This is a genomic window from Priestia sp. ABM2_011 (assembly GCF_056158845.1).
The window spans coordinates 2,024,781-2,080,725 of record NZ_JBSWUB010000001.1 but is presented as its reverse complement, the minus strand read 5'-3'; the positions used below and the strand labels follow the sequence as shown (position 1 = coordinate 2,080,725).

The 55,945-nt window shown below is 39.4% G+C and carries 62 protein-coding genes, 1 other RNA gene and 1 pseudogene (2 of these 64 only partly in view); 24 read left to right on the top strand and 40 right to left on the bottom strand.

Going from position 1 to position 55,945, the window contains the following annotated elements; all coding sequences use genetic code 11:
* The 3 genes from ACXAE4_RS11160 to ggt all read right to left on the bottom strand — a co-directional run.
* Positions 1–519, bottom strand: partial view of a CBO0543 family protein gene (locus ACXAE4_RS11160; RefSeq protein WP_274862605.1) — the 5' portion only. The gene continues 93 nt to the left of window position 1, outside the view; the window shows 519 of its 612 coding nt (coding positions 1–519); it begins with the start codon at positions 517–519; its stop codon lies off the left edge, out of view.
* A gap of 38 nt (positions 520–557) precedes the next feature.
* The gene (locus tag ACXAE4_RS11155) at positions 558–1,058 is read right to left on the bottom strand and encodes a CBO0543 family protein (RefSeq protein WP_047750444.1); all 501 of its coding nucleotides are present in this window, start codon (positions 1,056–1,058) and stop codon (positions 558–560) included.
* 288 nt (positions 1,059–1,346) lie between these two features.
* Positions 1,347–2,957 carry a gamma-glutamyltransferase gene (ggt, locus tag ACXAE4_RS11150; RefSeq protein WP_155009974.1) on the bottom strand — a complete coding sequence of 537 codons (1,611 nt, stop codon included), beginning with the start codon at positions 2,955–2,957 and terminating at the stop codon, positions 1,347–1,349.
* Positions 2,958–3,133: 176 nt separating this feature from the next.
* On the opposite strand from ggt, the gene ACXAE4_RS11145 reads away from it, so the two are divergent.
* Positions 3,134–4,522, top strand: coding sequence for an alpha/beta fold hydrolase (locus ACXAE4_RS11145; RefSeq protein WP_155009973.1), 1,389 nt, complete (start codon positions 3,134–3,136; stop codon positions 4,520–4,522).
* 29 nt (positions 4,523–4,551) lie between these two features.
* Here ACXAE4_RS11145 and ACXAE4_RS11140 read toward each other — a convergent pair whose 3' ends face one another.
* The 3 genes from ACXAE4_RS11140 to ACXAE4_RS11130 form a co-directional block, all read right to left on the bottom strand.
* Complete coding sequence (locus ACXAE4_RS11140; RefSeq protein WP_115654406.1) at positions 4,552–4,881, bottom strand: 4Fe-4S dicluster domain-containing protein; 330 nt, start codon at positions 4,879–4,881, stop codon at positions 4,552–4,554.
* Positions 4,881–6,479 (bottom strand): FAD-dependent oxidoreductase, encoded by a 1,599-nt coding sequence (locus tag ACXAE4_RS11135; RefSeq protein WP_155009972.1) that lies wholly within the window; start codon positions 6,477–6,479, stop codon positions 4,881–4,883. The genes ACXAE4_RS11140 and ACXAE4_RS11135 overlap by 1 nt, the downstream gene beginning before the upstream one ends.
* 569 nt (positions 6,480–7,048) lie before the next feature.
* On the bottom strand, positions 7,049–7,591 hold the full coding sequence (locus ACXAE4_RS11130) for a GNAT family N-acetyltransferase (protein WP_155009971.1): 543 nt from the start codon (positions 7,589–7,591) through the stop codon (positions 7,049–7,051).
* A 93-nt stretch (positions 7,592–7,684) separates the two neighbouring features.
* Between ACXAE4_RS11130 and ACXAE4_RS11125 the strand changes: the two genes are divergently transcribed.
* Positions 7,685–8,158, top strand: a complete 474-nt coding sequence (locus ACXAE4_RS11125; protein WP_462856978.1) for a hypothetical protein — start codon at positions 7,685–7,687, stop codon at positions 8,156–8,158.
* A 472-nt stretch (positions 8,159–8,630) separates the two neighbouring features.
* On the opposite strand, the gene ACXAE4_RS11120 is transcribed toward ACXAE4_RS11125, so the two are convergent.
* Positions 8,631–9,815, bottom strand: a complete 1,185-nt coding sequence (locus ACXAE4_RS11120; protein ID WP_155009970.1) for a M20 family metallopeptidase — start codon at positions 9,813–9,815, stop codon at positions 8,631–8,633.
* Positions 9,793–11,145 (bottom strand): LLM class flavin-dependent oxidoreductase, encoded by a 1,353-nt coding sequence (locus tag ACXAE4_RS11115; protein WP_221781321.1) that lies wholly within the window; start codon positions 11,143–11,145, stop codon positions 9,793–9,795. The genes ACXAE4_RS11120 and ACXAE4_RS11115 overlap by 23 nt, the downstream gene beginning before the upstream one ends.
* Before the next feature lie 446 nt (positions 11,146–11,591).
* On the opposite strand from ACXAE4_RS11115, the gene sfnG reads away from it, so the two are divergent.
* Together sfnG and ACXAE4_RS11105 are read left to right on the top strand one after the other, a co-directional pair.
* A complete protein-coding gene (gene sfnG / locus ACXAE4_RS11110) occupies positions 11,592–12,665 on the top strand; it encodes a dimethylsulfone monooxygenase SfnG (RefSeq protein ID WP_140451315.1) in 1,074 nt (357 codons plus the stop codon).
* Positions 12,666–12,707: 42 nt separating this feature from the next.
* Complete coding sequence (locus ACXAE4_RS11105; protein WP_155009968.1) at positions 12,708–13,928, top strand: acyl-CoA dehydrogenase family protein; 1,221 nt, start codon at positions 12,708–12,710, stop codon at positions 13,926–13,928.
* 46 nt (positions 13,929–13,974) lie between these two features.
* Here ACXAE4_RS11105 and ACXAE4_RS11100 read toward each other — a convergent pair whose 3' ends face one another.
* Positions 13,975–14,889, bottom strand: a complete 915-nt coding sequence (locus tag ACXAE4_RS11100) for an NAD(P)-dependent alcohol dehydrogenase (RefSeq protein WP_155009967.1) — start codon at positions 14,887–14,889, stop codon at positions 13,975–13,977.
* A gap of 169 nt (positions 14,890–15,058) precedes the next feature.
* Between ACXAE4_RS11100 and ACXAE4_RS11095 the strand changes: the two genes are divergently transcribed.
* From ACXAE4_RS11095 to ACXAE4_RS11080, 4 genes are all read left to right on the top strand, one after another.
* A complete protein-coding gene (locus ACXAE4_RS11095) occupies positions 15,059–15,751 on the top strand; it encodes a response regulator transcription factor (RefSeq protein ID WP_289578080.1) in 693 nt (230 codons plus the stop codon).
* Positions 15,744–16,748 (top strand): sensor histidine kinase, encoded by a 1,005-nt coding sequence (locus ACXAE4_RS11090; protein WP_155009965.1) that lies wholly within the window; start codon positions 15,744–15,746, stop codon positions 16,746–16,748. Before ACXAE4_RS11095 ends, ACXAE4_RS11090 begins: the two co-directional genes overlap by 8 nt.
* A 100-nt stretch (positions 16,749–16,848) precedes the next feature.
* Positions 16,849–17,610, top strand: coding sequence for an ABC transporter ATP-binding protein (locus ACXAE4_RS11085; protein ID WP_014459175.1), 762 nt, complete (start codon positions 16,849–16,851; stop codon positions 17,608–17,610).
* Positions 17,600–19,543, top strand: coding sequence for an FtsX-like permease family protein (locus ACXAE4_RS11080; protein ID WP_289578081.1), 1,944 nt, complete (start codon positions 17,600–17,602; stop codon positions 19,541–19,543). The genes ACXAE4_RS11085 and ACXAE4_RS11080 overlap by 11 nt, the downstream gene beginning before the upstream one ends.
* A gap of 48 nt (positions 19,544–19,591) precedes the next feature.
* Here ACXAE4_RS11080 and ACXAE4_RS11075 read toward each other — a convergent pair whose 3' ends face one another.
* The 3 genes from ACXAE4_RS11075 to ACXAE4_RS11065 form a co-directional block, all read right to left on the bottom strand.
* Positions 19,592–20,206, bottom strand: coding sequence for a GNAT family N-acetyltransferase (locus ACXAE4_RS11075; RefSeq protein ID WP_289578083.1), 615 nt, complete (start codon positions 20,204–20,206; stop codon positions 19,592–19,594).
* Positions 20,207–20,313: 107 nt separating this feature from the next.
* Complete coding sequence (locus tag ACXAE4_RS11070) at positions 20,314–20,916, bottom strand: dienelactone hydrolase family protein (RefSeq protein ID WP_221817612.1); 603 nt, start codon at positions 20,914–20,916, stop codon at positions 20,314–20,316.
* 5 nt (positions 20,917–20,921) lie between these two features.
* Entirely contained in the window at positions 20,922–22,124 is a 1,203-nt protein-coding gene (locus ACXAE4_RS11065) for an aminotransferase-like domain-containing protein (protein WP_475236025.1), read from the bottom strand.
* Between the two features lie 519 nt (positions 22,125–22,643).
* Here ACXAE4_RS11065 and ACXAE4_RS11060 point away from each other — a divergent pair.
* From ACXAE4_RS11060 to ACXAE4_RS11050, 3 genes are all read left to right on the top strand, one after another.
* A complete protein-coding gene (locus tag ACXAE4_RS11060) occupies positions 22,644–22,970 on the top strand; it encodes a PadR family transcriptional regulator (RefSeq protein WP_028414558.1) in 327 nt (108 codons plus the stop codon).
* Complete coding sequence (locus tag ACXAE4_RS11055; protein WP_475236023.1) at positions 22,971–23,510, top strand: DUF2812 domain-containing protein; 540 nt, start codon at positions 22,971–22,973, stop codon at positions 23,508–23,510. It begins immediately after the preceding gene.
* Positions 23,511–23,605: 95 nt separating this feature from the next.
* Positions 23,606–23,782, top strand: coding sequence for a hypothetical protein (locus ACXAE4_RS11050; RefSeq protein ID WP_221816836.1), 177 nt, complete (start codon positions 23,606–23,608; stop codon positions 23,780–23,782).
* Between the two features lie 26 nt (positions 23,783–23,808).
* On the opposite strand, the gene ACXAE4_RS11045 is transcribed toward ACXAE4_RS11050, so the two are convergent.
* From ACXAE4_RS11045 to ACXAE4_RS10995, 11 genes are all read right to left on the bottom strand, one after another.
* On the bottom strand, positions 23,809–24,585 hold the full coding sequence (locus ACXAE4_RS11045) for a sulfite exporter TauE/SafE family protein (protein WP_034263899.1): 777 nt from the start codon (positions 24,583–24,585) through the stop codon (positions 23,809–23,811).
* Positions 24,586–24,655: 70 nt separating this feature from the next.
* The gene (locus ACXAE4_RS11040; RefSeq protein WP_154991992.1) at positions 24,656–24,880 is read right to left on the bottom strand and encodes a sulfurtransferase TusA family protein; all 225 of its coding nucleotides are present in this window, start codon (positions 24,878–24,880) and stop codon (positions 24,656–24,658) included.
* Positions 24,881–24,904: 24 nt separating this feature from the next.
* Positions 24,905–26,032, bottom strand: coding sequence for an MBL fold metallo-hydrolase (locus tag ACXAE4_RS11035; RefSeq protein ID WP_224980316.1), 1,128 nt, complete (start codon positions 26,030–26,032; stop codon positions 24,905–24,907).
* A gap of 62 nt (positions 26,033–26,094) precedes the next feature.
* Positions 26,095–26,646 carry a sulfurtransferase TusA family protein gene (locus tag ACXAE4_RS11030; RefSeq protein ID WP_224980317.1) on the bottom strand — a complete coding sequence of 184 codons (552 nt, stop codon included), beginning with the start codon at positions 26,644–26,646 and terminating at the stop codon, positions 26,095–26,097.
* A gap of 55 nt (positions 26,647–26,701) precedes the next feature.
* Positions 26,702–26,998 (bottom strand): rhodanese-like domain-containing protein, encoded by a 297-nt coding sequence (locus ACXAE4_RS11025; RefSeq protein ID WP_224980318.1) that lies wholly within the window; start codon positions 26,996–26,998, stop codon positions 26,702–26,704.
* Between the two features lie 22 nt (positions 26,999–27,020).
* Positions 27,021–27,377, bottom strand: a complete 357-nt coding sequence (locus tag ACXAE4_RS11020; protein WP_224980319.1) for a rhodanese-like domain-containing protein — start codon at positions 27,375–27,377, stop codon at positions 27,021–27,023.
* Positions 27,378–27,404: 27 nt separating this feature from the next.
* Entirely contained in the window at positions 27,405–27,887 is a 483-nt protein-coding gene (locus ACXAE4_RS11015) for a DsrE/DsrF/DrsH-like family protein (RefSeq protein ID WP_013058040.1), read from the bottom strand.
* A gap of 46 nt (positions 27,888–27,933) precedes the next feature.
* Positions 27,934–28,161, bottom strand: a complete 228-nt coding sequence (locus ACXAE4_RS11010; protein ID WP_028414566.1) for a sulfurtransferase TusA family protein — start codon at positions 28,159–28,161, stop codon at positions 27,934–27,936.
* A 91-nt stretch (positions 28,162–28,252) separates the two neighbouring features.
* A complete protein-coding gene (locus tag ACXAE4_RS11005) occupies positions 28,253–28,513 on the bottom strand; it encodes a metal-sensitive transcriptional regulator (protein ID WP_028414567.1) in 261 nt (86 codons plus the stop codon).
* Complete coding sequence (locus ACXAE4_RS11000) at positions 28,503–28,862, bottom strand: sulfurtransferase (protein ID WP_224980320.1); 360 nt, start codon at positions 28,860–28,862, stop codon at positions 28,503–28,505. Before ACXAE4_RS11000 ends, ACXAE4_RS11005 begins: the two co-directional genes overlap by 11 nt.
* Positions 28,863–29,205: 343 nt before the next feature.
* Positions 29,206–29,523 carry a hypothetical protein gene (locus ACXAE4_RS10995; RefSeq protein ID WP_028409369.1) on the bottom strand — a complete coding sequence of 106 codons (318 nt, stop codon included), beginning with the start codon at positions 29,521–29,523 and terminating at the stop codon, positions 29,206–29,208.
* Between the two features lie 156 nt (positions 29,524–29,679).
* On the opposite strand from ACXAE4_RS10995, the gene ACXAE4_RS10990 reads away from it, so the two are divergent.
* Positions 29,680–29,898 carry a hypothetical protein gene (locus ACXAE4_RS10990; RefSeq protein ID WP_155009958.1) on the top strand — a complete coding sequence of 73 codons (219 nt, stop codon included), beginning with the start codon at positions 29,680–29,682 and terminating at the stop codon, positions 29,896–29,898.
* A gap of 107 nt (positions 29,899–30,005) precedes the next feature.
* Here ACXAE4_RS10990 and ACXAE4_RS10985 read toward each other — a convergent pair whose 3' ends face one another.
* The 3 genes from ACXAE4_RS10985 to ACXAE4_RS10975 all read right to left on the bottom strand — a co-directional run bounded on the left by ACXAE4_RS10985 (position 30,006) and on the right by ACXAE4_RS10975 (position 32,712).
* Complete coding sequence (locus tag ACXAE4_RS10985) at positions 30,006–30,533, bottom strand: hypothetical protein (RefSeq protein ID WP_155009957.1); 528 nt, start codon at positions 30,531–30,533, stop codon at positions 30,006–30,008.
* Positions 30,534–30,929: 396 nt separating this feature from the next.
* Positions 30,930–31,709 (bottom strand): enoyl-ACP reductase FabI, encoded by a 780-nt coding sequence (gene fabI / locus ACXAE4_RS10980; RefSeq protein WP_013084067.1) that lies wholly within the window; start codon positions 31,707–31,709, stop codon positions 30,930–30,932.
* Between the two features lie 130 nt (positions 31,710–31,839).
* Positions 31,840–32,712 (bottom strand): LysR family transcriptional regulator, encoded by an 873-nt coding sequence (locus ACXAE4_RS10975; RefSeq protein WP_116738670.1) that lies wholly within the window; start codon positions 32,710–32,712, stop codon positions 31,840–31,842.
* Between the two features lie 114 nt (positions 32,713–32,826).
* Here ACXAE4_RS10975 and ACXAE4_RS10970 point away from each other — a divergent pair, with 114 nt between their 5' ends.
* Together ACXAE4_RS10970 and ACXAE4_RS10965 are read left to right on the top strand one after the other, a co-directional pair.
* On the top strand, positions 32,827–33,720 hold the full coding sequence (locus tag ACXAE4_RS10970; RefSeq protein ID WP_289578089.1) for a DMT family transporter: 894 nt from the start codon (positions 32,827–32,829) through the stop codon (positions 33,718–33,720).
* 160 nt (positions 33,721–33,880) lie between these two features.
* On the top strand, positions 33,881–34,309 hold the full coding sequence (locus tag ACXAE4_RS10965; protein WP_141483523.1) for a hypothetical protein: 429 nt from the start codon (positions 33,881–33,883) through the stop codon (positions 34,307–34,309).
* A gap of 82 nt (positions 34,310–34,391) precedes the next feature.
* On the opposite strand, the gene ACXAE4_RS10960 is transcribed toward ACXAE4_RS10965, so the two are convergent.
* The 3 genes from ACXAE4_RS10960 to ACXAE4_RS10950 all read right to left on the bottom strand — a co-directional run bounded on the left by ACXAE4_RS10960 (position 34,392) and on the right by ACXAE4_RS10950 (position 35,969).
* Positions 34,392–34,883: a GNAT family N-acetyltransferase gene (locus tag ACXAE4_RS10960; protein WP_098112406.1), complete on the bottom strand. Its 492-nt coding sequence runs from the start codon at positions 34,881–34,883 to the stop codon at positions 34,392–34,394.
* A gap of 23 nt (positions 34,884–34,906) precedes the next feature.
* The gene (locus ACXAE4_RS10955; protein ID WP_223546684.1) at positions 34,907–35,089 is read right to left on the bottom strand and encodes a hypothetical protein; all 183 of its coding nucleotides are present in this window, start codon (positions 35,087–35,089) and stop codon (positions 34,907–34,909) included.
* Positions 35,090–35,258: 169 nt separating this feature from the next.
* The gene (locus ACXAE4_RS10950; protein WP_289578092.1) at positions 35,259–35,969 is read right to left on the bottom strand and encodes a GntR family transcriptional regulator; all 711 of its coding nucleotides are present in this window, start codon (positions 35,967–35,969) and stop codon (positions 35,259–35,261) included.
* Between the two features lie 168 nt (positions 35,970–36,137).
* Here ACXAE4_RS10950 and ACXAE4_RS10945 point away from each other — a divergent pair, with 168 nt between their 5' ends.
* Both ACXAE4_RS10945 and bglA read left to right on the top strand, forming a co-directional pair.
* Positions 36,138–38,021: a beta-glucoside-specific PTS transporter subunit IIABC gene (locus ACXAE4_RS10945; RefSeq protein WP_028414577.1), complete on the top strand. Its 1,884-nt coding sequence runs from the start codon at positions 36,138–36,140 to the stop codon at positions 38,019–38,021.
* 13 nt (positions 38,022–38,034) lie between these two features.
* A complete protein-coding gene (gene bglA / locus ACXAE4_RS10940) occupies positions 38,035–39,474 on the top strand; it encodes a 6-phospho-beta-glucosidase BglA (protein WP_289578093.1) in 1,440 nt (479 codons plus the stop codon).
* 80 nt (positions 39,475–39,554) lie between these two features.
* On the opposite strand, the gene ACXAE4_RS10935 is transcribed toward bglA, so the two are convergent.
* The 5 genes from ACXAE4_RS10935 to ACXAE4_RS10915 all read right to left on the bottom strand — a co-directional run bounded on the left by ACXAE4_RS10935 (position 39,555) and on the right by ACXAE4_RS10915 (position 43,554).
* Complete coding sequence (locus tag ACXAE4_RS10935) at positions 39,555–39,704, bottom strand: hypothetical protein (protein WP_013058052.1); 150 nt, start codon at positions 39,702–39,704, stop codon at positions 39,555–39,557.
* A gap of 200 nt (positions 39,705–39,904) precedes the next feature.
* Positions 39,905–41,302 (bottom strand): NCS1 family transporter, encoded by a 1,398-nt coding sequence (locus ACXAE4_RS10930; protein WP_034263876.1) that lies wholly within the window; start codon positions 41,300–41,302, stop codon positions 39,905–39,907.
* Between the two features lie 239 nt (positions 41,303–41,541).
* Positions 41,542–41,805, bottom strand: coding sequence for an excalibur calcium-binding domain-containing protein (locus ACXAE4_RS10925; RefSeq protein ID WP_028414580.1), 264 nt, complete (start codon positions 41,803–41,805; stop codon positions 41,542–41,544).
* 99 nt (positions 41,806–41,904) lie between these two features.
* Positions 41,905–42,837 (bottom strand): class A beta-lactamase, encoded by a 933-nt coding sequence (bla, locus tag ACXAE4_RS10920; protein ID WP_028414581.1) that lies wholly within the window; start codon positions 42,835–42,837, stop codon positions 41,905–41,907.
* 171 nt (positions 42,838–43,008) lie between these two features.
* On the bottom strand, positions 43,009–43,554 hold the full coding sequence (locus ACXAE4_RS10915; RefSeq protein ID WP_028414582.1) for a helix-turn-helix domain-containing protein: 546 nt from the start codon (positions 43,552–43,554) through the stop codon (positions 43,009–43,011).
* 137 nt (positions 43,555–43,691) lie between these two features.
* On the opposite strand from ACXAE4_RS10915, the gene ACXAE4_RS10910 reads away from it, so the two are divergent.
* Together ACXAE4_RS10910 and ACXAE4_RS10905 are read left to right on the top strand one after the other, a co-directional pair.
* Entirely contained in the window at positions 43,692–44,309 is a 618-nt protein-coding gene (locus ACXAE4_RS10910) for a LysE family translocator (RefSeq protein WP_289578095.1), read from the top strand.
* Between the two features lie 108 nt (positions 44,310–44,417).
* Positions 44,418–44,552, top strand: a complete 135-nt coding sequence (locus ACXAE4_RS10905) for a hypothetical protein (protein WP_258232123.1) — start codon at positions 44,418–44,420, stop codon at positions 44,550–44,552.
* Between the two features lie 34 nt (positions 44,553–44,586).
* Here the strand turns inward: ACXAE4_RS10905 and ACXAE4_RS10900 are convergent, their stop codons facing one another.
* Positions 44,587–44,901: an MGMT family protein gene (locus ACXAE4_RS10900; RefSeq protein WP_228307340.1), complete on the bottom strand. Its 315-nt coding sequence runs from the start codon at positions 44,899–44,901 to the stop codon at positions 44,587–44,589.
* A 345-nt stretch (positions 44,902–45,246) separates the two neighbouring features.
* Here ACXAE4_RS10900 and ACXAE4_RS10895 point away from each other — a divergent pair, with 345 nt between their 5' ends.
* Positions 45,247–45,798 carry a MerR family transcriptional regulator gene (locus tag ACXAE4_RS10895; RefSeq protein WP_228307341.1) on the top strand — a complete coding sequence of 184 codons (552 nt, stop codon included), beginning with the start codon at positions 45,247–45,249 and terminating at the stop codon, positions 45,796–45,798.
* A gap of 32 nt (positions 45,799–45,830) precedes the next feature.
* Here the strand turns inward: ACXAE4_RS10895 and ACXAE4_RS10890 are convergent, their stop codons facing one another.
* Positions 45,831–46,715, bottom strand: a complete 885-nt coding sequence (locus ACXAE4_RS10890) for a LysR family transcriptional regulator (protein ID WP_028414586.1) — start codon at positions 46,713–46,715, stop codon at positions 45,831–45,833.
* Positions 46,716–46,968: 253 nt separating this feature from the next.
* Here ACXAE4_RS10890 and ACXAE4_RS10885 point away from each other — a divergent pair, with 253 nt between their 5' ends.
* Positions 46,969–48,186 (top strand): MFS transporter, encoded by a 1,218-nt coding sequence (locus ACXAE4_RS10885; RefSeq protein WP_289578098.1) that lies wholly within the window; start codon positions 46,969–46,971, stop codon positions 48,184–48,186.
* 215 nt (positions 48,187–48,401) lie between these two features.
* Here the strand turns inward: ACXAE4_RS10885 and ACXAE4_RS10880 are convergent.
* A pseudogene (locus ACXAE4_RS10880) lies at positions 48,402–48,976 on the bottom strand (LysE family transporter).
* A 139-nt stretch (positions 48,977–49,115) separates the two neighbouring features.
* Here ACXAE4_RS10880 and ACXAE4_RS10875 point away from each other — a divergent pair.
* Positions 49,116–49,988: a LysR family transcriptional regulator gene (locus ACXAE4_RS10875; protein ID WP_028414589.1), complete on the top strand. Its 873-nt coding sequence runs from the start codon at positions 49,116–49,118 to the stop codon at positions 49,986–49,988.
* Between the two features lie 329 nt (positions 49,989–50,317).
* Here ACXAE4_RS10875 and ACXAE4_RS10870 read toward each other — a convergent pair whose 3' ends face one another.
* Both ACXAE4_RS10870 and rnpB read right to left on the bottom strand, forming a co-directional pair.
* Entirely contained in the window at positions 50,318–50,707 is a 390-nt protein-coding gene (locus ACXAE4_RS10870) for a VOC family protein (protein ID WP_228307342.1), read from the bottom strand.
* 180 nt (positions 50,708–50,887) lie between these two features.
* Positions 50,888–51,276, bottom strand: an RNA gene (gene rnpB / locus ACXAE4_RS10865) — RNase P RNA component class B.
* Positions 51,277–51,524: 248 nt separating this feature from the next.
* Between rnpB and ACXAE4_RS10860 the strand changes: the two genes are divergently transcribed.
* The 3 genes from ACXAE4_RS10860 (at position 51,525) to ACXAE4_RS10850 (ending at position 55,124) form a co-directional block, all read left to right on the top strand.
* Positions 51,525–52,343: a histidinol-phosphatase gene (locus ACXAE4_RS10860; protein ID WP_028414591.1), complete on the top strand. Its 819-nt coding sequence runs from the start codon at positions 51,525–51,527 to the stop codon at positions 52,341–52,343.
* A 294-nt stretch (positions 52,344–52,637) separates the two neighbouring features.
* Entirely contained in the window at positions 52,638–54,218 is a 1,581-nt protein-coding gene (locus ACXAE4_RS10855) for a histidine kinase N-terminal 7TM domain-containing diguanylate cyclase (protein ID WP_228307343.1), read from the top strand.
* 144 nt (positions 54,219–54,362) lie between these two features.
* Positions 54,363–55,124 (top strand): MBL fold metallo-hydrolase, encoded by a 762-nt coding sequence (locus ACXAE4_RS10850; protein ID WP_033580257.1) that lies wholly within the window; start codon positions 54,363–54,365, stop codon positions 55,122–55,124.
* Between the two features lie 137 nt (positions 55,125–55,261).
* Here the strand turns inward: ACXAE4_RS10850 and ACXAE4_RS10845 are convergent, their stop codons facing one another.
* Positions 55,262–55,945, bottom strand: partial view of a DUF4003 family protein gene (locus ACXAE4_RS10845; protein WP_228307344.1) — the 3' portion only. It continues 306 nt past the right edge of the window; only the last 684 of its 990 coding nucleotides appear in the window; the start codon falls outside the window, past its right edge — the gene reads right to left on this strand; it ends in the stop codon at positions 55,262–55,264.

The following is a 55,945-nucleotide window of genomic DNA, read 5'->3' as shown; positions in this document are numbered from 1 at the left end:
TTTCAGCGGATGTTTTAGCATTCGTTTGCTAATGGGAACTTTAAAAATGATGCTGAGAACGACTGTTGCAAAAACCGATAGCAGTAAGACGGCAAAAGGCTTTTTTTGAAACCATCTCGAGAAGATAAGCATCATTACATAAATAAGTGCTGACCACCCCAAATGCCAGCCGTGTCTAAATGTAATCCCCTTACACCTCAGACCAAGCCATTCTACAAATGAAGCTGTACATACCCATTTTGTAATATACTTCACCTGTTTAAGAAGTGTAGACGGATAAGTAGCTAAGAACGACAAAACCATGAGAGGCGTAATAAACATAAGGTGTAAAATACGCAGTACTTTTAATGAAAGATGAGAAGATTTAAAATCCCAAAGCAACTTATCGTTACATAAAAAGTAATAAAGAATATTAAAAAAGCTCACGTATAAAACCCCAGCATAAAGCTCGTGAATTTTTTTCCACGTTTTCTTTTGGATATTTTGAAAAATCAGCCATAGAAGGACAGAAATATGCACCTTTGTTCACCTCTCTAACGTCGTTTTTAGAACCAATGTTATTTTATTTTCATTTCGTCCTGCTTCTTTTCAATTTTTCGAATCCATCCAATCAGCAGCCGGTTAAGATAGGATTTTAATGTTACGCTAGTAAAGGTGTGGTACCACATCCACCCTGTTTTCCACTCGATGAGCTTCGTTCGTTTTTCAGCCCATAATTCAATAAAAAACATGGGAATCGTAAAAAGCACAATTTTATATAAAATCTTTAACCCTTTATCGTGATACGTAGCCTGATTAATCATAACGGATATGCTAGGATACAGTAAAAAGTCGAACAACACATTAATTCTAAACTGTTTTTTCAGCAAGCGAGTTGGATATCGAAGAAGGCCGTGAGAGACAATAAATTTATCAATAATACCATTTGTTAATGCATTAAATGCATAAGCCAGCAGCCAGTCTTTGATCGGTGGTTTTCTAAATAAAAAAGGGAGCATTCCCAGTCCTATAATCAGCATTGTACGTAAAAAATTCACTTCAAATTTTTTATTTCTCATAACCTTTTCGCTCCTTTCACCAAGTGTTGTTAGTATACCTTCGTGTCGATTGGCAGCTTAAGACGGTTGTTCTAACCATGCTCAATTATTGCTTATGTTAATTTATAAAGATACGCAGCAGAGTCTAATGTAAATTTCCCGTACATAATCCCTAAGTTCACGTTATCCATACATACGTAAATGTTTGTTTTAGTTTTCAGTTCTTTGAAGAGATTTATACATATGGTTGAGACATGAAAAAAGCCCGACTCTAATCAGTACGGGCTTCTTTCTTGATCTATTTTGTTCTTACCATCCAGCCACAAATCCGTCCGTTCGTGATTCACTTCCTCCGCACAGCACGCCGCTTTCAGGATCTCTCCAAATGATCTGTCCGCGCCCAAATGCCATCGAATCCACGGCTACTTCAATTTTATGCCCTTTTCGTTCAAGCGCTTGTGCTACGTATAAAGGAAACGTCGGCTCCACAAGCACCGTTTTATCTTTTTTCCACTGCCATCTTGGCGCGTCTAAAGCAGCTTGAGGATGAAGCTGAAAGTCAATCGTATTCATGACAACTTGCATATGTCCCTGCGGCTGCATAAAACCTCCCATAACGCCAAACGGTCCTACAGGTTCATTATTTTTAGTGAGAAAGCCTGGAATAATGGTATGAAACGTTTTTTTGTTCGGAGCAAGACAGTTATCGTGATTAGGGTCCATTGAAAAATTGTGACCGCGGTTTTGCAAAGCAATTCCCGTTTCTGGCACAACGATTCCAGAACCAAAGCCCATATAATTACTTTGAATAAATGAAACCATGTTTCCTTCTTCATCAGCCGTTGCTAAATACACCGTTCCGCTTCCAACAGGTTCTCCTGCTTCAGGCTGAAGGGCATGTTCTTTTATAAGGGTGCGGCGATAGTTTGAATATGTATCAGACAGCAGTTCGCTGACAGGTACGGTCATTTTCGTTTCTTCCGTAATGTATTTTTCTCCGTCCGCAAATGCAAGCTTTATCGCTTCGATTTGTTTATGATACGTATCCACCGCATCTTTTTCTTGAAGCTCAAAGCCTTTTACGATATTTAATGCCATTAATGCAATAAGCCCTTGACCATTCGGCGGAATTTCCCATACGTCATATCCACGGTAGTGAGCGGAAATAGGATTCACCCACTCAGGTTCGTAAGCTGCCAAATCTTCTTTTGATAAAAAGCCGCTATATTTTTTGCTGAATGCATCAATACGATCTGCAAGTTCACCTTTATAAAAGGCTTCTGCATTGGTCTCACCAATAAGCTGAAGCGTATAAGCATGATCGATGGATGACCACATTTCTCCTGCTTTTGGTGCCTGTCCATTTGGGGCAAACGTTTGAAACCACGATTCAAATTCTTCGCTTGTATGAACTCGTTTAAACGTATCGTACGCTTGTTTCCATTGTTTAGAAAGAGTAGGCGCTAGCGGGAATCCTTCTTTGGCATATTGAATGGCAGGCTGCAGCACTTGAGAAAGAGGCAGTTTGCCAAATCGCTTCGATAAAGCAGCCCAAGCAGCCGGAGCGCCGGGAACCGTAACGGGAATCATTCCGTACTTAGGAATTTCTTTGTATCCTTTTTCCTTCAGCGCATCAATGGAAATAGACTGCGGAGAAGGTCCGCTCGCGTTCAGTCCGTACAGCTGATCATTGGTCCAAACAAGCGCAAACGCGTCTCCTCCGATTCCATTAGAGGCGGGCTCTAATACGGTAAGACTTGCTGCTGTCGCGATCGCTGCATCAATGGCATTGCCGCCTTTTTTTAAAATATCAAGACCTGCCTGCGCTGCAAGCGGCTGAGATGTGGATACCATTCCTTTTTTTGCATAAACGGGAACTCGGTAAGATGGATATGGATGATAATGCGGATCATAGGTCATAAAAGCTCCTCCTCTTTTACACTTCTAAATTTATTTTAATTTTCTAACTAATTCAACTTCTTTATTTTACCATATTTACGGCCCAGCGCCTTTCTTTTTATCTCAAAAGGAGATGACTCCATTTACCTAAAATTGGTATACTAATAGAGTACAAGAATTGCCAAGGAGGATGATGTATGAAAAAAGTAAAAGTCGCCCTTCCACTCGCTGTTTCTTTAGCTCTCGGCCTTCCAGCACTCCCTATGTCCACTTCAACCATTCAAGCTGAAGCAGCGGCGAATGCTGCTCATCACTCAGCAAAAGTTGAATACAAACGAGGTAATTCATTTCTAACCAATCTAGCGAATGGTAAAACAAAAGAAGCTAAGCGCTACTTTTCCCGCAGCCTGCAGTTAAAAATGAGTGAAGACAACCTAAAAACATGGTGGTCATCTCTAACGGCTCAGTTAGGTGCTGTAAAAAAGATTGGGACAGCTGTACAAGGTGAAGTCAATACCGTTCATCGAAATGTAGAAATCCCCATTGAATTTGAACATGCATCAGCTACTTTAACCGTTCGCTTTAGTCAAAATCGTCAAATGGATGATTGGCGAATCGTACCGGAGGAGCGCCAGTTTTCGTTTTCCACACCACCTTATGACACCCCTAAGAACTACAGAGAAAAACAGCTTTCAATCGGCAAAGCACCTTACGAACTTCCAGCAACGCTCACTCTTCCAACACGTTCAAAGCATCAAAATGTACCCGTTGTCATTTTAGTTCACGGATCAGGGCCTTCTGATCAAGATGAAACCTTTATGAGCTTAAAGCCGTTTCGAGATCTGGCTTCAGGACTGGCTTCTCAAGGAATTGCCGTTTTACGCTACAACAAGCGTACATACGAACATACAGCTAAAATGTCCGGTGAAAGTAAAATAAGCGTTGACGATGAAACAACGGATGATGCCGTACTCGCAGTCAAAGCAATGGCAAAACAAAAAGGCATCGACAGCCGCAATGTTTTTATACTGGGACACAGTCAAGGCGGTATGATGATGCCCAGAATTTTAAATCAAACGCCGGATAAAAGCGTGCGGGGCTCTGTTTTACTTGCTGCACCGAGCCGCACACTTCCAGAGTTAATGCTTGAACAATTTGCCTATCTTGTATCGCTTAATCAGCTTCCGAAAGAGCAGCTTTCTTTTTTCCAGCAGCAGTTTGCCATTTTACAAGACCCAAGCTTTTCGCCAGCTCAGCCGCCAAAAGAATTCTTGCTTGGCACGCCTTATTTTTGGTATGACTTAGCTCACTGGCACCCCGCAGAAGTCGCAAAATCTCAGCATACGCCGCTGCTTCTTTTACAAGGAGCGCGTGACTATCAAGTAACGACCGAAGATTTTGAAGGCTGGAAACAAAGCTTATCTCAGCGTTCCAACACTTCCTTTAAGCTTTATCCAAAGCTCAACCACTTTTTCACAGAAGGAACTGGTGAAAAAAGCATGCCCGATGAATATGCTGTTTCAGCCAACATTCCTTCTTATGTCATTGATGATATTGTGAAATGGGTTCGGGAAACGCAAAAGTAAAAAAGAGCGGCTTTGTCCGCTCTTTTTTTCTATTTCCTATTTAAGATGATATGCGATTGATCGGAAGAAGCGGTGGATTTTCTTCCTTTTCCCCAGCCTACAGCTTCTCGGTAACTTCCAAGCAGCTGCTGATTAATTACATCCTGTTCATCTACTTCTGCAGTTTGATCAGCTAAAGGCGTTACGTATAAAGCATCTACCGGACAATACAGTTCACACATAAAGCAAGTTTGACAATCGGATTGACGAGCTATGGAAGGAGCTCCTCCCATGCGAGAGCGGTCAAAGACATTTGTTGGACAAACGGATACACAAAGATTGCAGTTAATACACCGGTCTTCACTAAGGAGCTCAATCATTAAATAACCCCCTTTACGTGATTAGAAGACTTTGTTCCTAAGGGTCTCGCCCAGACTTCTTGCACGCCTCCGCTTAGAATCCGGTAGTGCTGTTTGGAATCCATAAACGGAAAATCGTCACGGCGGTGCATCCCTCTCGTTTCTTTTCTTTCTAATGCACTTGTATACATCCATCGCGCCGTTGCCGTCATGGCCGCAAGCTCTCGACTTCTCACGAGGTTTCTTTCTTTATCATACACTCCGTTCTTCAACTCATTCCATACGGCATGTAACCTTGTCAGAGAAGCTTGCAGCCTTGCTTCTGAACGAAACCAGTTCCGGTCATATGGAAAGACCTCGCGCTGAACCGATGCTATCATTTCTTTCGTATCAGCTGCATCAGAAGAAGCTACTGACTTTGTGATTCCTGACGCTTCTGATAAGCCTTTAGCATGTCGACTTGCAGCATTTCTTCCTTGCTTAACAGCAAATGCTGCCGCTGCTTTTCCTGACCAGCAGCCTGAAGAGATAGCCCATGCAGCATTATGGCTGCCTCCTCCGGTAAATCCTCCGCAGATTAATTCGCGTGTTGCCGCATCTCCGGCTGCATATAACCCTGGAATGTCGGTTCTACACGTTTCGTCTATAATGTGAATACCGCCTGTTCCTCTAACGGTTCCTTCAAAACGCAGAGTGATTGGAAACATTCGAGTAAAGGGATTCATATGAAGACGATCAAACGACAAAAAGAAATTTGGCTGTGATAAGCGCATTGCTTTTTGAATACGTTCATCCGCTTTATCCAGCCTTGCATAAACAGGCTGGGTCATTAACGTTCTGGCTATGATGGAACGCCCTTTATGAGAACCGGCTCCTTCAATCACTGTACCGTCTTCATAATAAAATGTAGCCCATTTATAAAATGCTGATTTTGTGATTGGAGAAAAAGCTGGCGAAATTGAATAAGCATTTGAAAACTCCATGCCGGAAAGCGACGCACCTGCTTCTGTAGCTAATAAGTAACCGTCTCCTGTTAAAACATTTGTACCGAGTGCTCCGCTCAGAAATGCACAACCTCCCGTTGCAATCACAACTGCAGCAGCCTCCACTCTCCATGTTTCTTTCGTTTGATTATTGATTCCGCAAGCACCTGCCACACCGTGTTCATCTGCAAGAAGCTCCAGTGCCGGGCTATGATCTAAAATCTGTACGCCTGCTTTTTGAAGCTGACGCCGCATTAGCCTCATATATTCAGGCCCTTGAAGTGTCGTTCGCTGAGAAATTCCTTTTTCATCTACAGGAAACGGATAGCCAAAATGAGCTAATTCATTTACTTGTTCAAACGTACAATCAAGCACTCGTTTCATCCAGCTTCTTTCAGCTAAATATCCCCCCAGCTCTTCTCTGCTTTTCATCGCGGTCATCTGTTCATCAGAAGTAGGTTTCACATACCAAACTCCTGTACCAGAAGGCGCAGTTGCTCCGCTCGTTCCGCAATATCCTTTATCCACAAGTACAGCTTTTGCACCTTCTTTAACTGCTTGCAGAGCTGCCCATGCACCAGCAGGGCCTCCTCCGATAATTAATACATCTGTATGAAAATGAAAGTCGGCAGTCATATACGGATCCTCCTCTTAAAATGTTTACGCTCTCAAAAACCTTATTAAGAAAAACCTTACTTACTGTCCATTCGACTATTTTGCTCATCGCTAAATCTATACCAACTATTCCGTTTCAGAATCCAACTCTTCCATAACACCCATTTAATATAAAAAGGAGACCAGTCCATTTGTTTCAACACAATGGTCTGGCCTCCAGTTGCCTAGTAGGCGCGTTTCTTCGTACAGCATCATCAATACCAAGTAATTCACTTTGTTTAATTATATATTAAAAGTTTATGCTATGTTTGTCAACGATTATGTTATTCTTAGAATTTATTTCTCGTCCTTACAATCGTTCCCGTTATTGGTCTGGTCGCGACACTCCTTATTAAGTGGGAACCTATTGGTACAGATGTCGAAAAAGAAGAAGAACAAGGATTTGAAATCAATAAAAGCTTTAGTGAAAAAAGTGAGGTCTATCACTAACTATCATTCTAGTAAAACAGGCGAAACGCAAAACACCTTCAAGCACATTAGCCTTGAAGGTGTTTTTCCTTTAAAAATCGATAAAAAATCCTCGCAAAAGACTATGCAAAGCGCCCCATCACTACTGTGTTATAAAACTTGCCGTCAGACAGCACCTTGTCATTTTTTAATACTCCTTCTACTTCAAATCCGAACTTCTCATATAAATCAATTGCCTTTTTATTCGTCTCTAACACATTCAGCGTCATTTTCTTCATGCCGGCGCTCTCTGCCCACAATATAGATTGCTGTAAAAGCTCTTTGCCAATTCCGTATCCCCAACATTCTTTTGCGACGCATACGCCAAACTCCACTTTGTGGGCAAATCGTTTCAACTCATTACCTTCACATCTTGAAAATCCGACAATTTCATTATGTACAACCGCTACTAAAAATAAGTTTCGTTTACTTTCTGTGTCACGTTGAATAAGCGCTTCAAAATCCGATTTATCCATATACCCTTCTCCTGATTCACGATCTAAGTTTTCCGTTTCTCCATCTAGCTGAACTCTTAGGTGAGACAGTTCGTCTGCATCGCTAGGGTCAGCTGAACGAATGATGTACTGAAGCCCTTTTACATGGTAAATCTGCTGATTGATGACCATCCTATACCTCCACATGTATTTCTTTCATTCAATCTATCAATTAGTTTTAATTTCCTTTAGTATAAATATTATACATAAATAAATGGAAGAGAGTTGAAGGAATTGCTTTGGTTATTGCTTTTGATTCTATACGGCATTTACAAGTTGTATAAATCAAGGAGACCGCTAACGAAGTTTGATTATTTTTACGAGAGAGCGTTTGAGCTGGAAGAGAAAAAGCGCTATGGAGATGCGCTTGATATACGTAACCAAGGAATTGAACTCCATACCCTTACCGATTTAGAACGAGCTGATTTACATTTAGCGAACGGGCGTATGCTTTTAAAACTAAAGCAATATGAAGAATCAACGAAACACTACGATGCATCATTTAAACTCGCAAAATACGAAAAGTTTCCTTACTCAGAGGGATTCGACGAAGTTATTGAAGCCTACTTGTATGCGGGGCGTAAAGAAGATGCGCTGATAATAATCAATGACATGTTAAAACGGCAAAGCTATGATCAAAAATTCAAGAAGCTCGAGCCTTTAAAAGAAAAGCTTCTTTCATACGAAGACTCATGGTAAAATTAAACAATTGAAAGCGTATTATTAAGAAAGATCGAGGTGAGCGTAATGGTCATAACGGTTATTGTAGGAGTGCTGGGTCTGATTGGTTTAATTGCAGCAGGATTTGCGACGAATTATAAGGATACAAAGTAAGATGTCGTAGAGAAGAGTGGGTGGGACAAACGTAGTTTAGTTGAAAAAAGATCCGAACCATAAACCGTTGGGATCTTTTTATTGTGCTGGCGAACGTAAATTTAATCTATGTAGTAGCTTCTAGCTGTTGGTTGGAGGATAAGACGAAGACTCCTGCGGGGAAAGTGGAAGAAGTAAGACCCCGCAGGAGCGTATGCGACGAGGAGACTCATCGGCCGCCCGCGGAAAGCGAAGTCTTGCACGGAAACCAACAGCCGTGTCACAAGCAATTCATACGATCTCCTTTGTGCCTTTTTTCGTCTTTAAATTGGGTAATTATATGTCTGAATCTCTTTTTTTAACGAGCCAACAGCTTTTCAGTAACGCGCAAAAACATCTTTACTCCGACTTCAAGCGAGGCTTCATCTATTGTAAACTTCGGATGATGATGAGGGTATACGATGTCATGTTCTTCATTTCGGGCTCCGATGTTAAAAAAAGCTCCTTCCGTTTCCTGCAGGTAAGCTGAAAAATCTTCTCCTCCCATTTTAGGAGACAGTGTTTTAACACGTTCTTTTCCGTATTCTTCGATGGCTGTTTCTTCAATTAGCCTTGTAATTTTTTCAGAGTTAATGACGGGATGATAGCCTTTTTCATATGTGAAGGTGTACTCTGCACCGTAGGCTTCTGTTAGTCCTTTTACAATCCGGTCGATTTGTGCCGGAACTTTTTCTCGCAGAGCCGCGTCAAAGCTTCGAACGGTACCGTTCAGCTGCACTTTATCAGGAAGTACGTTGTGCGTAGTTCCTCCGTGGAATTGTGTAACCGATACGACTAATTTATCGATTGGATTCGTCGTTCTTGAAACAATCGTTTGAAGGTTTGTCACAATTTGCGCTCCTACAACGATGGCGTCAACTGCTTCATGAGGCGCTGCGGCGTGTCCTCCTTTTCCTTTAATCGATATATTAAACGTGTCAGGCGAAGCCATCATAGGACCTGCAAGCACGCCGATTTCTCCGACGGGAAGACCAGAATTCAAGTGCGTACCAATTACATAATCCACACCTTCCATCACGCCTTCTTTCACAAGCTCCTGCGCTCCCCCAGGCAGCAGCTCTTCTGCGTGTTGAAAAATCAAGCGAATTTCTCCTTTAAATTCATTTCCTAACTGAGAAAGCACAGAAGCTACTCCTAGCAAAATAGCCGTGTGACCGTCATGTCCGCATGCATGCATCACGCCTTTATGAACCGAAGCAAACGCAAACGTGTTTTCTTCTTCAATCGGCAGCGCGTCCATATCCGCTCGAATCGCAACCACTTTTCCCTGCTCTTTTCCTATTAATCTAGCCACCACGCTTGTTGGTGTAGGACGCGTAATGATAAAGCTTCCAAACGAACGAAGCGTATCTTCCACAAACTGAGCCGTTCGGTGCTCTTGAAACGATAATTCAGGATAGCGATGAAAGTGTCTTCTCCATTCAATTACTTGCTTCTTCAAGCTTTCTGTGACGCTGTATTCACCGATTGATTTGACTGTCATAAACAAATTCCCCCTTTGTTTGACTATATCGATTGGCTGGAACGGAAAGATTTAAATTTCCGCGCAGCGTATCGCTTTCATATGAAGTGTCGTAAAGCCTACGCTCTTGTAAAATAGGCACCACTTTTTCCACAAACTGATGAAACGTCTCGCTCATAAACGGGCGAAGCACAAATCCATCCGCTGCTTCCTGCTCATACCATTTTTGCATTTCATTCGCTACGTGCTCAGGTGTTCCTGAAAACGGCGAACGCGGCAAAATTGTTTCAAGCGCAACCTCTCTTAACGTTAATTTCCGAGCAGCAGCCGCTTGTTTAATTTTATTCGTGGTGCTTTGAAAGGCATTGGCTCCGATATCCCCTAACTCTGGAAACGGTGCGTCTACGTCAAATTGATGAAAATCATAATCATCAAAAAAACGAGCTAAATATGTAATGGCATGATCGATTGGAATTAAAGCGGCAAGCTCTCCATATCTTCTTTCTACATCTTCCTCGCTATCTCCTATAATTAAATCAATACTTGGAAAAATGAGAAGTTCTTCAGGATTTCTCCCGTGATTTTTTGCTCTATTTTTCATATCTTGATAGAATGCTTGCGCTTCTTCTAGTGTATGTGCATTGGTGTAAATTGCATCCGCATTTTCTGCGCCAAATCCTCTTCCTCTTTCTGATGAACCCGCTTGAAAAACAACAGGATGTCCTTGCTTTGAACGAGCAATATTTAAAGGCCCTTGAACTTGAAAATGCTTGCCTTTAAACCCAAGCGTATGCATTTTTTTCGGATCAAAAAACTGACCAGTTTCTTTTTGATAGATAAAAGCATCGTCTTCCCACGAATCCCACAGCCCTTTTACTACGTCGAGATGCTCTTTTGCCATTTCGTATCGCTCGCTGTGAACAGGAAGATATCCTCTGCTGTGATTGCGCGCTGCCCCTTCTTGCGGAGAAGTAACTAAGTTCCATCCTGCTCGCCCACCGCTGATATGATCGAGAGACATCAGCTGACGAGCGATTGTAAATGGCTCACTGAAACTTGTTGAAACCGTCCCAACTAGTCCGATGTGACTCGTAGAAGCAGCGAGAGCTGACAGCAGTGTAATTGGCTCAAAACGATTTAAAAAGTGAGGAATGGACTTTTCAGATATCGCTAATCCATCCGCAATAAAAACAAAGCTGAAAAGTCCTTTTTCCAATATACGCGCTTGTTTCTTATAAAACTCAATATTAATGCTCGCATCAGGCTCTACGTCCGGATGTCTCCATCCGTCCGTCGTATTTCCAAGCCCTTTAATATTTGCTCCTAGCTTCAGCTTTCTTTTTTCACTCAACGTATACTTCCTCCTTTTTACGACAAATAAAAAAGAGATGCTTTGATTGTTCAAAGCATCTCCAGTCGTCTGGTCGATTGTTTTTAAATAGCTGTTTATTTAGAGAAAATAGCTGTTGACCTCTCATTTATTTAGCTTATTTGAATAGTATACTCACTATTCCTATAAGTCAAGTTTGTTTTTGGTTCAAATAGATGATTTCTTCCTTCTTTAGTTAAACTTAATTACGATTTCATTTCTTTTAAATTCCTTAAAACTCACTTTGACTATCGGAATAACCGGTGATATAACTATATGTACATTCAGCATCCATACCGCCTGTCAGGCTACTGAAGGCTCTTATTTTCTCTTCAACTTGAAGAGGGATAAGGGCCTTTGGCATTTAAGGAGGTGAATGTTTTACTCAGCTCATTTATTTTCACTACTTAACTAAGGAGGCGTTACATATGAGTTTGCAATTTGCTTATTGGGCCCCGAACGTAAGCGGAGGCCTTGTCATTTCCAACATTCCTCAAAAAACAGAGTGGTCATTTGAAGCAAACAGCCGGTACGCACAAATTGCCGAGCAGGTAGGCTTTGATTACGTTCTCTTGCAAACTAGATTTTTTGCAAGCTACGGCGCTGAAAATCAACTAGAAGCTGCGACTCTCGCTTCTGCACTGGCCGCCACTACTAAAAAAATCAACATTATTACAGCAGTTCTTCCGGGGTTATGGCATCCCGGCGTATTTGCTAAAATCATTTCGACTATTGATCATATCAGCAGCGGGCGCGTCTCCGTGAACGTGGTAAGCGGCTGGTTTAAAGGCGAATTTAACGGCTACGGCGAACCGTGGCTAGATCATGATGAGCGCTACCGCCGTTCTGAAGAATTTATTAACGTGCTTCGAGAACTTTGGAAAAACGAAACGACCACGTTCAAAGGAGACTTTTACCGATTAAATGACGCACCATTAAAACCAAAGCCTCTTCAGCCGCCGAAAATATTTCAAGGAGGAAACTCTAAAGCTGCGCGTGAAATGGCAAGCCGGGTATCAGACGTCTATTTCATGAACGGCAACTCGATTGAAAACTTAAAAAATCAAATTAAAGACGTAAAAGCAAACGCAAACGGCCGTGATATTCAATTTGGCGTAAACGGGTTTGTCATTGTCCGTGAAACAGAAGAAGAAGCAAAACAAGTGCTAAAAGAAATTGTTCTACAAGCAGATAAAGAAGCCGTTGAAGGGTTTGAAAGTCAAGTGAAATTTGCAGGCAAAGCTTCTCCTCAAGGTGAAGGCATGTGGGCAAACTCTTCGTTTGAAAACTTAGTTCAGTATAATGATGGTTTCCGAACTGGCCTTATCGGAACAGCCGAACAAGTCGCCAATCAAATTATCGAACTGAAAAAAATCGGTGTGGATATTATTTTGACAGGCTTTTTACATTATGAAGAAGAAATCAAAACGTTTGGCGAAACCATTATTCCGCTCGTAAGACAAAAAGAACAGGAACTAAAAGAAAAAGCGGGTGCATTATAAATAGTTTATCGTAACGAACATTAAAATTTTTGGAGGTATGTTATGTCAATCGAAGTTTCTGCACGTCCTGTATATAATCAATCAACGCGCGCTTATTACGCATCTATTCGGGAGAAAATTGCTTCTCTCGTAGATGAAGTGATCCGGCCTAATGCAGCCCGTACAGATGAAGAAGGCGTTTTTCCACGAGAAAATTTAGAAGCGCTTATTAAAGCAGGCTGGGGAAATATTCTTGTACCAAAAGCATACAGCGGCTTAGAACTTGATCACGTGGCTTTTGCGATTGTAGCTGAGGAAATTGCAAAAGCTTGTGCTTCTACTGCTTTAGTTTACGTGATGCATGTCGGAGCGATTCAAACTATTACGCTGTACGGAAACGACGATCAAAAGAAACGCTGGTTAAAACCAATTGACCAAGGGCTGATTGGTACGTACTCTACAAGTGAAAAAGCCTCAGGAGGACACTGGTGGTACAACTTCAGTCAAGCGCAGCGAAATGGTGAAGATTATGTAGTTAATGCTGACAAATCATTTACTACAAGCGCCGGGCAAGCTGATTTTTATGTGGTCCAAACACGCAGCCCTGAAGCACAAGAAGCAACGGATATTAGCTTTTTTATTGTAGACGGGAAATCAGACGGCATTACTGCAAGTCCATGGGAAGCGCTGGGCGTTCGCGGTAATCACAGCGGTCCCATTTCTTATAAAAATGTACACGTGCCAAAACAAGACCTTCTAGGCAGTGAAGAGACAGGGAAAGAAATCGTCTTAAACGGTGTTTCCCCTATTTATTTAATTGGCCTTGGTTCTGCTTGGCTTGGAGTAGCGGAACATGCATTAGAGCTTGCGGTTAACCATGCAACGCGAACGATTCACCGCGATTTTAATAACCAGCTTAGCGACTATCAAGTCATTCGCCAGCAGATTGCTGAAGCAAAAGTCCTCATTGAAAGCACAAAACCATGGCAAATTGACTTGGCAGAACAGCTTGATATTTTACAAGCTGAACAAAAAGCACAAGGTGTCCTTACCCTCCCGCTGACTGAATTTAAAGTGCACGCTTCAGAAGTAGCCAACAAAGCAACGCGAATTGCATTGGATGTAAGCGGCGGATATGGCTATAAAAAAGGCCCTATTGAACGTTTGTTCCGAGATGCCAGAGCGGGCATTGCTATGGGCCCTTCTAATAATATTGCCAGAGAATGGATCGGAAAGAACCTTGTAGGGCTTCCTCTTGAACTTTGGATTAAAGGCGGAGAGTAAAGTTTAATATCATAAAAAAGAGGATCTTTTATAGAGATTCTCTTTTTTAATTTTTTAACGTAATGACTACGCTCCCTATTTTATGTCCGGTTTCTACATACTCATGAGCTTCTGGCACTTGTTCTAAAGAGTAGCATCTATCAATCACTGATTGGATCTGTCCTTCTTCCATAAGTTTTTTAAGAAGTAATAAATCTTTCGTCTGCACTTTGGCAATTCCTTGCCCTTCGACCGAAACAAAGCGTCCATTTAAGGCTAACGCTTCCTTGCACTGATTTTTTGTGATTTTCCCAACGGCATCAAAGATAAGATCGTATCTTTCTTGTTTTTCAGTAAAATCTTCGTTTTGGTAGTCGATGACGCGGTCTGCTCCTAAAGACTTTACTAGTTCATTATTTTTAGCACTGCACACGCCTGTCACTTCAGCTCCGTAATAGCTAGCAAGCTGTACAGCGGCAGTTCCTACCGCACCTGAAGCACCGTAGATAAGCACTTTTTGTCCGGCTTGAATGTTTCCTTTTCTAAAAAAATGCAGAGCCGTTGTGCCACCAAAAGAAATAGAAGCCGCTTCTTCATAGGTTATATTCTCTGGCTTTATAGCTATTGTCCCTTTTTCTGGTAAGCAGATATATTCCGCATATCCTCCGAACTTCATACCTGTCATCGCAAAAAGCTGATCTCCTTTTTTGAACTTTGTTACGTTTTTCCCTACTTCCTCTACTTCTCCAGCCAATTCTACTCCTAGTATCGGTTTTCTAGGCTTCCGTAATCCCAAAACTATTCGCATAGGAAGCCACAATAATAGTGGACTATTAAAGCTCCTCACTCTGCAGTCACCCGATGTCACTGTAGTTGCATAAATCTTTACGAGTATTTCATTCTCTTTTGGAGTAGGCTTTTCTACTTCTTTAAGCTGAAAAACGTCTGGTTTTCCATACTTTGTACATACCATTGCTTTCATAACAGCTCTCCTTTTTTTCTTAGAGTTCAGCGTATGTTTATAAACTATGCTCAGCCAGTGCTATTTTTTACATTTTAAAAAGAACCCCTATGAATCTACTAACATATATGGTAAATAAAAGGATATTACTATAAAATGAGTATAAAAACAGAAAGTGTGGTAAGTACGGTTGTTTAAACTTCTTTTAATTGAAGATGATGTAACCCTGTTTAGTGAACTAAAAGAGCGGTTGGAGCAATGGTCATATGATGTTTATGGTATCCGTGATTTCAGTAACGTTATGCAGGAGTTTAGCGAGGTAAAACCTGATTTAGTGATTATGGATATTCAACTGCCGAAGTATGACGGATTCCACTGGTGCAGAATGATTCGCTCTCACTCGAAAATTCCTATTATATTTCTATCTTCACGAGATCACCCTTCTGATATGGTGATGTCTATGCAATTTGGAGCCGACGACTTTGTGCAAAAGCCGTTTCATTTTGATGTGCTTGTAGCAAAAATACAGGCCCTTCTTCGCCGCGTGTATAATTACAGCGTTGAACAAGTAAACCTTCTTTCGTGGCAAGGCGCAACGATTGATTACGAAAAAAATAAAGTATCAACGGAATCTAAAGCTATTGATTTAACCAAAAATGAAATCTTTATTTTAAAATGCTTAATACATAAAAAGAATACGATTGTAAGCCGAGATGAGCTGATTAATAGTTTGTGGGAAGATAAACGGTTTATCAGTGACAACACGCTGACGGTAAACGTCAATCGCCTGCGAAAAAAATTAGATGAAATTGGACTGGGAACTTTTATTGAAACGAAAGTCGGCCAAGGCTACGTAGCCATTGAAGAGGAACGCTATGATTAAACTTTTTATTCGCGAGCGTCTAAGCTGGATTCTTTTCTTTTTTATGATGCATCTTTTTATGCTTTTTATCGCTTATATTGATAGCTCCATTCCGCTGTCTTCGATTCTTTATATCGTGTTTTTATCATCGATTGTCTTTCTTATTTTCTGCGTCTTCCGCTATCACAAAGAAACAAAATTTTATCAAGAGCTAAAAAATGAAGAGGATTTCTTTGATTCTTCTACTCTTTCTCATCCGCTGCGTCCGTTTGAAAAGATTGTTCAGCGAAACCTGATGCAGCAATTAGAACAAGTGAAAAAAGATGGCGTGCAAACTCAGCTGCACGTAACGCAGGAAAAAGATGAGCTGTTAGCTTGGATTCACGAAATTAAAACACCGTTAACTGCGATGCATTTAATGATTGAACGCTTAGAAAATCGAGAAGTTAAAGCAAACTTGACGTTCGAATGGCTCCGTATTCACTTTTTACTTGATCAACAGCTTCATCAAAAGCGCATTTTCTTTATCGAAAATGATATGTATATTGAACACCTGGATTTAGAGTCCCTTATTTTCACCGAGATCAAAACGCTGCAAGCTTGGTGTATGCAAAAAAATATTGGGTTTGATGTGGACATACAGGCAGAACGTGTACTGTGTGACGCAAAGTGGCTTTCGTTTATTATGAGACAGCTCTTAACAAACGCAGTCAAGTACAGTGAAGCATCTGACGTAATGATTAGAAGCTACAAGCACCATGGTCAAGTGTACGTCGAGATAAAAGACAGCGGACGCGGCATTTCTCCTCAAGATATGCCGCGCATTTTTGAGAAAGGTTTTACATCAACCACTCAGCATGAAGACAGCCGTGCCACAGGTATGGGTTTGTATCTCGCTCAAAAAGCTGCGCACGCTCTTTCTATTCACATTGGCGTGCAGTCAGCTCTTAACGAAGGCACGACGTTTACACTTGCCTTTCCTAAATCAAATGATTTTGTTGATATGAAAAGCATGTGACAAAAATGTCACATGCTTTCGTCATTTGTTCGGTGAATCAAAGGAAAACGCAAGGCTCTTTTTTTATAATAAACGTATCAGATCAAAGGAGTGAATACATATGAACATATTAGAAGCTACTAATATTCATAAAAGCTACGGAAATAAATTTAATAAACAAGAAGTATTAAAAGGTGTAGATATTACCATTATGAAAGGAGAATTTGTAGGAATTATGGGGGCTTCCGGCTCAGGTAAAACCACGCTTCTGAACGTGCTTTCCTCGATTGATAAAATCAACGGCGGAACCATCAAAATTGAAGGAAATGAAATTAGCAGAATGAAAGAAAAGCAGTTAGCAAACTTCCGAAAAACACATTTAGGCTTTATTTTTCAAGACTATAACTTGCTCGATACACTGACAGTCAAAGAAAATATCCTCTTGCCTCTTTCTGTTGTAAAAACTCCTTCAGCAGTAGCTCACAAAAAATTTGACGCGCTAGCCAAACAGCTCGGCATCTATGAGCTCAAAGATAAATATCCAAATGAAATTTCGGGCGGACAAAAGCAGCGTACTTCTGCTGCAAGAGCCTTTATTCATGAGCCAAGTATGATTTTTGCTGACGAACCAACCGGTGCACTTGACTCAAAAGCAGCTAGCGATTTGCTAAACAAACTGACCGAGCTTAATGACAAAAGAAGCGCAACAATTGTGATGGTAACGCATGACCCAGTGGCAGCCAGCTACTGCAGTAAAGTGATTTTTATAAAAGACGGACAAATTTATACGCAGCTTTATAAAGGGGATCAAACGCGAAAAGACTTCTTTGAAGATATTATGAAAACTCAAGGTGTACTAGGCGGAGTGCAAGATGAATATTAATCAGCTCGTCTTCCGCAACTTCAAAAAGAATGTAAAAAACTATTATTTGTACGTTTTTGCACTGGTTTTCAGCGCAGCTTTATATTTTGCTTTTGTCACGCTTCAGTACGATCCTGCTCTTGATGCAACCAAAGGCTCCATTAAAGGAGGCGCAGCCGTTCGGGCCGCTTCTGTTTTACTTGTAGCCATTGTTTCTATCTTTCTATTATATGCAAACACGATATTTATCAAACGGCGCAGTAAAGAAATTGGCTTATTTCAGCTAATTGGCATGACAAAAACAAGAATTTTTCGTATCTTGACGGCTGAAAATTTTATGCTGTACTTTAGCTCATTGATTGTCGGCATTTTAATCGGATTTTCATTTTCAAAAGCGGTCATTATGATTTTGTTTAAAATCACCGATACAAAAGGCATTGCCAAGCTTCACTTTTCAGAAGAAGCCTTGATTCAAACGCTGATTGTGTTCGGCGTCATCTATTTGTTAATCATGACGATGAACTATCTTTTTATTAAAAGACAGACCATTTTAGCCCTATTCCGCGTTACGTCATCTACAGAAAGCAAAACAAAAAAAATCAGTATTCTTGAAATTATTATTGGAATTCTTGGCATGATCTTTATTGCTTCCGGCTACTATATTTCTGCTAAATTGTTTGACGGATCTTTTACAAGCATGAATGCTTTGTCCATCGCAATGGTATCTATTTTAGCTTCGGTTATCATCGGAACCTATTTGTTTTATAAAGGCTCAGTTCGCTTTTTATTAAATTTGATGCGTAAAAGCAAAAAAGGCTATTTATCGATTAACGATGTATTATCTCTTTCTTCCATTATGTTTCGGATGAAATCAAACGCACTGTTGCTAACGGTGATTACAACCGTATCGGCTCTGGCTATTGGCCTATTGTGCTTGAGCTACATCTCTTATTATTCTGCTGAAAAGTCGGCCGAAGATTATGTACCTAACGATTTTGCTATAAATAATACAAAAGACGCTGCTTTGTTTAAAGCCGCGCTGGATCGAAAGAAAATAGCATATACGGAAAAAAAGATCGACGTCATCCAGGTAAAAGCAAACGTAAAAAACATCTTAGAAAATAATTTGGAAGGCCCGATGGTAGACTCGTCCGCTATGGTTTTTTCAGTTGTTAGCGAAAAATCTGTTAGTGGTGTAAATGTAGCTCAAAATGAAACTTTGTTTACCGGCTATAATGATATGCTTCAACGAGTAAATTCATTTAAAGATTCCGGAGAAATTGAGCTAATAGGAAAGAAAAAAGTCATTCCGCAAAAGTATATAGGTTTAAATCGAAAATTTCTCTTATCTACCTATTTTACGAGCGGTATGCCTACTGTGATTGTAGACGATTCTGTGTTTAATGAACTGGAAAAAGACGTGAATCCTTCTGTGCAAAAAGAATCTTCTGTGTACACAGGGATAGATATATCACAAAAAAATGACGTACCAAAAGCAAATAAGATTTTTAAAGAAGTGAAATTGGGCAATCACACCTTCAATGATTCGCGTATCGAAACGGTAGTAAGCCAAAAACAAGGTATGGGTCTAATTATGTTCATTGTCGCTTTTCTAGGACTGGCCTTTTTAATCACGTCAGGGTGCATTCTTTACTTTAAACAAATGGACGAAAGTGAAGATGAAAAGCCGAACTATACGATTCTTAGAAAACTCGGCTTCACTGAAAATGATTTACTAAAAGGCATAAAAATAAAGCAGCTTTTTAATTTCGGCATTCCGTTAATCGTAGGCTTGCTTCACAGCTATTTTGCCGTACAATCCGGCTGGTTCTTTTTTGGAACAGAGGTTTGGACACCAATGATTATCGTCATGATTGTCTATACGGCGCTGTACTCTATTTTTGGTATTTTATCTGTTCTTTACTATAAAAAAATTATTAAACAAGCTCTCTAAAAATAAAAAGCACAAGCTATAGCTTGTGCTTTTTATCTTTACATGCCATTAATTGCTGGCGTTTTCTTTATTTTCCGCACTGGCTTCATGTAAAAAATTTTCTAATCGCTTTTTGACAAACGGCCATTCGTCATCGATTATACTGAAGATGACCGAATCTCGTACGTATCCATCTGGTAAAAGCATATGTTTTCTGCTAATGCCTTCTTGCGTAGCACCTAACCGTTTAATAGCCGCTCTAGACCGCTTGTTTTGCGCATCCGTTTTGAATTGGACGCGGTGAAACTTCAGCTCTTCAAAACAGTATTTTAATAATAAATACTTACACTCCGTGTTGACTCGCGTTCGCCACACGGATGGATGATACCACGTCCACCCTATTTCTACGCTTTTGTTAGGAAGTGATATATCTAAAAATCTTGTGCTTCCTACAATTGAATGTGACTCTATATCAAATACAGCAAAAGGCAGCTCTCTTCCTTCCTGCTTTGCTGTTAAAGCACTTTCAATCAGCTGTTTCATATCACTTAGACGATGAACTTTTACCGGGAGGTGCTCCCAAATTTCTTTCGGTTTTGCAGCTTCATAGAGTCCTTGCTCATGCATGTTTTCAAGCGGTACTAGTTTTACTTTGGGTCCTACAAGTTCAACTGACTTTAGCATAACCTCGCTCCTTTTTGATACGTTTAAAGAAAATGTTAATACAGGTATACGTACTGAAAAAGGGTCAGTTTCTGCTTATTGCAAGGTATCACTTTCAGCGTGTATAGCTAGTGATCAGCTAAGTGCTTTTCGAGAAAGTCACTTACTGTTTGGAAGGCTTCGTCCGCTGATTCTTTATTAAAGGTTTGTGAAAAAGGATTCATAAACCCATGAAATCCATAAAACTTTTTGATTTCCAAAAGCGGCTCTCTTTTTTGCTCTAGTGAGTTTATTAAACAGTCTACATCAAATGTTTGCTCTTCAGCGGGAAAAATAAGAAGAGTTGGACACACAGGACGTCTATTTATATAGTCTCTAATGCGCGATCCGTAACAGCCAATCACAAAGTCACACAAATTGTTTTCACTGCATAGCCACGATATTGTAGCTCCTACACTAAATCCCATGATCCCTACTTCTTCATATTCTTGTTTTAGCTGAATTAACATGTTAGTAATTTGTTTTGAACCCTCGTCAATCCCAATGTTTTGAACAAAGTTCTGATAAGCCATTCCTTCTTCTTCATAACTATAAGAAACGTCTTTAGATAGTAAGTTAGGGCAGATAATATCTGCCCCTAACTTAGACAATTCCTGTTTTACAAACTTCATATGATCGTTCACACCGTATATTTCATGAATTAATAAAATGGCTTTATTTGATTTTTTCATTTCTTTTATAAAACAGTCGTTTCTCTCGCCAGTTCACGGTGCAATACGTCTCCCATGCGCTTCATGCCTTCTACGATTTGCTCCGCAGACATATTGGAATAATTCAAGCGCAGCGCGTTGTTTCTTGTACCGTTTGGAAAGAAAGGAGTTCCCGGCACGCAGGCTACGTTATTTTTTAGACATTCTGAAAAGATATGTGCTGAATCGATTCCTTTGGGCAGTTCCACCCAAATAAACAATCCGCCTTCTGGCTTACTGTAAGACAAATTCTCTGGGAAAAATTCTTCAATGCACGATAACATTTGCGTACATCGCTCTTTGTATACGGCTTTGATTTTTTGAATGTGCTCTTCGATATCGTAAAGCTCCATGTACTTAGCCGTTACGCGCTGAGCAAAGCTGTCGGTATGTAAGTCCGCCACTTGTTTAAACGCCACGTACTTATCAATGAAAGCTTCATCTGCGCACACCCAGCCGATTCGAAGACCTGGTGCAAAAATTTTAGAGAATGTGCTGATATAAATAACTCTGCCTTCTGTATCAAAATGCTTAACCGGCGGAAGGGTTTCTCCTGCAAATCGTACGCCTCCGTATGGATTGTCTTCTACAATCAGCACGTCGTATGCATTCGCAAGCTCGATCATTCGCTGACGTCTTTCTCGCGTTAAGGTGCGTCCTGTAGGGTTTTGAAAATCTGGAATTGTATAGATAAATTTAGCATGCGGATTTTCTTGAAGTTTTTTCTCCAGCTCTTCCATAATCATTCCGTCTTCGTCCATATCTACTTCTACAAACGTTGCATTGTAAGATTTGAAGACGTTGATGGCTGCTAGGTACGTTGGACTTTCACAGATTACCACGTCTCCGTCATTAAGAAACAGTCTTCCTGTAAGATCGATTGCCTGCTGAAATCCGGACGTAATTAAAATGTTTGAAACAGCGGACTCGATGCCGATATGCTTCATTCGTGTCGAAATGGCTTCTCGTAAAGGAATATACCCTTCAGTTGTACTGTATTGAAGCGAAGCGGCTCCGTCTTCATTTAATACGGCGCGGCACGCCTCGTTCATTGCTTCAACGGGAAACAGTTCCGGAGCCGGAAGTCCTCCTGCAAACGAAATCACTTCTGGTCGTTCCGTTACTTTTAAAATTTCGCGCGTTTCAGAGGATTTTACAAGACTAGCTCGTTGGGCAAATTTATCTTTCATTGATGATCATTCCTTTTTTAGATTTTAAACTTTTGCAGTGACTCAAACTTTCAATGGCAAAATTAATTATTCGAATAGTCAGAAAAATCAAGACGGATGCTTCTATTCATGAGATTATTCAGCTTTTACAGCTTGCAAGATGCCTTTTTAACAGACAACTAGCATGTGCGTCCTCTCTGACTCTCCCTTTCTCCTTTCAATATATATTTTTCTTATTCCCTATCTGTAATACAAATCAAAGGTCGTACGATAAATGTGGCCTTATATTTAATGTATGTTAAAAAGGATAACATAAAATTCAAATAAATAAACAATAAATTCTACAAATTCTTAATTTTTTATACAAATATATTTATCTCACTAAATGATTCTTCAAAATCATTCCTTTTATATATGTATCAAAGAAGTTCATTGCGCAATTACAAACCTAAAATTTAACATTTTCTATTGACTATTTATATCATTTAATGATATATATTAATTAACGATATATCGTTTAATGATATAAGGAGGTTGAATATGCCGCGAAACGATTCATTAGAGACAGGGGAACTTACCGACACGTCTTACTACATCTTAGTGTCCCTCATAGAAGCAAAACACGGGTATCTTATTATGAAAACCATTGAAGACATGACCAATCAACAGTTTTCAATTGGACCTGCATCTATGTACACTACAATTAAAAAACTTCTTGCAGCTGAGTTAATCATGCTTTATGGCGAAAGCAAAGACAAAAAGAAAACGTATGTTGCAACGGAAAAAGGAATTCAGTTTTTAAAAAAAGAAATTCAGCGCCGCAAAGAAATGATTAAGCACGCTGAAGATATTTTAGGAGGTTTATAAATGAAAAAGACAAAATACATACTGAGCGGCGGTATTGCTTTTACAGAGCAAGAAGATTTACAAAAGCTCAGCGACTATGCAAAAAAAGGCTGGCTGTTAGATCGTATGGTATTTTTTGGCTATGCATTAAAAAAAGGAGAACCTCAAGATTTTATCTATTCACTAGATTTTCAAAAACATGCAGATGATGAATATTTTATGCTGTTTGAAGAAGCTGGGTGGCAGCACGTTTGTACAACGGGTCATGCTACGCATATTTTCAGCGCGCCTCGTGGAACAAAACCTATCTATTCCGATATAGAAACCATTATTGACAAATACAAAAGAGAAAAACATTTTGTAGGTAAAGCAGCTCTATCTATTCTTGTTGCTATGGTGTTTCTGCTACTTTTTGACGTTATGAGCTTGTACGGCTGGATTCCGGAAGCAGTAGGTACAATAAGCGAGATTTTATTAGCGATTTCAACAGTAATTTTAGTATTTCCAGGACTTCCTTACCTTGCGTATCAGCGTAAGCTAAAAAAGCTTAGTAACACCTAAAGAGATTCCCTTTTCATTGACCTTCCGTATAAAACTCGTTATAATCCTTATTAACTCGATAAGATTTAAAGGTTTTAGTACAGGAGTGATGAAAAGTGAAATGGTTTCATTTTCTGTTTAATGAACGATGCCCAAAATGTAAGCAAGTGTTAAATACATCAAAATCTAATGCACTTCACGCGACTATAGTGAAAGTGTGTCCGTCTAACCACTACCAAAAAGAATTTCATCCTGCGCTTGAAACGTATGTGGAAAGTGATGAAGTGCTATAAAAAAAGCTATGGGAATCCATAGCTTTTTATAGTAGCCCCCACCAAATCTTAATTGCCGTTGCTAGAATCAAACCGGCAAGGATCCACTGAAGCACTTTTGTATTCATTTTCTGACCAACTTTTGCACCGACTGGAGAGGCAATTAAACTTGCCGCAACTAAAATAAGTGCCGGTATAAATGGGACTTGATGGGTCACCAGCTTTCCAACCGTTGAACCAATGGAAGAAATAAAGGTAACGGCTAGTGAAGTTGCGATGGTTATTCGAGTTGGAATTTTAAGCACCACAAGCATCACAGGAACTAAAATAAAGGCTCCTCCTGCTCCTAACACGCCTGCTACGGCTCCAATAAGTAGTGATAAAATAGAAGCTAACCCTTTATTGAATTGAAGTTCACCTTCTTTTATCTTATCTACATTTTTCTTTGGAATAAACATCATCATAACCGCAATAAGAGCTAAAACTCCATATACAACATTTAATCCTTGTTCACTCATATAATGTGAGAGGTAGCTTCCAAGCATGCTCCCAATTAGAATATTGCTGCCCATATATAAAATTAATGATTTATTTAAAAATCCGCTTTTTCGATACGCCCATACGCCGCCTAATGTCGCAAAGAATACTTGAATGGCTCCTGCACCTGAGACGTGATGAGCCGTTAATGCTCCTACTCCTACTAATGGAGGAATATATAACAGCATCGGATAATTAATAACAGACCCGCCAATACCGACCATACCGGAAATGAACGACCCAATAAATCCAATAAGAAAAAGCGTGATGATAAATGTAAGATCCATCTATAGTCGCTCCGTTTCATATAAGGAAAGGGTACCTTTTACAAGAGATACCCTTTTCGTCTATTATTTCTTATCCTTTTTTAATCCAAAATTTAAGAACGTCGCCTTCTTCTGTATGAAGAAGCTCGTGACCGCCCGATTTTGCCCAAGCTGCAAGGTCATTTTTCGCTCCTTTATCCGTTGCGTGAATTTCTAACACTTGACCTGGTTCTAGTTCATTCATTGCTTTTTTTGTTTTAACAATCGGCATTGGACATGCCAGCCCTTTTGCATCTAGTACTTTATTTGATTCCATTTCTCTCTCTCCTTTGTTTAGGTTTTAGCGAATCGCACAGCGGTTTGGTCCAATTTCCATTTCACGCTGTTTTTCTTCATCTGGGATTACTTTTCCCATGTTGGTTTCACGAATTTCTTGATACGCATTCGGCTGCGGCGGTAAATTATCTGTTACTAAGTGTCTGAACTCTGCTTCGTTTTCAATATTTAATCCATGATTTTTTGCAAACAACGTACCTAACTTTTCAGCTACGCTGCCGTTGTCATTTAGCTCATCAATAATCATAAAGTGAGCTGGTAATACGATTAACTCATCTGATAATGCTTTATAGCGTGTATAAAGCGTCTCGCGCAGATCGCCTACCCAGTCTTCAGCCATACCAGCTAAATCAGGACGTCCAATTGAATCGATGAACAAAATATCACCTGAAAGCAAGTATTGATCGTCTACGATAAAAGAAGTGGAACCAATCGTATGACCCGGTGAATAAAGAGGCTGAATCGTAATCGTTGTGTTACCAATTACGACATCGCTGCCTTCTTCTAAAGCCTTGTAGTCAAAAATCACTTCTTCTGCATCTTTTGGAGGCAGCCAGTACACTGCATTTGTTGCTTCCGCAATGACTCTTCCTCCTGAAATGTGATCTGCATGAAGGTGCGTATCAAACACGTGCTTAACAGTGACACCAAGTTCTTTGGCAAAGTTGATGTACACATCTGCCATACGCGTCGCGTCAATAATAGCAGCTTCCCCGTTTGATACGATCATATAAGATAAGCACCCTTTACCGATACGAACAAACTGATAAATTTCTCCGCCGTCTTTTAAATCGCCAACTTTAACAGGCTCTAAGTACTCACTCCACGCTTTCATACCGCCTTTAAGGTACGATACGGTAAGACCAGCTTCAGAAAGCATGTCAGCTACCATTACGGATGAACCTTCTTTAGCACAGACAACTAACACTTCTTTATCAGAAGGGATTTTTTCTAAGATTTCTTCTACTCCGTCTAAAAGATCGAAGTATGGAACATTTAAATGCTGAAATTGATGACCTTCAATTTTCCAATCGCTAAAATCACTTTCGTTACGAACGTCCAAGATAAATAACGCTTCTTTATTGATAATTTTAGATGTAACTTCTTTTGCAGTAAGTACATGTACTGTCATAATAAAATACCTCCTTAGGTATATGAACTATTAAAATTTTTTAATCCCTTATAATCGATTGGTTATTCTACTTTACCCGTCCAGTCACGCATACCGGGAACCACGTTAATTAAATGTTTAAACCCTTGCTTTTTCATTGTTTGGCCTGCCATTTCACTTCGTCTTCCAGAGTGGCAAATAATATAAATTTCATCTTCTTTATTTAACTCATTGAAACGTTTTTCTACTTCACCAAGCGGAATATGAACTACGCCTGGAATATGAGCTTCATCGTATTCTTCTACTTCACGAACGTCTAAAATATGAAGATGTTCATCATTTTCTACTTTTTTCGCAAATTCTTCTAATGAAATTTCAGGAATTGGCGTTACGTTTTCTTCAGCTCCGCCTTTACGAAGAAAGTGGTGAAGAACGTCACCTGCTGCCTCGGTACCTAAATACTCATGACCTGTGCTTTTTGCCCACGCTTGTAAGTCAGCCGTAGAGCCTTTATCCGTTGCTTGAATTTCTAGCACTTGACCTGCTTCTAATTCATTCATTTTCTTCTTTGTTTTTACGATTGGCATTGGACACGCTAGCCCTTTTGCATCTAATATGAAGTTTGCTTGCATCATTTCTTTTTCCTCCTTGGTTTAAATACTAGTAGGGGTATATTTTTATCTAAAAAAATTAGACCGTTTCCCCTTTCCATTCCATCATTCCGCCTGTCATATTCGTTACACTGTAGCCTTGCTGCTCAAGAAAACGAGCTGCCATTCCGCTTCTGCCTCCAGAACGACAGACAACGATATAATTCTTTGTTTTGTCTAACTCATGCATACGGAATTCCAATAAAGGAAGCGGAATATTTAACGCATTTGGTATTTTACCTGTTTTTACTTCCTCTACTTCACGCACGTCTAAAATGTGAATTTGTTCTTGTTTTTTTACTAAGTGTTCTACTTCTTGTGCTGCTATTGTCTTCACGCTACGTCTCCTCCTTCATGATTTATCTCCACGTATTCATGCCGCCTTTAACGTTGGTGATAGATGTAAAACCTTGCTTTTTCAACAGTTTACTTGCTTTCATACTTCTCATTCCGCTTTGACAAATAACGACTACTTCTCTGTCTTTTAAAAGCTGGCCTGTTTGCGCTGCCAGTTCTGATAAAGGAATGTTTCGAAATCCTTTAATATGTTTGGTGCGAAATTCATGTGATGTTCGCACATCGATAAACTGGTTATCTTTATTTTTTAACTTTGCTTTTAATTCCGTCGTGGCTATTTGCTGTATTCCTTTTACGGGTGCAAAACGCTGATACAAAAACCACAGCAGAAAGATGATAATAAGCGCATTGATAATCATATTAACCCTCGCTTCATGAGTTATCTTTTAGATGAATAAGTTTACGTTTCCGTCTTCTGCGTCGGCTAAATACGCCGCTACGCCTGCATATTCAATATTATCTAGCAGCTCTTTTTCCTGTAACCCTAGAAGATCCATCGTCATCGTACAAGCCACTAGCTTCACATCTTGTTCCTGTGCCATTTCAATAAGCTGCGGTAGCGTTAGGGCATTATGCTTTTTCATGACGTTTTTAATCATTTTAGGTCCCATACCTGCAAAGTTCATTTTAGATAAGCCCATTTTATCCGCACCGCGCGGCATCATTTTGCCAAACATCTTTTCTAAAAATCCTTTTTTCACCGGCACCATTTCTTCTTTACGAAGCGCATTCAATCCCCAAAACGTATGAAATATTGTCACTTCATGGTCATAAGCAGCCGCTCCGTTGGCAATAATATAAGCTGCCATCGCTTTATCATAATCACCGCTAAATAATACAATTGTTGTTCGTTTCTTTTGCTCAGTCATGTTGCTCCTCCTATTACCCTATGGGGTATATTTGAATTTAAAAAAATTAGCTCTTTTGAATGTAAAAGATAAATGTGCTTCCTTCTTCTTTAAAATCAATAAGCTCGTGTCCTGTTGATTTTGCCCAAGCTGTTAGATCACTTTTAGCACCTTTATCTGTCGTTTGCACTTCTAATACTTGGCCTGTTGTTAAAGTATCCATTGCCTTTTTTGTTTTGACGATTGGCATTGGACACGCTAATCCTTTTGCATCTAAAACTTGATCAATTTTCATAGTGTTTATCTCTCCTTTTATATACATATACCTGTAAGGGTATATTATACTAAATAATGATATTCGTCAACCTTAAATAAGGTGACAACGATTAACGACTTTTCACTAACAGCTGTACAGCTTCTTTCACTAACCCTTCCGTTGGCTCTCCTTGCTGAAGGCTTTCTCTGACGCACTGTTCAAGATTTCTGCTCACAATAACTCCCATTGTGCGATCAATGGCACTTCTTGCAGCAGATAATTGAGTCACGACGTCTCGGCAGTCTTTTCCTTGTTCCATCATGCTAAGCACGCCTTTTAACTGCCCTTCAATTCGGCGCAGCCGATTTTTCACTTGTTGGTTATACTCCATAATCGAATACCCCTTTCTTTCCTTTACTTTTACACGCTGCTAACTCATAGCTGCGTACTTCAAAACCTTTTTTTCGTAAGAACCGTACGCCTAAATTTAACTCCACTCTATCTCCGGCAATCAGATGAACGCTGCCCTGTGGAATTTCTGAATAAAAGCGTTTGAGATACGCATACGGCATAACTAACCCCTTAGAATCATGAACTTCATGATAATGACGAATATCTACAACCGTTCGCCCAAGTTCTTTTGCTTCAGATTCCCGTATGCACTGTATTCCTTTAACAGGATAATAACGTCTGTATGCAATAAATAAAATAGCAAGCAACAATACTGCTATATAAAGCATAACAATCACCGCCTTGCTATCGAATTGATGTTGGTTACATACTCCATATTATACCCCTACAGGTATATTGTCAAGCGAGAAAATTATAGTTGATTTTGCTTATTTACATGGATCCTTTCATACGAGCCAATCCACTTTATACAGTTTAGGAATCATGAATGTTTTCTTTAACCTGCTTTATTGTGTGTACCCCCTACCCTATAGATCAAACATACTTTTCCGTTTTCATGCATCACCTGGGCTCATATAAATGACTAGAAAATAAGCTTACTGCGTCATTCACGTCTACACACAAAAGGTCCAGTTCCTAAGGAGAACCGGACCTTTTATGGTAAAAAGCTGATTAGCTTTGATGATAAATATTATGCCATTGATTCCATGAACTGTGTGGATGCTGCTGGTGCCACTGATTCCATGGCACATATGGATTTTGCTGGTGCCACTGATTCCACGTACCGTGCGGATACTGCTGATGCCACTGATTCCATGGTGTGTATGGATGTTGTTGATGCCATTGATTCCATGTGCCGTGCGGATACTGTTTGTGCCACTGCTCCCAAGGGACATGAGGATGTTGCTGATGCCATTGATTCCACGTGCCTTGAGGATGCTGGTGATGCCATTGTTCCCATGGAATATAATGTTGCTGTCCTTGATGCATGTTTCTTCAACTCCTTTTCCTTTGCCACATCATATGTTCATGTTGGGATTTAGAGCTTATCTATTTTAAAATATAGGCGTTTGATTAATTATGAATTACATAACACTTTTGTTTTTATATGGTAATATCAATATAAAACATCCAGGAGGATTTCAGTTGGTTAAAAACTTACCTTTATTAATGGCTATCTTACTTATAGGAGTAAGCTCTTCTCTTATAAGCGGAAGCATAAACTTATCTGGAAGTATAGAATGGATATTTTTTATTATTAGCCTTATTGCTAATATTACTGCCGTGATTGGCCTTTCTTTACACGTATTTGTTTACCTTCCTATGAAAAAAGCTGAGAAAAATCTAAAAGAAACGTTTAAATGAATATAAGCAAAAGAAGCAGATTTCTTATAAGAAGTCTGCTTCTTTTGTCAGCTTGTATTAAACTTGTTTTTTTCGACTTCTTTACACCAAAAGATGCATATAGCTCTTTATTCGGAAGGAGATGGAAATCTTGCTGCTTCGAAATGCGACACATTTTCTGTTGTGACAATTGTGCCGTCAACATTACTTTCCGCGAAGACTTCAACTCGATCTCCTTTTTCTAAATTGTAAATAGTAGAGACCGATACTACGTTAACAAATATAGTGTTTCCTCCAAAGAAATCGTTATCAATCGCGATAACCGCCGTGCCATTGACACGAATTTCTACGCGCGCTCGATAATCGACAGTCGTATCGTTAGGAAGAAATCCAATTGTAGCAACAAGAGAATATACGCCATCTTTTTTAGGACGAAAAGTGGACGTAACCGGGTTATATTCATTTGCTAAGTCAAATTGTTTGAACTGATAGGAAACCTTTACAGAAGTGTTTGCTGATACGGATTGATTTGTAAGGCTAAGAGCACGAAACGCTGAGTCTCTTGTATTTCCTTGTGTGGAAGAACAATGATGATGTTTCTTAGAAGAATAAGATCTTTCTACATGATATTTATCATCTTTTTTAATCGTAATCATCCTTTCTTTATGTGTCTATCTATTTTATCCATTCGCAGGAAAAATGCTTGGATGCTTGTCCTTTGACTGATAATTTTAATAGAAATAAAATAGGAAACGATAGACTACTCAGTTTTCCATAAAAAAGAGGCTGAGACATATCCAGATGAATCTAATCTAAAGATGAACAACTCGTATACATGAGCTGAACCGCTGGTGACAACGCAGTTAATTTCCGTACAAGACTATGCTTTCCGCGGGAGTCTTCGCCTTGCCCTCCAATCAACTGCTAGAAAGACCTGCACACATGAAACCTGTGTTTAACATAACAAAAAAAACGAACCACTAATCAAACATCTTGATCAATGGTTCGTTTTTCACTTTGTCTAAAATCCTTTTGTCCCAGCCTCTTTGGAATTAACCTACAATATTATAACCAGCGTCCACGTGTACGATTTCTCCCGTTACGCCGCGTGAAAGGTGGCTCAGTAATACAACCGTCATGTCGCCAACTTCTGCTTGCGTTACGTTACGCTTAAGAGGTGCTTTTTCTTCAACATGGTGAAGAATTTGGTTAAAGTCAGAAATGCCTTTCGCTGCAAGTGTACGAATTGGGCCTGCTGAAATCGCATTTACGCGGATGTTGTCTTTCCCTAAGTCTAATGCTAAGTATTTTACTGAAGACTCAAGCGCTGCTTTTGCTACGCCCATTACGTTATAGCCTTCAACTGCGCGCTCTGCACCAAGATAGCTCATCGCTACAAGAGAACCGCCTTCTGTCATAAGAGGTTTCGCTGCTTTCGCTACGGCGATAAATGAATAAGCGCTTGTATCTTGAGCAAATGCATATCCGCTTCTTGATGTATTGATGAACTCACCGTTTAAATCTTCTGAGTGAGCAAACGCAACAGAGTGAATCACTCCGTGAACTGTGCCTGCTTCTTCTCCGATTTTTTTGAAAGCTGCTTCAATACTTTCGTCGCTGTTTACGTCACATTCAGCAATTAATGATGCTTGAATTTCATTTTTTTCTAAAAGCTTGTTCAATTTTCCTAGTGAACGTTCTTTACGGTATGTAAAAATTAAGTTTGCTCCTACTTGATGAAGGGCTTTTGCAACACCCCAAGCAATACTTCTGTCGTTGGCAACTCCCATAATCACAATGTTCTTGTTCTTTAATTGTAATAAATCTTCCATATTATCCTCCAAAAAAAATTAGTCATCAATGATGACTAATAGGTAATTGTATAGCTTTATTATAGCACAAAGATGCTCTTAGTTCCTAAGAGTCTTATGAATTAACCGATTTTGCTTTATAAATAATCTCTTACTTGTCCGAATTTTGCAGCCATGCTTGCGTTGTTTCAGCAAATTTTTTAGCTGCAGGTGAAAGATGATAACGAGTAGCTAGACCAATTGAACGGTAGCTGTCCACTTGAAATGGAATCGCACGCAGCTCTTGCGGGATAGAATCCAAAAGCATTTCAGGTAAAATGCTAATGCCTAAGTGATACGTAATCATCGATAGGATAGCACTTTCATCCATTAATTCAAAGCGAATTTCAGGCTGAAGCCCCTGTTCTTCAAACAATTGCTTAATATCATGATATCCGCCGTATGTCGGCATAATAAACGGTTCTTTCTCTAAATCTTTAAATGAAACGTTTTTTTGATGATACAAAGCACTTTGATTTGATACGACACACAGCAGCGGGTCTTTTTTTAAAGGGATAATATGAAATTGACTTGAATGCGTAATGTTAATAAAACCGCAGTCTATTTCTCCACTTAGCAGCCACTGTTCAATTTCAAGATAATCGCCTTCTTTTAGCTGAATTTGAATGGCCGGATAGCTTTTTTCCATCAGCTGAATAATTTCGGGGAGCCACTTGGTGGATACGCTTTTAAAAATCCCAACTTTAATCGTTCCTTTTGCAAGACCTAAGAGACTGGCTGCTTCTTGATGAACTTTTTCATTTTCTTGCAGCACTTTCCGAATGGCAAGAAGCATCGTTTCGCCTTCTGTTGTTAAAGTAATACCTGATCTGTTTCGATTCACAAGCGGAAATCCAAATTCTGTTTCGAGATTTGTAATGGCATGACTGACCGCTGACTGCGTGAGTGCCAGCGCATCTGCCGCTTTTGTAAAGCTTTTCACTTCAGCTACTTTGTTTAAAATTTCATATTTCACTAAGCTCATTTTCTCCCGCCTTAACATAAATTTAATTCATGTTCATCATTATAAAGATTCATTTTATTAATATCAAATTCCTTTGTATACTGTGAGTACATCATAAACAATGGAGGGTTGAACGTGAGTTACCGCACGCGAGCAAATATGATGATGGTTGGTGTAAATGTATTTTGGGGCATGTCGTACGTGTTTATGAAAATGGGGCTGGGTTCGCTCGGGTCATTTACTATCATTGCACTCAGATGTTTAATTGCTTTTTTGATTGCCGGACTGTTTTTCTATAAGCCTTTACTACATATCACGCGCAAAACGATTTTATCATCAGCTATTTTAGGCTTTTTACTATTTTCCGTTTTTTCGTTTGTCACGTTTGGCGTCAGCATGACGTCTGCTTCAAATGCCGGATTTCTTGTCAGTTTAACGGTCATTTTTGTTCCGTTGCTCAACTGTTTGTTAGTAAAGAAGCTTCCTTCTTGGCCGATTGGACTTGGAGTTATTGTTACCCTAACCGGTATAGGTGTGTTAACTTTAAAGCACTCCTTTCATATGAATACTGGTGATGTACTTTGCATCGGAACGGCGCTATGTTATGCCATTCATATTACCTTGACCGGCACGTTTACGAAAAATGAAAATCCAATTGCACTCGGCATTTTACAGCTAGGGTTTGCTGGATTATTTGCACTGACTTGCAGCTTTTTATTTGAACACCCCAGCATTCCAACTACGTTATCATCATGGATTGCGATTTTAGGTCTTGGCGTTCTTTGCAGCGCGATTGGATTCATTTGTCAAGCCATTGCGCAGCGCTACACAACTCCTACTCACACAGGACTTATTTTTGCAACAGAGCCTATTTTTGCTGCGCTGTTTGCCGTTCTCTTTTTGCATGAGCTGTTTACGCTTAAAGACCTTATTGGTTCTATTATTGTGATTGCGGGGATTTTAATTGCTCAATTAGACGATTTGCTATTTAAAAAAAGAGTTCATTACCAAGAGACTTTGCCAAAGTAAAAGCCGCTAGATAAGAACCTAGCGGCTTTTGTTATGAAGCTAAGATATAAGATTTCTTATAGCAGCCCCAACACTATTTCCACTTTTCTTTTAATAGATGCTAGTATTTTTCAGACTACCTTGCTATTCTATATAAAAAAGTACGTCTAGGTGAACGACTGTGAAGCTTATTAAACGAATACTTTCAACTATTATTTCATCGATATGCGGCGGTGTGGTTTGCATCGAAATATTTGAATTAAATTCCCTTGGCTATACAAGTATAGTAGATTATTTATCGACTTTGCTTATTGGTGTGTATCTTACCGCTCCATTTATTATTATAGTAGGCATCCCTTGTTCAATAGCTATAGCAAACATCATGAAATACATAGCTTCATTTAAAATATTAATTGAACTAATCCTATATCTTCTTTTCGGTATCGTGGGAGCACTCGCCGTATTAACTTTATTTTTGCTAAGTGACGGAATATCGGCTTTTAGTCTCTTTCCGCGAATCCTTATTGTAACGTTGAGCTGCTCATTGCCGTTTGGGTTATCTTCTATACTCATAAACAAGCTATCTAAAAAGACGGTCTATTATACATAGACCGTCTTTTTAGATGCTTTGCTACAGACACATCGCTATCGTTCATTACACTAACCGATATGATTTTGCATAAAGGCTAAGCTTATACCTCATATGTATAAAACTTTTTATCTACGTTCATCACTGGGAAATTTGCAGGCAGCTTTTCTTTTTCTATATGTTGAAATCCATTTTTCTCATAAAATCGATGCGCAGCCCTATATTGTAACGTCGTTCCTAAGTATATTCTTTCCACTTCCCTCTCTTTTGCCCACGCGATGGCTGTATGCAATAAACGGTGAGCTGTTTTGAAGGTGGCTCCTCTATAAGGTTTGGCTACAAACATTTTCCGTAGCGCTACTTGACGGTGTCCAATGTCTATTAAAGCTACGCTTCCTACTGCTTTTTCGTTGCAAACAGCAACCCAAAAGTTTCCGTTGCCCTGTTGATAAAAGCTTTCGATTTTAAATAAATCGGGCTGATCTTTCTCCGTTATTGGAATGTGATATTCTTGCTGCTGAATAGGAAGAATTAAGTCCACTACTTCTTGTTGATACTTACTAGCATATGGCTGAATGATGATACTTTCACTCAAAACCTCCACCGCCTCTAATCAGTTTACTCCACCTTATTTTTGACTGTTTTTAATACTGCACAACCTATGTTCATTATAAAACCAATTACGGCACCTGCAAGAATCGATATCACACCTACAGCGATAAAATCGCCTTTAGTCGGCTGAAATAAATTCATGGAAAGCAGACCAAACATAAAAAGCATTGGAATAAGATAACTCAGCATCTTTTTCAACTTAGCACCTCATTTCCTTATTTCTATAAACCCTGTAACCATTTTATCGTATATTAATTTCCTATTTATTACAATCTTTATCTTCTTTCATGTTTTTATCAAAGAAATGAAAAAAAGTGCCTGCCTCTCGTTCCTTAGTAATTGAGAGACGGGCACTTTTTTATAAAACATGACTCGTTGCTTGTAAAAAGAACTGAGACTGTTCGTAGTTATATGTCACTTTTGAAAAGTCAAACGGCTGGCCGTTCGCTAAATGAAAAAGTGTTTCAATAAATAATTTAGGATCGCCTTCTTTTAATCCTAAGTACTTTGCTTCTTCTTCGTTCAGCTTGCCGACGTGAAGATATAGATCAGAAAACCCGATTTTTAAGCCAAGGCCTTCTTTAATGTAATGAAAAATAGACTGAGAAACAATTTCGTTATTTAAGTACGTAACGATGAACTTATTATAAAACGATTCTTCCAGACAAAGCGTCTGGCCGTTAATATACCGTACTCTTTTTACATAATAGACGTCGCTATTTTCTTCTATGTTTAAATTTAACGCCGCTTCTTGCGTCGGTTTCCGTACATCTAGCTCAATTACTTCCGACGTTAACTGAAAATCTTCAAGTTCACTTGTAAATCCTTGATTGGAAAGCAAGCCAATATATCCTTTTCGTTTATGACGACGGACAAAAATGCCGCTTCCTCTTACTTGAAAAACAACGCCTTTTTTCTCTAATAGATCTAAGGCCTTTGTTACCGTACTTTTACTCGCCTCAAATTGTGCCATCAGCGTTTCTAATACCGGCAGCTTGTCTCCTTGCTGAAGCTTGTGTTCTTCAATATAGGTTTCAATTTCAATTGCAATTTGTTGGTATTTGATCATAGCTATACCTCTTTACTGAATTTGTCTCAAGAATAACACGATTATACCATAATCTAACTCCATCCCATAAACTTAAATTATTTATTGATTATTATTTTATTTGGGTATTGATAAATTGTATCGGTACAATTATACTGAAAGCGTATACTCAACAAGGGGGTTGAACATATGGGAGGGAAAATTAGAGATTATCACAAGCTTGCAGCAGATATTTTAGATGCAGTAGGTGGCGAAGAAAATATCGTAAGCGCTACACGCTGTGCTACGAGGCTGCGAATTGTATTAAAGCGCTCGAAGCCAGAAGCCAAACGTAAGGTGTCTTCTATGGCTGGTGTCATTACGGTTGTTGAAAACAGCGGGCAGTTTCAAGTCGTTATTGGACAGCACGTAGGAGACGTTTATGAAGAATTTGCTAGTTTAGTAAATTTGGATACAGCAGAGGAGCAAACTGAAAACAAAGGCACGATTTTAAACCGTGTGATTGCTACAATGTCCGCTGTGTTTGCACCATTTGTATATATCTTAGCAGCGGCAGGAATTTTACAGGGGTCGTTAATCTTAATTAATTTGTTTTCGGATAGCTTTGCCAAAACGGGCACCTATCAAGTATTAAGCTTTATTTCGTGGGCACCGTTTGTTTTTTTACCTATCTTTATTGCCATCACAGCATCCAAGCATTTTAAAACCAACACCTACATCGCAGTGGCGTGCTGTGCCGCATTAGTCAGTCCAACATGGGCAGAAATGGCGGCCAAAATTGCCGACGGAAGCAGCATTTCGTTTTTAGGTCTTCCCTTATCCGAAACGATCTATACTTCTTCTGTTTTACCGCCTTTATTTTTAGTATGGATTTTGTCTTACCTTGAAAGGTTCCTAAACAAGAGCATTCATGAAGTGGTTAGACCGCTGTTTGTTCCGTTTTTATGTATGGTGATTATGGTTCCTATAACGATTTTACTCATTGGCCCCGTTACAACGATGGGAGCTAACGGAATCGCTCACGGCTATAACTTTTTAGCTGAAAACGTACCTGCCTTAGCTGGAGCAATCATTGGTGGCTTCTGGCAAATTGTTGTCATCTTTGGAGTACATTGGGGAATTACGCCGATGGTGCTTGCAAACTTTGATTTAAACGGCAGAGATTCATTTCAAGCGTATCAAACAATTGCCGTAGTAGCTCAAGTTGGAGCGGTGCTTGGGGTTATTTTAAAAGCAAAAAGCCAAGAAGCACGTAAAGTAAGCGTATCAGCCGGAATAACAGGATTATTTGGTATTACAGAGCCAGCTATCTACGGCGTAAACTTACGTTTTAAAAAGCCGTTTATCTTTGGATGCGTTTCAGGTGCTATTGGTGCCGTTGTAGCAAGTTTCTTTCACCCATATTACTTTGCTTACGCAGGATTGCCTGGACCGTTGACCATTGTAAACGGCATCAGCCAAGACTATCCGATGTCAATCTGGGGAATTTTAATTGGATGTGCTATTGCGATTATTCTTCCAGTTGTGCTTATTCAAGTATTCGGTTACGGAGAAGACGCAGCAAAAGAAGCTGCTGCTGCTCCTTTAAACGAAGTAGCTGTCAGCAACCCGAACGAAAATGAAGAAACGATCAGCGCACCGTTTAGCGGGAAAGTTATCCCACTTTCTAGCGTACCGGACGAAGTATTCAGCTCAGGTGCGATGGGAGAAGGATTAGCGATTGATCCTTCAGATAACAAGCTTTATGCACCTTTTGACGGAACGGTAGTCATGGTAGCGCCAACAAAGCATGCTATCGGCCTTCGTTCAGAATACGGCGTTGAGCTGCTTGTTCATATTGGATTAGATACCGTTACGTTAGACGGCAAGCCGTTTACCCTGCACGTAGAAGACGGTGTAAAGTTTAAAAAAGGCGATTTACTAATTGAATTTGATAAAGAATTTATTGAAACACAAGGGTTACAAACGATTACACCGGTTATTATCACAAATTCAAACGCTTACCGAGAAGTAATCGTTGAAGATGTTGAAAATAGCGGACTGAATCAAACATTATTTACCGTAGTGAAATAAGGAGGAACTAACGATGACAAAAATGCCAAAAGATTTTTTATGGGGCGGCGCATTAGCAGCTCATCAATTTGAAGGTGGATGGAATCAAGGCGGAAAAGGACCGAGCGTAGTAGACGTTATGACTGCAGGTGCGCACGGTGTACCGCGACAAATCACTGAAACAGTGGAAGATGATAAATTTTATCCAAATCACGAAGCGATTGATTTTTATCACCGCTACAAAGAAGATATCGCACTGTTTGCAGAAATGGGCTTAAAATGTTTGCGAACGTCTATCGGCTGGAGCCGTATTTTCCCTAAAGGCGATGAAGCTGAGCCAAACAAAGAAGGACTAAAATTTTACGACGATGTATTTGATGAACTGTTAAAGCACGGGATTGAACCGGTTATTACGCTGTCTCACTTTGAAATGCCTCTGCATTTAGCTCGAGAATACGGCGGATTTAGAAGCCGAAAAGTGGTAGATTGCTTTGTGAAATTCGCTGAAGTTTGTTTCGACCGCTACAAAGACAAAGTCACGTACTGGATGACGTTTAATGAAATCAACAATAAAATGGACGTAAACAATCCTCTATTTCTATGGACGAACTCAGGCGTTTCTGTAAAGCCTGGTGAAAATGCAAAAGAAGTGATGTATCAAGCGGGACATCATGAACTTTTAGCAAGCGCTCTTGCCGTATCAAAAGGAAAAGAAATTAATCCAGATTTCCAAATCGGAGCAATGGTGTCACATGTGCCAATTTATCCGTATTCTTCAAACCCTGAAGACGTGATGTTAGCAGAAGAAACAATGAGACAGCGCTACTTCTTCCCTGACGTTCAAGTTCGCGGCTATTACCCGAGCTACGCGTTAAAAGAATTTGAACGAGAAGGCTATCATATTCCGTTTGAAGAAGGCGACGAAGAAATTTTACGAAACGGAAAAGTCGATTATTTAGGCTTCAGCTATTACATGTCCACAACGGTTAAAAGCGACGTTGAAGCTGATAACACGGGTGATATCGTAAACGGCGGCTTGCCAAACGGCGTAGCAAACCCTTATATCAAATCAAGCGATTGGGGCTGGTCGATCGATCCAACGGGCTTGCGCTATACGTTAAATCGTTTCTACGACCGCTATCAAATTCCGCTATTCATTGTAGAAAACGGATTTGGCGCCATCGATACGGTTGAAGCAGACGGTTCCATTCATGACGCATCGCGAATTGAATATTTAAAATCGCACATCGAAGCGTTAGAAAAAGCTGTAACGTACGATGGTGTTGATTTAATGGGCTACACGCCGTGGGGAATTATTGATATTGTTTCCTTTACAACAGGCGAAATGAAAAAACGATACGGGATGATTTATGTCGACCGTGACAACGAAGGAAACGGATCGATGAAACGCTACAAAAAAGATTCTTTTAACTGGTATAAACATGTGATTGAAACAAACGGTGAAGAACTGTAAGAAATCAGAAAAGCCGGGTACCTGCGTGAAGACACAGGAACCCGGCTTTTTTAAAACGTGTAAAAATAAATGCAAATACGTTATCTCGGTTTATCTACTAGCTGTGTTTGCGCAATTTCTGTTTGCTTAATTCCCGCTCGTTGAATTTCATCCGCAAACGATTCATGTTTCAGCGTTTTAATTACCTTTTCGCTTCCATCTCGAAGAGTATACACTCTAAATTCATACATACTCTGCCCTCTCCTTTAAGCTGTGATTGATGCGATACATTAGATGCGCTCCTGTTCAAAGCAACTCCTAATAGAGGTTACTTTTTACTCTTCTTTACTTTACCCACTTTTTAGGAAACTAGACAAAGAGATTTGCTCTGACGCGATAAAAGACACATAAAAAGCCTTTGCCGTAAGCAAAGACTTTTATCTATTGAATATTATTGTTCAAAGATGGTTCCTTTTTTGAACTTTGACTGTTTAAAAGCGAATTTCGTTAAAAGAATATACGCAACTCCTGCGACTACTACTCCTATAATCCAGCCTAAATCAACTTCAATAAACGCAGCGCCTGCACCGATGAGCATCGCAAGCATGGCGCACGGATTGTAGCCGGAAAACGGCCCTTTTTCTTGATACAATTCCTCTACATTCACTTTTTGCTTCCGTAAAATATAGTAATCGACTAGTAAAATAGAAACAATCGGCCCTAAAAAAGCAGAGTAAATCAAAATGAACAAACCAAGACCTGCAGCTGATGAATCTTGAACAAGCACCCAAGGGAACGAGCAAAAGGCAAGCAGCCCGGTAATCGTAACCGCTACTTTATAGTTTGCTTTTGTCAGCAGCGTAATGACATACGTAGGCGGAATAATGTTTGCCACCATGTTTACGGCAATCACGCCAATCACAATAAATGCTGATACAGCAACAGTGATATACGAATTATCGACTACAACCGCGAACGCTTTAACTGGATTGGAAATACCCGTAGCAGAAGCAAGCATTGCTCCGATTGTCAGAACGAATCCGTAGGCTACTAGAATCGGTGTAAAGTATAAAAATCCGCGCTTCTTGTCGCTAATGCCTGGCTTTAGCTCTCTGGAGTAATCGGCTGCGCTTAGAAAAATCGCCGCATAATTACCCATAAACATCATAATGAAAGAAAAGAACGGAAGTCCCCACGAACCTTTTGTATGTACCCACTTCTCCCCTACTACTTCACTATGAGACGTTAAAAGAACACCAAATACATACACAAGACCAAGCAATATAATGATTGACGCAAGCATCTCTACCCATTTAACCGCGTGGAAGCTGTACAGCGAAAGAACAATTTGCAGCAGTTGAATGATAATAAAACAAAGAACAAGATTGTCAAAAGACCCTTTGCTCACAATTTTACCAATTTCGTTTAAAGCTGTACCGCCTGTCCAGCTTTGGAAACCATACCAAATGATAGCTGGAATACCTCGTAAAAGAGACGAGATGACGGATCCTTTTATTCCAAAAGACATTCGAAGCTGCATCACATACGGTATACCCGTCTTATAGCCAATTCGATCGTTTAACACAAAAAAAGTAGAAATAATACCAATGGCAATAATGGCTGCCACAAACGTTTGAAAAAGATTTAATACCGCTGTACCCGCAATTACTAAGCTCGCACCAAGCGTCATATTTCCTAAATTAACGCCGTCTCCAATCCACATAAACATATAGGACAGCGGTGTTAGCTTTCGATCACTTTCCGCTTTTGGCTTTAGTGACGGATCAAGACCCCTATCTTGATGAGAATGTACCTCTTCTATAACGGTACTTGTTGCATTTGTAGACACTATACACTCAACTCCTTTTTTATGGTGATTCCACGCCCTAACCTAACATCAAATGTAAGTTAACTTAACATGTACATAGTGTATACGAATTGCAGTGTAAGTTCATCATTATTTATGTGAATTTTCTGATATTAATTTGTGCAACTTGACTAATTGTTGACCTCAGTTCGTAACAAACAAAAGTTGATAATAAAAAATCCAAGCGCTTACAATAAGCGCTTGGATGAGTCACTCAGTATTTATTTTTCACAGGCAATGTAGTCTTTATCTCGATCTAGCTTTGTATTGGCATCATACAGTGCTTTTGATACGTACGGTTTGTACTTTGTTTTGCCGCCTTTATTCTTTACATTAGCCGCACGAGCTACGCCGCCTTTGTAGTCTTTGTTTAATTCGGTACAGTTTTTGTAAGATTTAGCTGCCGCATCTACGTTTGAAACCATGCCAAAAGATACGCTTGTTAATAAACCGAAAGATAGAACAATTGGAAAAATCTTTTTCATAAGAGATACTTCCTTCCTATATTTTGTCTCATTAATAATAGAATGTTCTATCAATCTTTTCAATCTTTTTTTTACATTTAAACTACTATTATCCATTTTTTATTTATGAGTAACTTTAAGAGCCTTGACCGCTTGTTTAGCCGCTTCTGCAATCAGTTTATCATGATACTCCGCATCTTTTTCCGTACGATCGGAAAGGATCGCAAGAACAATTGGATCTCCGTTTGGCGGCCAAAGAATGGCAATATCATTTCGCGTCGCGTAGGAGCCTGCGCCTGTCTTATCGGCTACTTCCCAGCTTTTTGGCACGCCCGCTCGTATCAAGGCATCCCCTGTCGTATTTCGTTTCATCCAATCCGTTAAAAGTGCACGTTTGTCTTCAGGAAGTGCCTGTCCAAGTACATACGTTTGAAGGCTTGCAGCAAGTGCTCTTGGTGTACTTGTATCGTGGGTTTCTCCTGGATTCACTTCATTTAAATCGGGCTCAAACCGCTCAGGCAGCGTTACATCGTCTCCTATGTTTTCTAAAGCTTCTTTAAATCCGTCCGGTCCGCCCAGCTGCTGCAGAATTAAATTCCCTGCCGTATTGTCGCTGTAGCGAAGCGATGCATCCGCGAGTTCTTTAAGAGTCATGCCTGTATCCACGTGTTTTTCTGTAATAGGGTTATAGTTCACAAGGTCATCGCGCGTATAAAAGATTCGCTCGTTGAGATCTTCAATTGATTTCTGCTGTAAAAGTGCACCGACAGCAAGCGCTTTATGAGTAGACGTATAAGCAAAACGCTCGTCCGGGTGATACGTTACCGTTTTATTTGTACCGGTATCTAATGCATAAATGCCAAGATTCGCATCATATTTTTCTTCAAGCTTAGCAAACTCTCGATCACTTTTAGTTTCTTGTTTTTGACACTTCACCGTTTCAGCCTGTACTCCGCTGCTTGAAAAGCCTACAACCGCCGCGCATGATAGAGCCAGTGCAGGCATCATTTTTTTAAGCTTTGAAGTGTAAAACATCTCTTTCCATCTCTTCATTACCTTTCAACACCTTTCCAAAAAGTATTTAGTATGTAGTCTCTTAGGTAGAGGTTACCAACAATTCTATTTTATCAATTGTTTACTCTCACAAACATGATAGTTTTATCACATTTATATAATAAAGTACCCGATAATGAAGAATAACTAGCATACCACCTATTAATAAATTTAAAATACCGGCGGCGTAACGGAAAATAAAATAACGGCTTTCTCATCAAACGGATTGTCCCATTTGTGCTTAAGATGCGAAGGGATTTTGACGCTATCTTCTTTTTCTAGCACGTATACTTCCTCGTCCAAATACACTTTAATTTTTCCTTCTAAAACGTATGCCACTTCCTCCCCTTTATGCGCTAAAGGAGTTTCAGATGAAGACATCATGGGAGGGACTTCCATAATCGCCGTAGCTAGATTTCCAGTAAAATCTGGTGATACTAGCGAATACGTTAACTCTTTTACCTTCATCGTTTTACGCTCGTTTGACCGTACGACTAAATGAGAGGTATTTATGTCTTCAAGCAAAAAGCTAAAAGTAGGCACGTCGAGGCATTTAGCTAAAATCTTAAGCGTTGAAATAGACGGATTAGCTAACCCTCGTTCAATTTGACTTAGCATAGACGGCGTGACATCCGCTAATTTTGCTAATTCACGACTGCTTAGTCCCTTTTCTTTTCGAAATTTCTCTACTTTTTTTCCAATATCTATGTTTTCCATGATGATTCCTCCGTAAAAGATGTTTAATTATATTTAATTTTATTAAATTAAACTTAATAAACTGAGTTAAGTGTGTTAAATTATATTTAATAAATAAAGTATATTTTAATTTTATCACAGCGAGGAGGAAGAAAAAAATGAATGACATCTTGACCTTTTTGGTTCTTACATTGTTTGTTATTATGAGCCCTGGTATCGATACCGCCCTTATCACGAAACGAACGATGGCAGACGGACAAACGGGCGGCTATAAAATGGCATTAGGCTTAGCGAGCGGCTCCTTAGTTCATACGCTCGCCGCCACGTTTGGCTTATCGGCTCTTCTCCTTCAGTCAGCTCTGGCATTTGAAATCGTAAAATACGCAGGAGCCCTTTACTTAATGTACTTAGGCATCTCTGCCTTCCTTTCTAAAAAAAGCAATGCATCTTCTTCTGAAAAAGAGGAGCAGTCAAAAGAAACATCCGCTTTTCGTCAAGGCCTTGTCTCAAACGTTCTTAATCCAAAAGTAGCGGTGTTTTTCTTAACTTTTTTACCTCAATTTGTTCAAAGCGATCAAAACGTAACGCTTCAATTGCTTCTTATGGGAATAACGTATACGATCCTGGCTATCACGTGGTTTTTCGCATTCGTCTTTTTTATTAACTATTTACGAAAATGGCTTACAACACCTAGCGTGCAGCGCTTTATGGATAAAGCAACGGGCGTCGTGTTAATCGGGTTTGGATTAAAGCTCGCTTTTGAAAAACATAAATAACAAAAATAAGTTAGTTGAAGAAAGTTCCGAACGAGTTTGATTTTTGATGGAGAATCAAACTCGTTCGGATTTTTTTATTAATAGGGTAAATGCAGGTGCTTCTAGCCGTTGATTGAAGGGCAAGGCGAAGACTCTTGCAGGAAAAGCGGAATAGATGAGCCCCCGCAGGAGCGCAAGCGACGAGGAGGCTCATCGGCCGCCTGCGGAAAGCGAAGTCTTGCACGGAAATCAACAGACGTGTAACAAGCAATTCATACTCAATCATTTATCTCAATTGTTATTTATGCACGTCAGGTTCATAGAGATAGACTTTAAGATCAAGTCTTCCATCCGAAGAAACGAGTATTCCTTCCGCTTCGAGTGAAAGTTTTTGGACAACATGCATTTCTTCATCTTTAAATCCAATTTCTCCTTTGGAATTGATGACTCGGTGCCAAGGAAGATTATGTTTCTTACTCATTGAGTGCAGTACTCGTACAACTTGTCTTGCACCTCGAGGGCTTCCAGCCAGGCGGGCAATTTGTCCGTATGTCATGACTTTCCCATGAGGAATTTGTTTAATAAGTGCTACTGTTCGCTCTGTAAAACTCATGCTGCCCCTCCTTTTATTCTTTAGTACAACATTACCATAATTAATAAACAGTGAAGTAATCACTCGATTTTTCTTCAGCAACATTATAAGATAATACATAAGAAGTACGCTCATCATTGTGCAACATTCTTCAGGTAAATGCTTGTATTTCCTATTCTTCAACTAGCAAATCTTTGCGCGAGTGGCAGCTTATCCCTTATTTATGACACTGTGATTATAAAAACGTTACAGAAATCAACACAGCAAAGTACGTAGAAGCGTTACGTGATAAGATAAACAGTAGATACTAGTACAATTTCAAATTGATGCTGACGAATAAGTAATCATTTAAAAAGTGGTGAGAAAATGACAAAATGGCTTAGTGTAAAAGAATTATCTGAAGAAACGAGTATTCCTACTTCAACTATCAGAAGATACATAGATAAATTCGAAGATTTCTTTATACAAAAAGAAGATCATCGACCAAAACAATATGAAGCTGCAGCTGCGACCGTTTTACTGAAAATTAAGCAGCTTTATGATGAAGGCTGTCAAGCAGAAGAAATCAATGAAGCGCTGCAAAAAGAATTCTCTTTGACTACAAGCGAGGATCAAGCTGCCGTGTCTCTAGACGAAGACAAAGAGGACACAGAGAACACAGCAGAAGCAGCTGACCAGCCCGAAGCCGATGACCAGCAGCCGACACCTCCCGAACAGCCGGTACAGCCTTCACCCCAACAAGAGCCTGATACAAAACAAATTCTTCAGGAAAAAGATAAGCAGCTTATTCAATCTTTGCGTAAAAGTCTGCGTGAACAGCAGGCCATTTCAGAATTAGTAGAAGCTTCAAAAGAAAGCAGCGTAGTAGGTAAAAAGAGATCGATTTTAAAACGGTTATTCAAACGAAAAAAGGACTAAGCTTGTATACGAGCCTAGGTTAAAAAACACCTTTATTTCTGGTCATGGAATTTATGTAAAACAAAGTTTCTAAACTGTTTAACAGCCGGCGATAGATATCTTCCTTCAATCCATGCTAGTCCAATTACTCGGTGGCAGTTGGCTTTAGCTAATGGGATTTTCACTATTTTGCTTTGATCTATTCCGTGTAAATCTGGAAGGATAGAAATTCCTAAGCCGGCTCCTACTAGTCCTGCTACGGTATCAGCTTCCTCTCCTTCAAACATGATGTGAGGCATTCTTCCTGACTCTTCAAATAACTGCTCAAACGTAAGACGAAGAGAAAAGCCTTCTTTTAAGTGAATAAATGATTCCTCAGCAATTTCTTCTAGTGCAATACATTCACGATCAGCATACCGGTGATTTTTCGGTACGATTACAAACAGCTCTTCACTCCAAAGATGCTGCCATTTAATGAACGATTTCTCTTCCATCGGCGCAATCAAACAAAGATCCAGTTCGCCGAGCTCCAGCTGTTCAAGGAGCACGTGCGAAGGACTTTGCCTCAGTTGAAAATTCACCTTAGGATATAAACTGCGAAACGAAGCGATTAAATCTGGAATCAAATCCGTGCTGAGCGTATGTAAAAATCCAAGTGACACCTGCCCTTTTTCAGGATCTAGCAGCGCTTGAATTTCCTCTTGTCCTTTATCAAATTCTTTCATTATGTTATCTACACGCTTTAAAAAAACTTTACCATATTGATTTAATATAATGGAACGTCCTTGCCGGTCAAATAGCGGTGCTCCTACTTCCTCTTCAAAACGAGCGATTGAACGACTGAGCGCAGGCTGCGTAATTAACAGCTCTTCTGCTGCGCGCGTCATATGCTGCGTACGTGCTAGCGTTTGAAAATATTTAAACTGCTGCCATTCCACTTTGTACCATCTCCTTATCAAGCGGCTCTACTCATTACATAGATGTATGAAAAATATGATTATAATGAATTATACATTATAAATAGCAGGTGTTACGATAAAAAATGGAAACATACTCGAGGATGTTTTTAGTTTCTTTTAACGACTGCTGTATACAGCTCCTACAAAATTTTATAATCATCATTTTCTAGCAGAAAGAAGGATTTGTTATGAAACGTATCGTACATCTGAGAAAGCGTAAGCTGGTTGCTCTATGAGTTACATAAAAAAAGGAACGCCCGTTTTTCGCAAAACGAGCTTTGCATTTTTTGCAGCCGGGTTCAATACATTTGCAATTTTATACTGCGCACAGCCTTTAATGCTGGCGTTCACAAAAGAATTTCATATTTCTCCAACAACTTCTAGCCTATCACTTTCCGTTACAACCATAGCTTTGGCTGTTAGTATGCTTATTTTCGGTTCGTTATCGGAAGTTTGGGGAAGAAAGCCTGTCATGGTCTATTCCATGCTTGCCGCTTCTTTATTATGCCTGTTGACTGCATGGAGCCCTACTTTTCATATTCTGCTATTTTTCCGAATAATGGTAGGGATTACACTAGCCGGTCTACCTTCAGTGGCAATGGCTTATTTAGGGGAAGAAATCGAAGCTAAAAGCCTTGGTTCAGCAATGGGCCTCTATATAAGCGGCAATGCAATTGGCGCCGTTGGCGGAAGAGTGATTTCCGGAACGCTTAGTGAGTATTTCGGCTGGCACGGTGCAATAGCAGGAATTGGTATTATAAGTATAGCAGCGACCGTTATCTTTTGGATTAGCCTCCCTCCTTCACAGCACTTTCAATCTCGTAAATTAGAAGTTGGAAAGTTAGGGAAATCGTTACTTGATCATCTTAAAGATCCGAGGTTAGTTTGTTTATATGGCTTAGGATTTTTGTTGTTAGGCAGCAACGTCGCCTTATTTAACTATATTGGGTATGTACTAACGGCTCCACCTTATTCCTTAAGCCAAACGATTGTCAGCTGGGTCTTTTTAATTCTTATTATCGGAATGTTTAGTTCGGTGTGGACCGGCAGACTGGTAGACCGCTACGGAAAACAAAAAATACTTATGATCAACCTTTCGATTACGCTAGCTGGTGTGATTTTAACGTTAGATCCTGCTTTACTTGCTAAAGTAGCTGGCTTGGGCTTGTTTACGTTTGGGTTTTTCGGCAGCCATTCGATTGCCAGCAGCTGGGTAGGTCAGCGCGCTTTAACAAATAAAGCTCAGGCTTCTTCACTTTATTTGTTTCTATATTACACGGGGTCAAGCGTAGGCGGAACGCTCGGAGGAGTCTTTTGGTCAATGTTTGGCTGGAAAGGCCTTATTTGTATGATTATTGTTTTTTTATTGATTGCTTTTCTCCTTTCCGGTTTTCTTTTAAAAAGCTCAGTAAAGGCAAGACGCGTTACAAATGTTAAGGAAAGTTATTAAATGAAGGAAAACTAATTGGGATATCCTATTATCTAGATCAAGAAGTAGAAAAATACACATCAAAAAAGACCCCCTAAAAAAGGTCTTTTTTGATGCAGTCATTATGTAACTATTTATATTACTTATTTATCCTAAATCCTACTTACCTCTTGCAGTTGATTCTTTTGCGCACATTTCACCATTTAATACAAGATGAATTTATAAACAAGCAAGTTTTAGAAAATGACAATTGCCGAATAAATAAGCAACACGCACATTATTACATTTATTTTTTTATCATATTTTGCAAATAGTTTTTTAAATACAGAACCAAATGCAGTCCACAGTAGCAATGCGGTGCACCCTATAAATATCGTTAGACACACCAAAAAGAGTACAGCTGGTTTTGAATTAGTATAAGGGAGCACAAAAGTTGTCATGGCCGTTAAAAAATACAAAATACTTTTTACATTGAGAATTTGAAAAAACAGCCCCGAAAAAAAAGAAGAATGTGTACAGGAATCATCCTCTTTTTTCTTCTTAGAAAAAGCCATTTGCCATGCTAGGTAAACTAAATAGGCCGCACCAACGATCTTAAAGTAAGGTTCTACCATTGGTATCCACTGATACAGACTTGTTGCTAATAATGCGGTTACTACACCTAGAATAATAAACCCCAACATAATTCCACCGCTGAAGCGTAGGGATCTCTGAATCCAAACCTTCTCCCTTCGTTCATTACCAAGATATTACTTGGACCTGGAGTAAAAGATGTAATAATTAAATAGGAAAGGAATGCTGTAAAATTCATATAGTTAATTTCTCCTCTTACTAAAAAATTGTTGAATGAGTTACGTGCTTCATTGTAATATAAGCCTATCTATCGGTAAAATTGAAATAACAAATAACTACTATCGTTTTTTTAAATAGATAAGAGGAGTTTATGACCAATGGAGATACGACAATTTACTACGTTTCGAACGATTATCGATGTGGGGAGTTATACAAATGCGGCTCTAAAATTAGGCTATACTCAGTCAACTATCACTTCTCATATTAAAGCATTAGAACGCGAAGTTGGCGGAGAGTTATTCACTTATACTAAACGAGAGTTAAAATTGACTGCTCTAGGAAAAGAATTAATACCTTTAACCGACGAACTGTTATATACGTATAAACGTATATCCCATCTAAAAACTCATAATAAGGTCAGCGGCGAGCTGAAAATTGCTGCACCTGAGTCCCTAACTATTTCAAGATTAGGACCTATTCTAAAAAAATATTCAACTAAGTATCCCGATGTTAAGGTTATATTAAGCAATGGAACTTGCGGGCAAAATCAAACAGATCTTATGAGCGGAGATGTTGATGTTGCGTTTATGGTTTGGCCAAAATTAGAAGCAGATAATTTCATTCATCATGAGTTGCATAAAGAAGAAATTGTTTTAATTACAAGCCCGGATAAAAATCAGCACTTTGATGATTATAAAACCGATGGAACTACTGACTTCTTTATAACAAACGAAGAGGGATGCAGTTATCGTTCGATGTTTGAAAAGTATCTGGCTGCTCATAAACTGCCTAAATTTCAAACAATGGAGCTATGGAGTTTAGAAGCAATCAAACAGTCGGTAATGAGCGGATTAGGGTTTTCTGTACTTCCTTATATCACCGTAAAAAATGAGGTTGAAAAAGGATTATTAAACATTCTTGAACACAATGAACAATTTGTGCCCTTTTACTCGCATCTACTCGTCAAGTCAAAAAAGTGGCAATCTCCTGCTGTTGAAAAATTTATTGAGTTAACTCTAGAATCCGTATAAACACGGCCTCGATAAAAATTAATAAACTTTTTTGCATACAAAACTGCCCCTCCAGTTGTCAGTCATTCTAATTAGAGGGGGCAGTTTTTTTATCACAGCACATACTCGAAACCAAGTTAAAAGTGGTAAATTTCTAGATGAATACAAGCCGTTTTTATATAATGATACGTGGAACGAACTGATGCCAATCTATGACCTAAGTTTACTGTCTACTTGCTATCAATAGCGTTCGTGTTAGCTATAGGTGTATTTTGGCAAGGCTATTTTTATTAAAAACCTGACTGCAAAACACATTCTTTATTGTATGTACCCCTTTAAAGTAACCTTTTTTAGAGTTTAACTCTTTCTACTAACTGCAGCAATTCTTCATTTGGTCCGTGAAATAAAATCATACGTCCGCCTTCAAGCGTTGGCTGAGGCTCAGATGATAAAAATTCAATTCCTTTGCTCTTATAATGTTGAATCGCCTTATTTATATCCTCTACCGTAAAGGCAAGATGGTTAACAATCCCGCTTTTGTTATACTCGCCAATCGGATCAATATCTCGAATGAGCTCAATTTCAATACCCGGCTGTTCTTCAAGATACAAAAAAGCCATCTCTCTTTTTTCGGTAGAGCCTTGAAGGCGAACTTTAAAGCCAAACATATCCCCGTAGTAGTGAATCGTTTCATCCATATTTCCAACAATAATTGCTGTATGTTCCATTTTCTTAATCATCGATATTCTCCCTTTCCCCATATTTAGTAGGTACAAGTAAACTATACAGCAATTTAGGCAATATGTATTTCCATATACCTTGAGTCCTCATACTATGGTTGAAAAATAACAAACAAAAAAACAAACCTCATTGGTTTGTTTTGGTTACGTATTTTATAGTCAGTCTCTGTTTCAACAACGTTCGATAAGCCATGTTTTGTACCTTTGTACTGCAAACGATTTTAATCTCGTACTCAGGCGGTAATCATCTATCTACGATTACGCATGTAACCGTCCGTCTCTCCGTTAAATTCCTTCAAGACAGTTCCCCTACCATTGTTTGGGTTTCTCGCTCGTGGGGTTTACCGCGTTCCACCTTTGCTGTTTCCAGCAAAGCTTCGTCACTGTGGCACTTTCAGGGATACTCGACCATATCCGAGGACTTAGGTGGTTTTTCCCGCCGTCAGCTAAGCTATAAGCCAAGCTGCCCTAGCTTATTTTTTCACTAGGCACGAACACTACGGGCATCTCAGCACCGTGCGAGCATGGACTTTCCTCTACATCAAATGATGCAGCAATTACCTGAACGTTATTTCAGATCGTGTATGAGTAGTATATGCGTTTTAGCTTGCCGAATCAAATGTAACTTTTGGTATGGATTCCAATTCAATTTTTACAGCAAATTAAATAAAATAACTTGTTTCTGTACACTCTTTTTAGTAGGTGAATTACAAGCAAATTCAAGAAATGTTCTCTTCATCCATTTCTACGGGGGATACTTTGTTTCTTTGTAGAATATTCTATAAACCACATAAAAAGATGACAGAGGTGATGAAACATGAACGCTGAGTTAAAATTTGATTTTCATACCCATCACGACCGATGCGGACATGCTCGCGGAACAATTCGAGATTATATAGAGGCATCTATTGATAAAGGCCTTGATATCATTGGGATTTCGGATCATTCTCCTTATTTTGCGAGCGAAGAAGACCAGCCGTTTCCTCACATTGCGATGGGAAAAAGCGCATTCTCCGGATATGTAGCTGAGATTTTGAAACTAAAAGAAGAATATAAACAGAAAATTGAAGTGCTGTTAGGCGTGGAGTCTGATTTCTTTCCCGAGCATGCGGAAATATATCAGAGCTACTATAAAAAATATCCGTTTGACTACATAATCGGCTCTGTTCATCAAGTTGATGAAATCAGTATCTTTCATAAAACGCGTTGGGAAGGGCTTTCTCAAAAAGAAAAGCAGCGCACGAAAGAAACGTATTATCAATTAATTGAAGAATCCGCCCGGAGCAGAATGTTTCAAATCCTTGGCCATATTGATGCCATGAAAGGATTCTATCCCTCTTTTTCTTCTATCGAGACAGCTGTCATTGATCAGACGCTAAAAGTGATTTCGGCACATAACATTGCTATAGAAGTGAATACATCAGGCAAAACCAAAGACTGCGGAGGCTGGTATCCTGCAGACGATATTTTAGAAAGAGCCCTGCACTACGGGGTACACATTACATTTGGTTCTGATGCTCATGACCTAGAGCGTATTGGCGACGACTTTGAACTAGTAAAAAAGCGTCTTAAAGAAATCGGCTTTACGGATTGGGTCTTTTTTAGACAGAAAAAAATGCAGATGACACCTTTATAAAACTTAAATAGACTCACAATAAAAATATGCCTGAAGACACGCAGATGAAGGAACATCTCGTGTTTTCAGGCATGTGTTTTTTACTGAGAAACTTTGACTTTTGTAGATGAAGATAAATCTTCTCTGTTCGTTTCAATTACTTGTTGTTTAGGCGTCATTTTTTCATCGTCCTGACCTATCCTTATAGTTCCTCTACTATCTCCAACACTACTAAATTCCTACATAAAATATCCACATTTCATTTCAACTGTGCTACATTTAACTAAAAATGCTTTCTTAATGAGGGATACAATTGTGAATTTAGATTTAACAGCTTATATAACGCTTATCTGCACGTCTGGTGTTCTTAATCTATACTTATGTTTTTACGTATTTATTAAGCGTCACCACTACGCTAACATTGCGCATTTATTTATTCTTCATACAGGTTTCACCACTATTTATTGTATAGGTGCGGCGTTTAGCTTACTATCCGTTAACCTCGGAGAAATGAAATTTTGGACCGCTATTCAATACGTGGGCATGCCTTTTTCGCCTCCTGCGGGACTGCTGTTTGTTATGCAGTATGTCGGCATAAAAGTAAGGAAAAAACATATTTTCACCCTTTTTATCATTCCTTTTATTAGTTTGATTATGGTCGCAACAAATGACTGGCATCACCTTCATTACCGCGTGTTTGAAATTGATCCCGTTCTAGGTGCTCCTTACGTTCATCAAGAAATTGGACCATGGTACACAATTCACGGCATGTTCATCTTTTCGTCTATGTTCGTTGCTTTTTTGCTCGCCGTTTACCGCTGGAAAGAAACAGCCAAAGCTTATCGCCTGCAGTTAATTTCATTAATGGTCGGTCAATTAGTCCCTATCGTCACAGCCTTTATCTATTTAATGGGCTTTACGCCGCAGGGAATTGATCCAGTTCCGATGGTTTTATGGGTTTCTTCATTTTTATATTTATGGTCCATTAACTCATCGCGTATGTTTACAGTCATGCCCGTTGCGAAAGACGCGATATTTAACAGCATCAATGACGGTGTTATCGTGCTTGATGAATCCTACAGACTAATTGAATTTAATCTAGCGTCTAAAAACATGTTTCCGCAGCTAAAAAAGTCGATGCTTGGAAAACATTTTGCTGATATTTGGGGGACGCTATCGGGCAGTTCATTTCCTTTTGCATTCGAAAATAAAAACAGCAGTCAAGAGCTGCAGCTTTTTTCTGAGGATCAATCTCCGTATACGTATCGAGTTCGCACTTCTCCTTTGCAGTATGCTAACAACAGTCACGGCTTGCTGCTTATTTTTACGGATATCACGGAGCTAAAAAGACTTCAGCTAAAGCTTGAAAATCAAGCTTATTACGATGAGCTGACGCAAATTTATAATCGCAGGGCATTTTTTCAGCACAGCAAGCAAGCGTTCGATGAAGTAAAAAAGTCCGCATCTTCTTTTACACTTTTTTTACTTGATATTGATTATTTTAAAAAAGTGAACGATACGTATGGCCATTATACCGGCGATCAAGTGCTTGTACATGTCGTAAAAGCCTGCCAGTCCGTATTATCACAAGGAGCCCTTTTTGCTCGGTACGGCGGTGAAGAATTTGTACTCGCGCTAAAGGGCTATACTTTATCTCAAGGTGAAACGCTTGCTGAGCAAATTCGCCGTCACGTCGAGACTCACCCCTTACTGATTAATGAAGAAACCATTTCTGTTACGCTAAGTCTTGGAGTAGCACAAGCGGAAAAACAAGAAAATGAAACGTTAGATGAGCTGTTGAATAAAGCAGATATCGCCCTGTACGCTGCCAAACAAAACGGCCGCAACCAAGTACGTGTGTATGAAGAGAAAAAAGAAATACTAAAAAGAACCTGAACAGCACTGTTTCGGTTCTTTTTGCTTTTGACTAATATTCTTTCATTTATCAAGTAAAATTGCTAAAAGACTTGATTTTGTTTATGTATTTGAAAACAGCTCATCCTATAAACTATATGTAGATCAAAAAAAGGAGAGATAGAGATGAAGATTACACATATTCGAAATGCCACTTTACTTGTTGAATACGGGGGAAAAACGTTTTTAATTGATCCCATGTTAGCGAAGAAAGGAACGTACCCTCCTTTCCCAAATTCGATCAGACAAGATCAAAACAATCCTTTAGTAAGCTTACCGTTATCCGTTGAAGAGATTATTGAGGGTATTGATGCCGTAATTCTCACTCACCTTCATTTGGACCATTTTGACGATGCCGCTAAACAGGCGTTGCCAAACGATATCAAAATGTTCGTTCAAAATGAAGAAGATGCCGCAGTAGTAAGAGCTGATGGTTTTAAAAATGTAGAAGTACTAACAAAGAACACGGTCTTTGAAGGCATCCAATTATCCAAAACAAAAGGTGAACACGGAAGAGGAGAAATTTTAAAGCGTACTGGTTTAGTATGCGGCGTTGTTTTTAAACACAAGAGCGAAAAAACGCTTTATGTAGCTGGAGATACGGTATGGTATTCCGCTGTTGAAGAAGAAATCAACACCCATCAACCGGATGTCATTGTCGTAAACGGCGGCGATAATCAGTTTTTAGAAGGCGGTTCTCTTGTGATGGGGAAAGAAGATATTTACGAAGTACACAAAGTGGCCCCTCATGCTACGATTCTTTCTGTTCATATGGAAGCTGTAAATCACTGGGCGCTATCAAGAGAAGAGTTAAAAAGCTTTATCAACGAAAAAGATATGGCGTCCCGCGTCTTTGTTCCAGATGATGGCGAGGTTTATACTTTTTAAGAGAGAAGATGAGACAAAAGTATTTAAGTTGAGGAAAGGTCCGAACGAGTTTGATTCTTGGGTGAGAATTAAACTCGTTCGGATTTTTTCATTGATGTAGTTATGTCTCCCTCTCTCTTTTATAGCTCTTTAATTTATCAAGTAGTAGTCGTAGTAGCAACTGCTGAAGTGCTCGCAATAACCGCTAGCATAGCTGCTTGCTGAGCTTGAATAATGGTTTCAATCGTTGTATAGATGCCCGTTTCGACCACTCTAGAATCCTTCAGTTTTTCACTGATAACCAAATTAACCCCCAGCATAACATTGATGTCTTTCTGCCATTTAAAAAGCTTGTCTGCGTTTAGCTGTTTCACTACTTCATGGATAAGTTCAATTTCAGTTTCTGGTTTTTCAAACAGTGCTAATAAGCCAATGACCGGGTAGTGCATCGCTTTTACTTTCATACCTGCCGATTCACAGGCTTCTTTTACTGATACGCATCTTTCAATAAGTGTATCTGCATCTAAATTTTTATTGATTGAGAGAATATGACTTAAAAATTGAAGGTCATTTCCTTTTTTAAATCCATGCTGCGCCAATGTTGTATAGAAGTGTTCAATTTCATGCATGAGATCATCAGTAGACTCGCTCGTTTCAGCTAATAGAACGGCAAGAGGTACATCGCCGCTTGAAGTAAGGAAAAGATGCTTCTTTTTCATGCCTTGATAAATTTCTACCGATCTTCGGACCATTTCTTTATGACTTCGGCTTGACTCATTCGACAGCATAGCCGAAGCCGCAATGTACGTAAACGCGCCTCTCGTAAATCCGCCTTGTATCAA

Excerpts from the sequence above, each read along its gene's own strand:
- ACXAE4_RS11155 (WP_047750444.1), bottom strand. The coding sequence starts at position 1,058 with ATGAGAAATAAAAAATTTGAAGTGAATTTTTTACGTACAATGCTGATT.
- ggt (WP_155009974.1), bottom strand. The coding sequence starts at position 2,957 with ATGACCTATGATCCGCATTATCATCCATATCCATCTTACCGAGTTCCC.
- ACXAE4_RS11145 (WP_155009973.1), top strand. The coding sequence starts at position 3,134 with ATGAAAAAAGTAAAAGTCGCCCTTCCACTCGCTGTTTCTTTAGCTCTC.
- ACXAE4_RS11140 (WP_115654406.1), bottom strand. The coding sequence starts at position 4,881 with ATGATTGAGCTCCTTAGTGAAGACCGGTGTATTAACTGCAATCTTTGT.
- ACXAE4_RS11135 (WP_155009972.1), bottom strand. The coding sequence starts at position 6,479 with ATGACTGCCGACTTTCATTTTCATACAGATGTATTAATTATCGGAGGA.
- ACXAE4_RS11130 (WP_155009971.1), bottom strand. The coding sequence starts at position 7,591 with ATGGTCATCAATCAGCAGATTTACCATGTAAAAGGGCTTCAGTACATC.
- ACXAE4_RS11120 (WP_155009970.1), bottom strand. The coding sequence starts at position 9,815 with ATGACAGTCAAATCAATCGGTGAATACAGCGTCACAGAAAGCTTGAAG.
- sfnG (WP_140451315.1), top strand. The coding sequence starts at position 11,592 with ATGAGTTTGCAATTTGCTTATTGGGCCCCGAACGTAAGCGGAGGCCTT.
- ACXAE4_RS11105 (WP_155009968.1), top strand. The coding sequence starts at position 12,708 with ATGTCAATCGAAGTTTCTGCACGTCCTGTATATAATCAATCAACGCGC.
- ACXAE4_RS11100 (WP_155009967.1), bottom strand. The coding sequence starts at position 14,889 with ATGAAAGCAATGGTATGTACAAAGTATGGAAAACCAGACGTTTTTCAG.
- ACXAE4_RS11090 (WP_155009965.1), top strand. The coding sequence starts at position 15,744 with ATGATTAAACTTTTTATTCGCGAGCGTCTAAGCTGGATTCTTTTCTTT.
- ACXAE4_RS11085 (WP_014459175.1), top strand. The coding sequence starts at position 16,849 with ATGAACATATTAGAAGCTACTAATATTCATAAAAGCTACGGAAATAAA.
- ACXAE4_RS11080 (WP_289578081.1), top strand. The coding sequence starts at position 17,600 with ATGAATATTAATCAGCTCGTCTTCCGCAACTTCAAAAAGAATGTAAAA.
- ACXAE4_RS11075 (WP_289578083.1), bottom strand. The coding sequence starts at position 20,206 with ATGCTAAAGTCAGTTGAACTTGTAGGACCCAAAGTAAAACTAGTACCG.
- ACXAE4_RS11070 (WP_221817612.1), bottom strand. The coding sequence starts at position 20,916 with ATGAAAAAATCAAATAAAGCCATTTTATTAATTCATGAAATATACGGT.
- ACXAE4_RS11065 (WP_475236025.1), bottom strand. The coding sequence starts at position 22,124 with ATGAAAGATAAATTTGCCCAACGAGCTAGTCTTGTAAAATCCTCTGAA.
- ACXAE4_RS11060 (WP_028414558.1), top strand. The coding sequence starts at position 22,644 with ATGCCGCGAAACGATTCATTAGAGACAGGGGAACTTACCGACACGTCT.
- ACXAE4_RS11055 (WP_475236023.1), top strand. The coding sequence starts at position 22,971 with ATGAAAAAGACAAAATACATACTGAGCGGCGGTATTGCTTTTACAGAG.
- ACXAE4_RS11045 (WP_034263899.1), bottom strand. The coding sequence starts at position 24,585 with ATGGATCTTACATTTATCATCACGCTTTTTCTTATTGGATTTATTGGG.
- ACXAE4_RS11040 (WP_154991992.1), bottom strand. The coding sequence starts at position 24,880 with ATGGAATCAAATAAAGTACTAGATGCAAAAGGGCTGGCATGTCCAATG.
- ACXAE4_RS11035 (WP_224980316.1), bottom strand. The coding sequence starts at position 26,032 with ATGACAGTACATGTACTTACTGCAAAAGAAGTTACATCTAAAATTATC.
- ACXAE4_RS11030 (WP_224980317.1), bottom strand. The coding sequence starts at position 26,646 with ATGATGCAAGCAAACTTCATATTAGATGCAAAAGGGCTAGCGTGTCCA.
- ACXAE4_RS11020 (WP_224980319.1), bottom strand. The coding sequence starts at position 27,377 with ATGATTATCAATGCGCTTATTATCATCTTTCTGCTGTGGTTTTTGTAT.
- ACXAE4_RS11015 (WP_013058040.1), bottom strand. The coding sequence starts at position 27,887 with ATGACTGAGCAAAAGAAACGAACAACAATTGTATTATTTAGCGGTGAT.
- ACXAE4_RS11010 (WP_028414566.1), bottom strand. The coding sequence starts at position 28,161 with ATGAAAATTGATCAAGTTTTAGATGCAAAAGGATTAGCGTGTCCAATG.
- ACXAE4_RS11005 (WP_028414567.1), bottom strand. The coding sequence starts at position 28,513 with ATGGAGTATAACCAACAAGTGAAAAATCGGCTGCGCCGAATTGAAGGG.
- ACXAE4_RS11000 (WP_224980320.1), bottom strand. The coding sequence starts at position 28,862 with ATGCTTTATATAGCAGTATTGTTGCTTGCTATTTTATTTATTGCATAC.
- ACXAE4_RS10995 (WP_028409369.1), bottom strand. The coding sequence starts at position 29,523 with ATGCATCAAGGACAGCAACATTATATTCCATGGGAACAATGGCATCAC.
- ACXAE4_RS10985 (WP_155009957.1), bottom strand. The coding sequence starts at position 30,533 with ATGATTACGATTAAAAAAGATGATAAATATCATGTAGAAAGATCTTAT.
- fabI (WP_013084067.1), bottom strand. The coding sequence starts at position 31,709 with ATGGAAGATTTATTACAATTAAAGAACAAGAACATTGTGATTATGGGA.
- ACXAE4_RS10975 (WP_116738670.1), bottom strand. The coding sequence starts at position 32,712 with ATGAGCTTAGTGAAATATGAAATTTTAAACAAAGTAGCTGAAGTGAAA.
- ACXAE4_RS10955 (WP_223546684.1), bottom strand. The coding sequence starts at position 35,089 with ATGCTGAGTTATCTTATTCCAATGCTTTTTATGTTTGGTCTGCTTTCC.
- ACXAE4_RS10950 (WP_289578092.1), bottom strand. The coding sequence starts at position 35,969 with ATGATCAAATACCAACAAATTGCAATTGAAATTGAAACCTATATTGAA.
- ACXAE4_RS10945 (WP_028414577.1), top strand. The coding sequence starts at position 36,138 with ATGGGAGGGAAAATTAGAGATTATCACAAGCTTGCAGCAGATATTTTA.
- bglA (WP_289578093.1), top strand. The coding sequence starts at position 38,035 with ATGACAAAAATGCCAAAAGATTTTTTATGGGGCGGCGCATTAGCAGCT.
- ACXAE4_RS10935 (WP_013058052.1), bottom strand. The coding sequence starts at position 39,704 with ATGTATGAATTTAGAGTGTATACTCTTCGAGATGGAAGCGAAAAGGTA.
- ACXAE4_RS10925 (WP_028414580.1), bottom strand. The coding sequence starts at position 41,805 with ATGAAAAAGATTTTTCCAATTGTTCTATCTTTCGGTTTATTAACAAGC.
- bla (WP_028414581.1), bottom strand. The coding sequence starts at position 42,837 with ATGAAGAGATGGAAAGAGATGTTTTACACTTCAAAGCTTAAAAAAATG.
- ACXAE4_RS10915 (WP_028414582.1), bottom strand. The coding sequence starts at position 43,554 with ATGGAAAACATAGATATTGGAAAAAAAGTAGAGAAATTTCGAAAAGAA.
- ACXAE4_RS10910 (WP_289578095.1), top strand. The coding sequence starts at position 43,692 with ATGAATGACATCTTGACCTTTTTGGTTCTTACATTGTTTGTTATTATG.
- ACXAE4_RS10900 (WP_228307340.1), bottom strand. The coding sequence starts at position 44,901 with ATGAGTTTTACAGAGCGAACAGTAGCACTTATTAAACAAATTCCTCAT.
- ACXAE4_RS10895 (WP_228307341.1), top strand. The coding sequence starts at position 45,247 with ATGACAAAATGGCTTAGTGTAAAAGAATTATCTGAAGAAACGAGTATT.
- ACXAE4_RS10885 (WP_289578098.1), top strand. The coding sequence starts at position 46,969 with ATGAGTTACATAAAAAAAGGAACGCCCGTTTTTCGCAAAACGAGCTTT.
- ACXAE4_RS10875 (WP_028414589.1), top strand. The coding sequence starts at position 49,116 with ATGGAGATACGACAATTTACTACGTTTCGAACGATTATCGATGTGGGG.
- ACXAE4_RS10870 (WP_228307342.1), bottom strand. The coding sequence starts at position 50,707 with ATGATTAAGAAAATGGAACATACAGCAATTATTGTTGGAAATATGGAT.
- ACXAE4_RS10860 (WP_028414591.1), top strand. The coding sequence starts at position 51,525 with ATGAACGCTGAGTTAAAATTTGATTTTCATACCCATCACGACCGATGC.
- ACXAE4_RS10850 (WP_033580257.1), top strand. The coding sequence starts at position 54,363 with ATGAAGATTACACATATTCGAAATGCCACTTTACTTGTTGAATACGGG.